Origin of the sequence: Streptomyces sp. NPDC102259, assembly GCF_044766465.1 — a bacterium.
Taxonomy (GTDB): Bacteria; Actinomycetota; Actinomycetes; order Streptomycetales; family Streptomycetaceae; genus Streptomyces.
In genome coordinates this window covers 72,896-130,566 of the sequence record NZ_JBIWMA010000004.1, presented here as the reverse complement: position 1 = coordinate 130,566, position 57,671 = coordinate 72,896, and the positions used below count along the sequence as shown (strand labels likewise).

40 protein-coding genes, 1 tRNA gene and 2 pseudogenes (1 of these 43 cut by a window edge) are annotated in these 57,671 nt (G+C 70.5%); 25 read left to right on the top strand and 18 right to left on the bottom strand.

The window, feature by feature from the left end; translation table 11 throughout:
• The 7 genes from ACIRPU_RS12340 to ACIRPU_RS12310 form a co-directional block, all read left to right on the top strand.
• Positions 1-290, top strand: the end of a protein-coding gene (locus ACIRPU_RS12340) for a methyltransferase (RefSeq protein ID WP_403865343.1). The gene continues 1,252 nt to the left of window position 1, outside the view; only the last 290 of its 1,542 coding nucleotides appear in the window; its start codon lies beyond the left edge, outside the window; the stop codon is at positions 288-290.
• Positions 291-958: 668 nt separating this feature from the next.
• A complete protein-coding gene (locus ACIRPU_RS12335) occupies positions 959-1,156 on the top strand; it encodes a hypothetical protein (protein WP_403865340.1) in 198 nt (65 codons plus the stop codon).
• 338 nt (positions 1,157-1,494) lie between these two features.
• Entirely contained in the window at positions 1,495-4,347 is a 2,853-nt protein-coding gene (gene topA / locus ACIRPU_RS12330; protein ID WP_403865337.1) for a type I DNA topoisomerase, read from the top strand.
• Positions 4,348-4,483: 136 nt separating this feature from the next.
• Positions 4,484-7,789 carry a dTMP kinase gene (gene tmk, locus ACIRPU_RS12325; RefSeq protein WP_403865334.1) on the top strand — a complete coding sequence of 1,102 codons (3,306 nt, stop codon included), beginning with the start codon at positions 4,484-4,486 and terminating at the stop codon, positions 7,787-7,789.
• A gap of 131 nt (positions 7,790-7,920) precedes the next feature.
• Positions 7,921-9,126, top strand: coding sequence for a DNA polymerase III subunit delta' (locus ACIRPU_RS12320; protein WP_403865331.1), 1,206 nt, complete (start codon positions 7,921-7,923; stop codon positions 9,124-9,126).
• Positions 9,127-9,269: 143 nt separating this feature from the next.
• A complete protein-coding gene (locus ACIRPU_RS12315; RefSeq protein WP_403865328.1) occupies positions 9,270-10,847 on the top strand; it encodes an alpha/beta hydrolase in 1,578 nt (525 codons plus the stop codon).
• A 107-nt stretch (positions 10,848-10,954) separates the two neighbouring features.
• A tRNA-Thr gene (locus ACIRPU_RS12310) sits at positions 10,955-11,028 on the top strand.
• A 267-nt stretch (positions 11,029-11,295) separates the two neighbouring features.
• Here the strand turns inward: ACIRPU_RS12310 and ACIRPU_RS12305 are convergent.
• The 4 genes and pseudogenes from ACIRPU_RS12305 to ACIRPU_RS12290 all read right to left on the bottom strand — a co-directional run.
• A pseudogene (locus ACIRPU_RS12305) lies at positions 11,296-11,405 on the bottom strand (LysR family transcriptional regulator); the annotation flags it as partial.
• Positions 11,406-11,503: 98 nt separating this feature from the next.
• Positions 11,504-12,085, bottom strand: a complete 582-nt coding sequence (locus ACIRPU_RS12300) for a PASTA domain-containing protein (protein ID WP_403865325.1) — start codon at positions 12,083-12,085, stop codon at positions 11,504-11,506.
• Positions 12,086-12,325: 240 nt separating this feature from the next.
• Positions 12,326-12,598: a DUF4242 domain-containing protein gene (locus tag ACIRPU_RS12295; protein ID WP_403865322.1), complete on the bottom strand. Its 273-nt coding sequence runs from the start codon at positions 12,596-12,598 to the stop codon at positions 12,326-12,328.
• Positions 12,599-12,665: 67 nt separating this feature from the next.
• Positions 12,666-15,161: an ATP-binding protein gene (locus ACIRPU_RS12290; protein WP_403865319.1), complete on the bottom strand. Its 2,496-nt coding sequence runs from the start codon at positions 15,159-15,161 to the stop codon at positions 12,666-12,668.
• Positions 15,162-15,643: 482 nt separating this feature from the next.
• On the opposite strand from ACIRPU_RS12290, the gene ACIRPU_RS12285 reads away from it, so the two are divergent.
• Positions 15,644-16,126: a hypothetical protein gene (locus ACIRPU_RS12285; protein ID WP_403865316.1), complete on the top strand. Its 483-nt coding sequence runs from the start codon at positions 15,644-15,646 to the stop codon at positions 16,124-16,126.
• Positions 16,127-16,261: 135 nt separating this feature from the next.
• On the opposite strand, the gene ACIRPU_RS12280 is transcribed toward ACIRPU_RS12285, so the two are convergent.
• Positions 16,262-19,732, bottom strand: a complete 3,471-nt coding sequence (locus tag ACIRPU_RS12280) for a DNRLRE domain-containing protein (RefSeq protein ID WP_403865313.1) — start codon at positions 19,730-19,732, stop codon at positions 16,262-16,264.
• A 387-nt stretch (positions 19,733-20,119) separates the two neighbouring features.
• On the opposite strand from ACIRPU_RS12280, the gene ACIRPU_RS12275 reads away from it, so the two are divergent.
• Complete coding sequence (locus ACIRPU_RS12275; protein WP_403866236.1) at positions 20,120-28,375, top strand: ricin-type beta-trefoil lectin domain protein; 8,256 nt, start codon at positions 20,120-20,122, stop codon at positions 28,373-28,375.
• 93 nt (positions 28,376-28,468) lie between these two features.
• Here ACIRPU_RS12275 and ACIRPU_RS12270 read toward each other — a convergent pair whose 3' ends face one another.
• On the bottom strand, positions 28,469-28,921 hold the full coding sequence (locus ACIRPU_RS12270) for a DUF5959 family protein (protein WP_403865310.1): 453 nt from the start codon (positions 28,919-28,921) through the stop codon (positions 28,469-28,471).
• Between the two features lie 223 nt (positions 28,922-29,144).
• Between ACIRPU_RS12270 and ACIRPU_RS12265 the strand changes: the two genes are divergently transcribed.
• The 4 genes from ACIRPU_RS12265 to ACIRPU_RS12250 all read left to right on the top strand — a co-directional run bounded on the left by ACIRPU_RS12265 (position 29,145) and on the right by ACIRPU_RS12250 (position 33,104).
• Positions 29,145-29,414 (top strand): hypothetical protein, encoded by a 270-nt coding sequence (locus ACIRPU_RS12265; protein WP_403865307.1) that lies wholly within the window; start codon positions 29,145-29,147, stop codon positions 29,412-29,414.
• A gap of 88 nt (positions 29,415-29,502) precedes the next feature.
• A complete protein-coding gene (locus ACIRPU_RS12260; RefSeq protein WP_403865304.1) occupies positions 29,503-30,051 on the top strand; it encodes a hypothetical protein in 549 nt (182 codons plus the stop codon).
• A gap of 426 nt (positions 30,052-30,477) precedes the next feature.
• The gene (locus ACIRPU_RS12255; RefSeq protein WP_403865301.1) at positions 30,478-31,707 is read left to right on the top strand and encodes an FG-GAP-like repeat-containing protein; all 1,230 of its coding nucleotides are present in this window, start codon (positions 30,478-30,480) and stop codon (positions 31,705-31,707) included.
• 116 nt (positions 31,708-31,823) lie between these two features.
• A complete protein-coding gene (locus tag ACIRPU_RS12250) occupies positions 31,824-33,104 on the top strand; it encodes an FG-GAP-like repeat-containing protein (RefSeq protein ID WP_403865298.1) in 1,281 nt (426 codons plus the stop codon).
• 33 nt (positions 33,105-33,137) lie between these two features.
• Here ACIRPU_RS12250 and ACIRPU_RS12245 read toward each other — a convergent pair.
• Together ACIRPU_RS12245 and ACIRPU_RS12240 are read right to left on the bottom strand one after the other, a co-directional pair.
• A pseudogene (locus ACIRPU_RS12245) lies at positions 33,138-33,299 on the bottom strand (DUF397 domain-containing protein); the annotation flags it as partial.
• 8 nt (positions 33,300-33,307) lie between these two features.
• Positions 33,308-34,159, bottom strand: a complete 852-nt coding sequence (locus tag ACIRPU_RS12240; RefSeq protein ID WP_403865295.1) for a helix-turn-helix domain-containing protein — start codon at positions 34,157-34,159, stop codon at positions 33,308-33,310.
• Positions 34,160-34,359: 200 nt separating this feature from the next.
• Between ACIRPU_RS12240 and ACIRPU_RS12235 the strand changes: the two genes are divergently transcribed.
• Entirely contained in the window at positions 34,360-34,767 is a 408-nt protein-coding gene (locus tag ACIRPU_RS12235) for an ATP-binding protein (protein WP_403865292.1), read from the top strand.
• Positions 34,768-34,792: 25 nt separating this feature from the next.
• Here ACIRPU_RS12235 and ACIRPU_RS12230 read toward each other — a convergent pair whose 3' ends face one another.
• On the bottom strand, positions 34,793-35,758 hold the full coding sequence (locus tag ACIRPU_RS12230) for a D-2-hydroxyacid dehydrogenase family protein (protein WP_403865289.1): 966 nt from the start codon (positions 35,756-35,758) through the stop codon (positions 34,793-34,795).
• 64 nt (positions 35,759-35,822) lie between these two features.
• Between ACIRPU_RS12230 and ACIRPU_RS12225 the strand changes: the two genes are divergently transcribed.
• A complete protein-coding gene (locus ACIRPU_RS12225) occupies positions 35,823-36,245 on the top strand; it encodes a DUF3052 domain-containing protein (protein ID WP_403865286.1) in 423 nt (140 codons plus the stop codon).
• A 324-nt stretch (positions 36,246-36,569) separates the two neighbouring features.
• Positions 36,570-37,463 (top strand): glycosyltransferase family 2 protein, encoded by an 894-nt coding sequence (locus ACIRPU_RS12220; protein WP_403866233.1) that lies wholly within the window; start codon positions 36,570-36,572, stop codon positions 37,461-37,463.
• Positions 37,464-37,682: 219 nt separating this feature from the next.
• On the opposite strand, the gene ACIRPU_RS12215 is transcribed toward ACIRPU_RS12220, so the two are convergent.
• Entirely contained in the window at positions 37,683-39,440 is a 1,758-nt protein-coding gene (locus tag ACIRPU_RS12215; protein ID WP_403865283.1) for a bifunctional 3'-5' exonuclease/DNA polymerase, read from the bottom strand.
• 40 nt (positions 39,441-39,480) lie between these two features.
• Entirely contained in the window at positions 39,481-40,215 is a 735-nt protein-coding gene (locus ACIRPU_RS12210; protein WP_403865280.1) for a Clp protease N-terminal domain-containing protein, read from the bottom strand.
• A 91-nt stretch (positions 40,216-40,306) separates the two neighbouring features.
• Here ACIRPU_RS12210 and ACIRPU_RS12205 point away from each other — a divergent pair, with 91 nt between their 5' ends.
• Positions 40,307-41,560, top strand: coding sequence for a DUF2786 domain-containing protein (locus ACIRPU_RS12205; protein ID WP_403865277.1), 1,254 nt, complete (start codon positions 40,307-40,309; stop codon positions 41,558-41,560).
• An 81-nt stretch (positions 41,561-41,641) separates the two neighbouring features.
• Here the strand turns inward: ACIRPU_RS12205 and ACIRPU_RS12200 are convergent, their stop codons facing one another.
• Positions 41,642-42,187, bottom strand: a complete 546-nt coding sequence (locus ACIRPU_RS12200) for a DUF4232 domain-containing protein (RefSeq protein ID WP_403865274.1) — start codon at positions 42,185-42,187, stop codon at positions 41,642-41,644.
• A 217-nt stretch (positions 42,188-42,404) separates the two neighbouring features.
• Complete coding sequence (locus tag ACIRPU_RS12195; protein WP_403865271.1) at positions 42,405-42,932, bottom strand: hypothetical protein; 528 nt, start codon at positions 42,930-42,932, stop codon at positions 42,405-42,407.
• Between the two features lie 1,474 nt (positions 42,933-44,406).
• Between ACIRPU_RS12195 and ACIRPU_RS12190 the strand changes: the two genes are divergently transcribed.
• Positions 44,407-44,625, top strand: coding sequence for a DUF397 domain-containing protein (locus ACIRPU_RS12190; RefSeq protein ID WP_052183895.1), 219 nt, complete (start codon positions 44,407-44,409; stop codon positions 44,623-44,625).
• Positions 44,626-44,769: 144 nt separating this feature from the next.
• Here ACIRPU_RS12190 and ACIRPU_RS12185 read toward each other — a convergent pair whose 3' ends face one another.
• Positions 44,770-45,255, bottom strand: a complete 486-nt coding sequence (locus ACIRPU_RS12185; protein WP_355702715.1) for an ATP-binding protein — start codon at positions 45,253-45,255, stop codon at positions 44,770-44,772.
• A 374-nt stretch (positions 45,256-45,629) separates the two neighbouring features.
• Between ACIRPU_RS12185 and ACIRPU_RS12180 the strand changes: the two genes are divergently transcribed.
• The 5 genes from ACIRPU_RS12180 to ACIRPU_RS12160 all read left to right on the top strand — a co-directional run bounded on the left by ACIRPU_RS12180 (position 45,630) and on the right by ACIRPU_RS12160 (position 50,628).
• Positions 45,630-46,457, top strand: a complete 828-nt coding sequence (locus ACIRPU_RS12180) for a helix-turn-helix transcriptional regulator (protein WP_351764882.1) — start codon at positions 45,630-45,632, stop codon at positions 46,455-46,457.
• A gap of 160 nt (positions 46,458-46,617) precedes the next feature.
• Entirely contained in the window at positions 46,618-48,078 is a 1,461-nt protein-coding gene (locus tag ACIRPU_RS12175) for an aldehyde dehydrogenase family protein (RefSeq protein WP_403865268.1), read from the top strand.
• A 98-nt stretch (positions 48,079-48,176) separates the two neighbouring features.
• Complete coding sequence (locus ACIRPU_RS12170; RefSeq protein WP_403865265.1) at positions 48,177-48,818, top strand: PadR family transcriptional regulator; 642 nt, start codon at positions 48,177-48,179, stop codon at positions 48,816-48,818.
• Positions 48,819-48,898: 80 nt separating this feature from the next.
• A complete protein-coding gene (locus ACIRPU_RS12165; protein ID WP_403865262.1) occupies positions 48,899-49,885 on the top strand; it encodes an ATP-binding cassette domain-containing protein in 987 nt (328 codons plus the stop codon).
• On the top strand, positions 49,867-50,628 hold the full coding sequence (locus ACIRPU_RS12160) for an ABC transporter permease (protein ID WP_403865259.1): 762 nt from the start codon (positions 49,867-49,869) through the stop codon (positions 50,626-50,628). Before ACIRPU_RS12165 ends, ACIRPU_RS12160 begins: the two co-directional genes overlap by 19 nt.
• Positions 50,629-50,652: 24 nt before the next feature.
• On the opposite strand, the gene ACIRPU_RS12155 is transcribed toward ACIRPU_RS12160, so the two are convergent.
• Both ACIRPU_RS12155 and ACIRPU_RS12150 read right to left on the bottom strand, forming a co-directional pair.
• Positions 50,653-52,059, bottom strand: a complete 1,407-nt coding sequence (locus tag ACIRPU_RS12155; RefSeq protein ID WP_403865255.1) for a glutamate decarboxylase — start codon at positions 52,057-52,059, stop codon at positions 50,653-50,655.
• A gap of 29 nt (positions 52,060-52,088) precedes the next feature.
• Positions 52,089-53,372: an ion channel protein gene (locus ACIRPU_RS12150; RefSeq protein WP_403865252.1), complete on the bottom strand. Its 1,284-nt coding sequence runs from the start codon at positions 53,370-53,372 to the stop codon at positions 52,089-52,091.
• 126 nt (positions 53,373-53,498) lie between these two features.
• Here ACIRPU_RS12150 and ACIRPU_RS12145 point away from each other — a divergent pair, with 126 nt between their 5' ends.
• Positions 53,499-54,260 (top strand): MerR family transcriptional regulator, encoded by a 762-nt coding sequence (locus ACIRPU_RS12145; protein WP_384124933.1) that lies wholly within the window; start codon positions 53,499-53,501, stop codon positions 54,258-54,260.
• 77 nt (positions 54,261-54,337) lie between these two features.
• On the opposite strand, the gene ACIRPU_RS12140 is transcribed toward ACIRPU_RS12145, so the two are convergent.
• On the bottom strand, positions 54,338-54,703 hold the full coding sequence (locus ACIRPU_RS12140; protein WP_403865249.1) for a YbjQ family protein: 366 nt from the start codon (positions 54,701-54,703) through the stop codon (positions 54,338-54,340).
• A gap of 141 nt (positions 54,704-54,844) precedes the next feature.
• On the opposite strand from ACIRPU_RS12140, the gene ACIRPU_RS12135 reads away from it, so the two are divergent.
• Complete coding sequence (locus ACIRPU_RS12135; RefSeq protein ID WP_403865246.1) at positions 54,845-55,855, top strand: DedA family protein; 1,011 nt, start codon at positions 54,845-54,847, stop codon at positions 55,853-55,855.
• Positions 55,856-55,859: 4 nt separating this feature from the next.
• Here the strand turns inward: ACIRPU_RS12135 and ACIRPU_RS12130 are convergent, their stop codons facing one another.
• Positions 55,860-57,521, bottom strand: a complete 1,662-nt coding sequence (locus ACIRPU_RS12130; protein ID WP_384124927.1) for a threonine/serine exporter ThrE family protein — start codon at positions 57,519-57,521, stop codon at positions 55,860-55,862.
• Between the last annotated feature and the right edge of the window lie 150 nt (positions 57,522-57,671).

Here is a 57,671-nt window from a genome sequence, read left to right as displayed (position 1 = left end):
CCGGGCGCTTCCGGCTGGTCACGGAGGTCGTCCAGGAGCAGGTCGGGCTGCCCGGCGCCGAGGATCCGGAGCACGTCGTGCTGCGCCAGCACCGCGGCATGCGCCGGGCCACCAAGGTGGACACGGTCGGCGCGGGCTTCGCGGGCGTGTGCGACGGCTCGCTGAGCGCCGGCCGCATTCTCGACGCCATCGCCCAACTGGTCGGCGAAGATCCGGTGTTGCTGCGGGACCGCACTCCGGCCCAGATCCGCCTTCTGGTGGAGCAGGGTTTCCTCGAACCGGCGGAGTGACCCGGCCGGGTCCGGAGGGACCCGGATCGTCGGAGCGGCGGCTACCGGACACCCTCCGAAAGATCGCCCGGGGGACATCCTCAGGGACATCCTCCGGGAGCTCACCCAGGACGGCACCGGGACATCGCCGGGGCGGCATCCGGGACACGGTCAGGGCGGCATCCGGGACACGGTCGGGGCGGCTTCCTGGACATCGCCCGGGCCGGCATCCGGAAGATCACCCGGGAGATCTGCCGGAACACCATCCGGGACGTCACCGGGAAGTCGTCCGGAACGTCTTTCGGAGGGCGGCCCGCTCCCGCCCCTCCCGCCCCGCTCCGGTCCGTTCTCCCCGCTCTCCGTCTTTTCTTCGCTCTCGGTGCCGATTCGCCAAGATCGTATGCAGTGTGAGCCGATCGACAACGCAGGCGTCGGCGAAGTCGGCCGGAAAGGCCCGCGTCCGGTTCGGTGTGCTCCACCGCACTCCGGGTGGCCCGGGGGCCGGGCCCCGGTGGTCCGCGGGCCGCGGGTCGCGGACGCCGACAGCACCCCGGCCGACGGCTCGCCGAGCCCTCCGCCCCCACCCGTAGCACCGGCGTTCACCTGGGGTTCGCCGGGGCGCCGCCCGGGCGTGACAGCCTCCCGTGGCCGGGGCAGACGCGAGCCGAGCGCAAGGGGCGGGGACGATCATGGAGAGCGGGCCGACGATCTTCACGGGAACGGTGTTCGCCCTGTTCGGGGGCGCCCTGCTGATGTGGACCGCGGTGCGGGTGCGGCACCGTGAACCCGTGGCCCAAGGTGTGAGCCCCGTCGCATCGGCGACCCTGGCGACCCTGGCCTCCGTCGCCGCGCTGGCCGTCGGGGTGTGGTGCTTCACCCGGCTCTGAAGCCGTCTCCGGGACCACCTGGGGGACCCCCTACGAGGCCGACGTCGAGGCCGCCTTCGCGGATCTCGCCGGACCCCCGTTCGAACCGCGTGAACATGGTCGCGCCGTGGTCGCGCCGGTAAAGGGGATGACGCGTTCCGGTCGTAGGGAAAAGGGCCGGTCGGCACTCCGGGCGGCAGGAATGGCGGTAGTCGGGTTACCGTTCGAGTGGCCGTTGCGGGCTTTTCCCGTTTGACACGGGGGCGGGATGTACCGTCACACTCCGCAGCGTCACCATGACCCGACCCCGGGAGCAAGGCCTGGGGAGGCCCCAGCGTCGACCGGAGAGAAGAGCGAAGTTGTCCCCGACCAGCGAGACCGCAAAGGGCGGCCGCCGACTCGTGATCGTCGAGTCGCCCGCCAAGGCGAAGACGATCAAGGGGTACCTCGGCCCCGGCTACATCGTCGAGGCCAGCGTCGGGCACATCCGTGACCTTCCCAACGGCGCCGCGGAGGTGCCGGACCAGTACACGGGCGAGGTTCGCCGCCTCGGTGTGGACGTCGAACACGACTTCCAGCCGATCTATGTGGTCAACGCCGACAAGCGGGCGCAGGTCAAGAAGCTCAAGGAACTCCTCAAGGAATCCGACGAGCTCTTCCTCGCCACCGATGAGGACCGGGAGGGCGAGGCGATCGCCTGGCACCTCCAGGAGGTCCTCAAGCCGAAGATCCCGGTCAAGCGGATGGTCTTCCACGAGATCACCAAGGACGCGATCCGGGCCGCCGTCGCCAACCCGCGTCAGCTCAACCAGAAGCTCGTCGACGCCCAGGAGACCCGCCGCATCCTCGACCGCCTCTACGGCTACGAGGTCTCGCCGGTCCTGTGGAAGAAGGTCATGCCGCGCCTGTCGGCCGGCCGTGTCCAGTCCGTCGCCACCCGTCTCGTCGTGGAGCGGGAACGCGAGCGCATCGCGTTTCGTTCCGCCGAGTACTGGGACCTGACGGGCACCTTCTCGACCGGCCGCGCCGGAGACGTCTCGGACCCGTCGTCGCTGGTCGCCCGCCTCCAGACCGTCGACGGCAGGCGGGTCGCCCAGGGCCGCGACTTCGACTCCGTGGGACAGCTCAAGAGCGCGAACATCCTCCACCTCGACGAGGTGAACGCCCGCGCCCTGGCCGTCGCCCTGGAGAACACGCGGTTCGCCGTCCGGTCCGTCGAGTCGAAGCCCTACCGCCGCTCGCCGTACGCCCCGTTCCGTACGACGACGCTTCAGCAGGAGGCCAGCCGCAAGCTCGGTTTCGGCGCGAAGGCCACCATGCAGGTCGCGCAGAAGCTGTACGAGAACGGCTTCATCACGTACATGCGTACGGACTCCACGACGCTGAGCGAGACGGCGATCTCCGCCGCCCGCGCCCAGGTCACGCAGCTGTACGGCGCCGACTACCTGCCGCCCCAGCCGCGCACGTACGCCGGCAAGGTCAAGAACGCGCAGGAGGCGCACGAGGCGATTCGTCCCTCGGGTGATCGTTTCCGCACGCCTGCCGAGACGGGTCTGACCGGCGACCAGTTCAAGCTCTACGAGCTGATCTGGAAGCGGACGGTCGCCTCCCAGATGAAGGACGCGGTCGGCAACAGCGTCACGGTGAAGATCGGTGGCACGGCGGCCGACGGCCGGGACGTCGAGTTCAGCGCCTCCGGCAAGACGATCACCTTCCACGGCTTCCTGAAGGCGTACGTCGAAGGCGCCGACGACCCGAACGCCGAGCTGGACGACCGCGAGCGCCGACTGCCCCAGGTCGGCGAGGGCGACGCGCTCTCCGCCGAGGAGATCACGGTCGACGGGCACGCCACCAAGCCCCCGGCCCGCTACACCGAGGCCAGCCTGGTCAAGGAGCTCGAAGAGCGCGAGATCGGCCGCCCGTCGACCTACGCGTCGATCATCGGCACGATCCTCGACCGCGGCTACGTCTTCAAGAAGGGCACGGCACTCGTGCCGTCCTTCCTCTCCTTCGCCGTGGTCAACCTCCTGGAGAAGCACTTCGGCCGACTGGTCGACTACGACTTCACCGCCAGGATGGAGGACGACCTCGACCGCATCGCCCGCGGTGAGGCGCAGGCCGTGCCGTGGCTGAAGCGCTTCTACTTCGGCGAAGGCGCGGGTCACGGCGGTGCGGCCGAAGCCGGCAACGGCGACGGTGACCACCTCGGCGGCCTCAAGGAGCTGGTGACGGACCTGGGCGCGATCGACGCGCGCGAGGTGTCGTCGTTCCCGGTGGGCAACGACATCGTGCTGCGGGTCGGGCGCTACGGCCCCTACATCGAGCGCGGCGAGAAGGACTCCGAGGGCCACCAGCGGGCGGACGTGCCCGAGGACCTGGCCCCGGACGAGCTGTCCGTCGAACTCTCGGAGGAACTGCTCGCCAAGCCGAGCGGCGACTTCGAGCTCGGGGCCGACCCGGAGAGTGGCCACCAGATCATCGCCCGGGACGGCCGCTACGGCCCGTACGTCACGGAGGTGCTCCCCGAGGGCACCCCGAAGACCGGCAAGAACGCCGTGAAGCCGCGCACGGCCTCGCTGTTCAAGTCGATGTCGCTGGACACGGTGACGCTGGCGGACGCCCTCAAGCTGATGTCGTTGCCGCGGGTGGTCGGCGCCGACGCGGAGGGCGTGGAGATCACCGCGCAGAACGGCCGCTACGGCCCGTACCTGAAGAAGGGCACGGACTCGCGGTCGCTCCAGACGGAGGACCAGCTCTTCACGATCACCCTCCAAGAGGCGCTGGAGATCTACTCCCAGCCCAAGCAGCGTGGCCGGGCCGCCGCCAAGCCGCCGCTGAAGGAGCTGGGCGCGGACCCGGTCAGCGGACAGCCGGTCGTCGTCAAGGACGGTCGCTTCGGGCCGTACGTCACCGACGGGGAGACCAACGCGACCCTGCGCTCCGATGACAGCGTCGAGGGGATCACCCCGGAACGCGGCTTCGAACTGCTCGCCGAGAAGCGCGCCAAGGCGCCGGCCAAGAAGACGGCCAAGAAGGCGCCCGCGAAGAAGGCGACGGCGAAGAAGACGGCCCCGGCGAAGAAGACGGCTGCCAAGAAGACCGCCGCGAAGACGACGGCCAAGACGACGGCGGCCAAGACGACGGCCAAGACGACGGCGAGGAAGACGGTCGCGAAGAAGGCGACGGCTACCCCGGCCTCGTCCGAGGACTGATCCGCGACCGATCCCGCCCACCGTTCCTTCACGGCGGGTTCGCGAAACCAACGCCCCGGCATCACTTTGGTGTCGGGGCGGTCGCACGCGTGGACGGGGGCGACAGCGTGTCAGTCGCGGCCGATAGGCTGAAAGCATGACGCGAGCCGAGCAGCCAACGGCCCACCACCCGGCACCGGACGACGCCTTGGTGGCGGACTCCCGCGAGCGCGCTGTGCGCGCCCTGTTGCGCGAGCCGCAGCTCAAGCGGCTCTGGAGCGCACAGCTGGTGAGCGGGGTGGGTGACGCCCTCGCACTCCTGGTGTTCGTCCTCCTCGTCCTCCAGGCGGCCATCGTGGAGGGCTCCTTCGGGGGCGGCTACCGCGGCGTGGCCTTCGCGGTGGCGACCGTCTTCGCGGTGCGCATTCTGGCCACCCTCCTCTTCGGCGCCGTTCTCCTGGGCCCGCTGACCTCACTGACCTCGCCGGACGGCCCGCTCGACCGCCGCTGGACGATGGTCGGCGCGGACGGCGTGCGCGCCGCACTGCTGATCGTCGCGCCCCTGTGGATCGACTGGACGCCGGACGACGCGCCCGCTCTGCTGCTCGTCACGGTGTTCGTGACGGGGGTCGCCGAGCGGTTCTGGACCGTCGCCCGCGAGAGCGCGTCGCCGGCCCTGCTGCCCGCCCCGCCGCTGGAGGGCGCGACCGTACGGCCGCTGCCGGACCACATGGACGCCCTGCGCCGCCTGTCGCTGCGGACGAGCTTCGTGACGATCCCGCTGGGCGCGGCCACGCTGGTCGCCGCGGCATTGTTCAACAATCTCCTGGGCGCCGGGATCGCCTGGTTCGGACAGCACCAGGCGGCCCTCGCCTCGTACGTCGCCGGGGGGCTCTTCGCCGGGTCCCTGTCCATCGTGACCTTCCTGGAGCTGCCCGGAGTGCGCACCCCGCGCGCGCGGTCGCCGCTCGAGGGGCTGCGTCGGCCCAGGACCGCCACCGGCGTCGACGCGGGCCGCACCGGCGCGATCCCGCTGCTGATCCTCGCCTGCGGTGCCGTCGCCGGGGCGGTCTCCGCCGCGGTCGCCGTGGCCGTGCTGCACGCCAAGGACCTGGGCGGCGGTCCGGTCATGTACGGGCTGTTCGTGCTCGCGCTGACCGGCGGGGTCGTCGTCGGCATCCGTACGGCGCCGAAGGTGCTGGCGTCGCTGTCGCGGCGTCGGCTGCTCGCGCTGGCCATCGCCTTCACCGGCGTGGCGCTGCTGGCCGCCGGGCTGGTCCCGGACGTCACCAGCGTGCTGCTGATCCTGGCCCTGGCCGGCGTCGGCGCGGGCGTCGCCGCCAACACCGGGCACGCCCTGCTCGACCAGGAGACCGAGGAACACCGCCGGGCGCGGACGACGGAGCACCTGCACGCCGTCGTACGGGTCGTGGTGGCGCTGGGCGTGGTGATCGCCCCGCTGGTGGCGGCGCTCATCGGACCGCACCGGCTGGAGAACGGCAAGTTCGTGTTCGCGCACGGCGGCGCGGCGTTCACGCTGATGCTGGTCGGCGCGCTGCTGCTGCCGGTGGCCGCACTGGTGCTGGCCAAGATCGACGACCGTGCCGGCGTACCCCTGCGGCAGGACCTGCGGGACGCGCTGCTCGGCGGCGACGACCCGGTGCAGACATCGGTCGGGACGGGCTTCTTCATCGCCCTGGAGGGCGGCGACGGCGCCGGCAAGTCCACGCAGGCCGAGGCGCTCGCCGAGTGGATCAGGGCCAAGGGCCACGAGGTCGTCCTGACCCGTGAGCCGGGGGCCACGCCCGTGGGCAAGCGGCTGCGTTCGATCCTGCTGGACGTCTCCAGCGCCGGGCTCTCCCACCGCGCGGAGGCCCTGCTGTACGCGGCGGACCGCGCGGAGCACGTCGACACCGTCGTCCGGCCCGCCCTGGAGCGCGGCGCGGTGGTCATCACCGACCGGTACATCGACTCGTCCGTGGCCTACCAGGGCGCGGGCCGCGACCTGTCGCCGACCGAGGTCGCGCGGATCTCGCGCTGGGCGACGAACGGCCTGGTCCCGCATCTGACGGTCCTGCTGGACGTGTCGCCGGAGGCCGCCCGCGAGCGCTTCACGGAGGCACCGGACCGGCTCGAGTCGGAGCCGGCCGAGTTCCACACGCGGGTGCGCTCCGGCTTCCTCACGCTGGCCGCCGCCGACCCGGGCCGTTACCTGGTGGTCGACGCGGCCCAGGAGCCCGAGGCCGTCACGACCGCCGTCCGGCACCGGCTCGACCAGCTGCTGCCCCTGTCCGAGGCCGAGATCAAGGCCCAGGAGGAGGCGCGCAGGAAGGCCGAGGAGGAGGCCCGCCGCAAGGCCGAGGAAGAGGCCGCGCGCAAGGCCGAGGAGGAGCGCCTGGAGCGCGAGCGTCAGGAGCAGCTCGCCAAGCTGCGCGCCGAGGAGGAGGAGCGCAAGCGGCGCGAGCTGGAGGAGGCGCAGCGGCGCGAGGCCGAACGGCAGGCCGAGGAGGCGCGGCTGCGCGCCGAGGAAGCGCGCAGGCGTGCCGAGGAGGAGCGGGTCCGGCTTCTCGCCGAGGAGAAGGCCCGCGCCGAGGAGGAGGCCCGCCGCAAGGCGGAGGAGGAGCGGCGCCGCCGGCAGGCCGAGGAGGAGGCGCGGCTGCGCGCCGAGGCCGAGACCCGGCGCCTGGAGAAGCAGCGGAAGGCCGAGGAGGCGCTGCTGCGCGCCGAGCAGGCCCGGCGCGCGGCGGAGCAGGCCGCAGCCGCGGCACAGGTCGGACCGAAGCCGGTGCGTCCCACGCCGACCGCGGCTTCGGCGGCCCCGGCGGCCCCGGCGGTCCCGCCGGAGGCCGTGACCGTGCCGACGCCGGTGGTGACTCCGACGAACGCGTCGGGCGGGCCGGTGGACGAGACGGCGGTGCTGCCGCCGATCCGGATGGACAAGGAGCCCGCGCAGCCCTCCCGGCCGACCGGGAACGCGTCCCGATCCGGGAAGCCTTCGGGCTCCGCGGGCGTGGGTGACGCCGAGGTGACGGCCGAGCTGCCGCAGCCCTCGATTCCGCCGGGGGCCGCGGACGAGACGGCCGTACTGCCGCCGGTGCGCCGCGAGAGCTCCGAGGACGAGACGGCCGTACTGCCTCCGGTACGCGAGGGGAACCCCGCCGACGAGACGGCCGTGCTGCCGCCCGTGCGGGACCGGAGCCCCTCGGACCGGGTGCCGCCGGGCTACTTCCGCGACGAGCGGGGCGAGCGGGACGGGGCGCGGCCGGACGGAGCCGACGACCGTACGCGTGAGCTGCCGCAGGTCGACGAGGAGGGCGCGCCCCGGCAGCGACCACGGTCGGACTGGGCCGAGGAGACCCCGCTGGACGATCTGCCGACGCTGGCGGACGAACTGCTGGGCCCGCGCCGGGACGAGGACGGCAACGACGACGGCGAGGGCCGCGGGCGGGGTCGGCGCCGCTGAGCGTTCGGCGCCGCCGGGCGTCCCGCCGCCGGTCGTGGGCGGGACGTCGGCCTCGCCCGGGGCTCGATTGTCAGTGGCTCCCCGCACAATGGAAGCCGCAACGCGAAACGTGACGAAAGGGCGGCGTGCGTATGACCGTGTGGGACGACCTCGTCGGGCAGGACAAGGTGAGCGAGCAGCTCGTCGCCGCCGCTCGGGACGCCGACGCGCTCGTCACCGCGGCCGGCTCAGCCGCCCCGCCGCCCGAGACGTCGAAGATGACGCACGCCTGGCTGATCACCGGCCCGCCCGGCGCCGGTCGCGGCCAGGTGGCGCGGGCCTTCGCCGCCGCTCTCCAGTGCGTGAGCCCGGACCGGGCGCTCGGCGGCGTTCCGGGCTGCGGGTTCTGCGACGGCTGTCATACGGCGCTCATCGGCACCCACGCCGACGTCAACACCGTCGCCGCCGTCGGTGCGCAGATCCTCGCCGAGGACATGCGCGACACGGTCCGTAAGTCGTACACCTCGCCCGCCACGGGCCGCTGGCAGATCATCCTCGTCGAGGACGCCGAGCGGCTGAACGAGAAGTCGGCCAACGCCGTTCTGAAGGCCGTCGAGGAGCCCGCCCCACGAACGGTCTGGCTGCTCTGCGCGCCCTCCCTGGAGGATGTGCTGCCCACCATCCGCTCCCGCTGTCGGCACCTGAACCTTGGCACCCCTTCCGTCGACGCCGTCGCCGACATGCTCGTCCGGCGCGAGGGCATCGACCCGGCTCTCGCCGCGGCCGCCGCCCGGGCCACGCAGGGGCACGTCGACCGGGCCCGCCGACTGGCCACCGACCCCGCCGCCCGCGAGCGCCGCGCGTCCGTGCTGAAGCTGCCCCTGCGGGTCGACGACGTCGGCGGCTGCCTCAGGGCCGCCCAGGAGCTGGTCGACGCGGCGACCGAGGACGCCAAGCAGCTCGCGGAGGAGATGGACGGCAAGGAGACCGAGGAGCTGAAGGCGGCGCTGGGCGCGGTCCAGGGCGGCCGGATGCCGCGCGGTACGGCGGGCGTGATGAAGGACCTGGAGGACAAGCAGAAGCGCCGCAGGACGCGTACGCAGCGCGACAGCCTCGACGTCGCGCTCACCGACCTGACCGCCTTCTATCGCGATGTCCTCGCCCTCCAGCTCGGCTCCCGCGTCGCGATCGCCAACGTGGACGCCGAGGACGCCCTGGAGCGGCTCGCCCGCGGCAGCAGCCCGGAGTCGACCCTCCGCCGGATCGAGGCCATCGCCGGGTGCAGACAGGCCCTCGACCGCAATGTGGCTCCGCTGCTGGCGGTGGAGGCGATGACGATGGCGCTGAGAGCGGGCTGAACCGGCCGTTCGGGCCCGGCGTCGGCGAGCGGGGCGGCCCGACATCGGCGCCCGACGTCGATCTTGGGTTGACGGCGTCACTCGTCCGTGTCCGTTCGCGTACGTACGGCGTTCGTGTCATTGCACAGAGTTACGCTCGCTGGATGCACATCAGGCGCTCTCTCCGCAGGTCCCGAACCGGCGTCACCCTCCTCTCGCTCGCTGCGCTGCTCGTCTCCGGCTGTTCCGCCGCGGGGACGACGAGCTCCGCGGGGTCCACGGCGGTGGCGGCGCTCGTCGCCCTGCCGCGGGCCACGCCGTCGGCGCTCGCGCCGTACTACGGGCAGAAGCTGAGCTGGCGCGGCTGCGGTGTGCCCGGCTTCGAGTGCGCCACCCTGAAGGCGCCGCTCGACTACGCCGATCCGGGCGCGGGCGACGTCCGGCTCGCGGTCACCCGGAAGAAGGCGACGGGCCCGGGCAAGCGGATCGGCTCGCTGCTGGTGAACCCGGGCGGACCGGGCGGCTCGGCGGTCGGCTACCTCCAGCAGTACGCCGGCATCGGCTATCCCGCCGGGGTCCGCGCCCGGTACGACATGGTCGCCGTCGACCCTCGGGGCGTGGCCCGCAGTGAGCCCGTGGAGTGCCTCGACGGGCGCGCGATGGACACGTACACGCAGACGGACACCACCCCCGACGACCAGCGGGAGGCCGGCGAACTCGTCGACGCGTACAAGGAGTTCGCGGAGGGCTGCGGCGCGCACTCGGCGCGGCTGCTGCGGCACGTCTCCACCGTGGAGACGGCCCGTGACATGGACATCCTGCGCGCGGTCCTGGGCGACGGGAAGCTCCACTACGTGGGGGCGTCGTACGGGACGTTCCTCGGCGCGACGTACGCGGGGCTCTTCCCGAACCGGGTGGGCCGGCTCGTCCTCGACGGGGCGATGGACCCGGCGCTGCCCGCCGGCCGACTGAACCTGGACCAGACGGCGGGCTTCGAGACGGCGTTCCAGTCGTTCGCCAAGGACTGCGTCACGCGGTCCGACTGCCCGCTCGGCGGCAAGGGCACGGCTCCTGCCAAGGTCGGCGAGAACCTCAAGGCCTTCTTCCGCAAGCTCGACGCGCACCCCATCCCCACCGGCGACCCGGACGGCCGCAAGCTCGGCGAGGCCCTCGCCACCACCGGGGTGATCGCGGCGATGTACGACGAGAGCACCTGGGAGCAGCTGCGCGAGGCGCTGAACTCGGCGATCAAGGACAAGGACGGCGCGGGCCTGCTCGCCCTCTCCGACAGCTACTACGAGCGGGACGGCGACGGCCGCTACGCCAACCTGATGGCCGCCAACGCGGCGGTGAACTGCCTCGACCTCCCTGCGGCCTTCTCCACCCCCGACCAGGTCGAGAAGGCGCTGCCGTCCTTCGAGAAGGCGTCCCCGGTCTTCGGCGAGGGCCTCGCCTGGGCCTCCTTGAACTGCGCGTACTGGCCGGTGAGGCCCACGGGCGAACCGCACCGCATCGAGGCGAAGGGCGCCGCCCCGATCGTCGTCGTCGGCACCACCCGTGACCCGGCGACCCCGTACCGCTGGGCCCGGTCCCTGGCCCACCAGCTCACCTCGGCCCGCCTCCTCACCTACGAGGGCGACGGCCACACCGCCTACGGCCGCGGCAGCTCCTGCATCGACTCCGCGATCGACACCTACCTGCTCCACGGAACCCCTCCGGCGGACGGCAAGCGCTGCAAGTAGCGACCCGCACGGCCCCGGGAGGACCGCTCCCGGGGCCCGTTCGGAGCACCCCTGGAAACTGTGTAGACTTACCGACGTTGCTGATCGCACCATGGTGTGGACAGCGCGCCGCCTTAGCTCAGATGGCCAGAGCAACGCACTCGTAATGCGTAGGTCTCGGGTTCGAATCCCGAAGGCGGCTCTGCCGAAGCCTCAGGACTCACTCGCCGTGACCTGGGGCTTTTGCTTTTGGCGGGTGCGGGTGCGGGTGCGGGTGCGGGTGCGGGTGCGGGTGCGGCGTTGGGCGCGGGCCGCGCGGCTGTCGAGGGTCTCAGTTCTGGTCTTGGTAGGGCCCCGGATCGGGCGCCGGGGGAGCAGGCACGGAGAACTCGCCCATGCGCCGCTTCGCGTCCTTGGTCATCCGGGGAACGCGGCTTGAGCTTCGGGCAACCGTGGCGTACCGGCAGTCGCGGGTGGGCAGGAGCAGGGCGGCGCCGACCGGGTGTGGGCGACCGAGCGGCGGTCCCGGTCGAACAGCCGGACGCGCAGGTCCCGTTCGAGCGCCTTGATCTGCTCGCTGCCTTTGGACGCGGAGGCCGTGTGCGCGGTGGTCGGGCGTACGCGCACCGGGACCGGGGCAGCCCGGTCCCGGTGCGCGTGCCGGCACGCACAGTGCCTTACTGGCAGAGGCGAGGTCGCGCCGGTTTGATGCCGATGGTGAGCGCGACCGAGGATCCGGGCACGAGCGGCGTGCCCGCACTCGGACTCTGGCGGCTCACCCGGTTGACGTTGTCGCAGTCGACCACGGTGCCTACCTCGCCGACCACGTACCCGGCAGCCGAGAGCGCCCGCGCGGCCTGGTCCTGCGAGTCACCCAGCACGTTCGGTACCACGCTGACGCCGGTGACCGGAACCGCCACGGAGGCCAGGACCCTGCTGTAGCCGGTGTCCGACGACAGATCGATCACCGTCAGGTTCCACGTGACCGTGCCGGTCGACGTGATGAACACCGGATGAGAGCTGCCGCCGACCGGGAAGATCTCGGTCGCCGGGTCGAAGCCGGGGCCGGTGATCTGCAGCGCGTCGTCCGCGCCGCAGTCCACGCCGTCGGCGCCCCAGAGCACCTGGGCGTTCTGGCCGAAGACCACCGGTGACGGCGAGACCGAGAGGGAACCGGTCGCGGAGACCGCGCAGTTCAGTCCCGGATCGTCCGCGTAGGCGGGTGTCACGGCGAAGGCGGTCGCCAGCAGCGCGACCATCACCAGCATCATCGCCCTGGGTGATCGCGTCGACCGTCCCGCCCGCTTCCGCGGCCCGGACGCGAAGCCGGGTCTGCCGGGAGTGCGGCCGATTCGATTCGGTGATGCCCTCAATGTTCCTCCTTGTTCGCTGGTGCCGGGAGTCGGGTCGCCCTCCCGTGTCGCCGCCCGCCCGTAGCCGGGAGGCGCCGCGGGCGGGCCACCGGTGTCGTCGACTCCGCGAGGGTGAGTGGTGGAAGTTCAGTGGTAGAAGTACGGATCCAGGACGCTGACCTCGGTGATCCGGTCGACGGGCAGGCCTGTGCTCTGCGCGGCCTGGCGTACGGCTTCCGGAGACGGCCCGTCGTACACGCAGTAGGTCACGCTCTTGTCCCGGCTCACGTACGAGTGAACCCAGGTGACCGCCGATGCGGCGTTGCCCTCGATGACGCTCCGACAGGTCTTGGCGCCCTCGTCGTCCGTCGGGATGTGCAGACCCTCGGTGAAGGTCCGTTGCACGAGATATCGCGGCATGTTGCACGCTCCTTTCCGACCGCCACTGTCGGTCTGGGAGCGGCATGGGGGCATCGGGAGCGATTACCTATGTCCGCTCCGACAACTCCCCATGTCTGGCGGCCTCCCGGCGGGTACGCACGCCGAGCTTGGCCAGGATGGAGGAGACGTGATGCCCGGCCGTCTTCTCCGTGATGTGGAGCCGGTCGGCGATCTCGGAGTTCCGCAGCCCGTCCTTGAGCAGGCCGAGGACGTCGGCTTCGCGTGCGGTGAGCCCGTCGGGATGGGCCAGAGTGGAACGCCGTGGTGTCCGGATTCCCAGGTCGCGCATCCGCCGGGCCACTTGGTCCGCGGCAGGCCGCGCCTCGAGGCCCTCGAACCGGCGCAAGGCCTCACGCAGGTGGTCCGGGCTCTGAGCGAGCGCCATGGCCGACTCGTACGGGCAACCGAGCTCGTCCCAGGTCCGGGCGGCCTCGACGGGGTTCATCCGGTAAGGCGGGGCGGCGGCCCGGTGGGCTTCTCCCGGCTCCGGTTCCAGCCACTGCCCGAGTTCACCGATGGCCCAGCCGATGCCGAGCCGTACCGCCAGTTCGTAGGTCTCGGACAGGCTGCTGTCGGCCTGCTGTCCGCTCAGACGCGCGAGTTCGGCGCGTCCCGCGGCGACCGGCCACAGGCGTTGCAGGTCTCCGGTCTGTTCAGCCAGTGACCACGCCTCGTCGAGGATGTCCGCCGCACCCGGCTCTCCCCGCCGGGTCCACAGCCGCCCCAGCACGGTGAGCGCGACGATCCGGCTCGGGGTGCACTCGGTCGCTCCCACCTGCTCCACCATCGCTTCTGCCGCCGGCCACTGCCCGCGCTCCCACAGGCATCGGGCCAGCCATGCCGTGGCGTAACTCCGTACGTCGTCCAGGTCGCGGTCGGAGCACCACTTCATGGCCTCGCGCAGCCAGTGTTCCGCGAGGTCGTAGCGGCGGACCTCGCCTGCCGCGGATCCGAGGTTGACCATCGCGCTTCCGACGGCGCCGTCGTCGCCTGCCGCGTGGGCCGCCCGAAGACTTCGGAGCATGGTCTGCACGGCCAGGTCGGGCTCGGTGGACCACTGTGCGGAGCCGACCGCGTTGAGCGCCCGGGCCAGCAGGGTCTGTTCACCGAACCGCTCGGCGAGCACGGCTGCGCGGCTGCCGGTCCGCACCGCCCCGGGGACGTCCCTGGCAAGCATCAGAAGGTATGCCGACCAGGTGTACGCGGCGACCAGCCCGGGGCCCTCCGGCAGCCGCTCGGCAAGGGCGAGTGCCTGCCGCACCATGGCATGCGCCTCAGCGTTGCGGCCCTGGTTCCACAAGTAGTAGGAGCAGCACGCCATCAGAGCGGCCTCGCGCTCCTGGTCGCCTTCCTCCCGCCAGTACTCGATCGCCCGAACGGAGGAGAGGACGGCCGCGGCACTCCGTCCGGCGTGCGCACACGCCTCGCCATGGCGTTCAAGGAGTTCCGCATGTCGGCGCGGGCTGATTCCGTCGGTGAACCGCAAGGCCTGGGCGTAGTGATCGGCCGCCTGCCGGTGAGCCCCGACGGCGGCTGCCCGCCTCGCCGCCGCACCGGCGTGCACGAGTACGGCCGTCGCGTCGCCCGCCTCCTCCGCGTGATAGGCGAGCCGGGCCGGATCGCTGCCCCACCGCGTCAGATCCGCCAGCGCACGCTCATGCAGCTCGGTCTTGCGCGCCGACGCGATTCCCTCCTCGATGGCCAGTCTGGCCAGCTCGTGGCGGAACAGGATCCGGGTGCCGTCGCGGACCAGCATTCCCGCATCCACGCAGCCGTCGACGGCCTTCCCCGGAGCCTGGACCAATGGTGCGGGGGCGTAACCGGGGAAGACGGCCACCGAGTTCAGCGCGTCGCGTTCCGCGGGGCCGAGACCGGCCGCCCGTGCCAGCACCGCGTCGCGCACGGTCTCGGGAACCCGGCGGTCGGGATCGGCCAGGACCTCGGTCACGAAGAACGGGTTGCCGCCGGCCCGAGCGTGCAGTTCCGCGGCATCCGGACCGTCCGGCCCGACCAGCGTCGCGACGGCCGCGGCCGAGAGCGGTGCCAGTCGGATGCGCAGCGCGTTCTTGTCGGTGGAGAGCGCTCCCAGTAGGGCACGCAACGGGTGGTCCGGTCCGACCTCGTCATGACGATAGGTGATGACGAGCAGGCCACGCGTGGACGAGATCCGGCGGGCGGCGAACATGAGCAGGTCGAGTGTCGCTTCGTCGGCCCAGTGCGCGTCCTCCACCACGGCGACGGCTTCCCGCGCCGTCAACTGGTCCAGGAACGCGTGGAACATCGCCTGACGCGAGCTCTCCGCGGCCATCGCGGCGGCCAGTTCACCTGTCGCCTGCCGTGCGATGTCGTGGAGCGGGCCGAGTGGCTGCGGCGTCCGCAGCGCGTCGCACGAACCCCACAGGACCGGCCGGGTCAGGCCGTCGCAGAACGCCCTGACCAGGGAGGTCTTGCCGATACCCGCCTCACCGGACACCAGGGCCACCCGCCCCGCTGGGCATTGTCGCAGCGCATCAAGCCAGAGCCCCCGCTCAAGTAACGCCATGTCGTGGATGGTAGTCGCAGGTCCTCACCGCGCCGCCATGGAGAACCGGACGCCTTCGTGGCCGGCGGATCCCCGGACGCGGGACGTCTCGTTCGGCGCCGTAGCGGTGGTCGGCGGCGCGCACACGATGGAGTGCGGTCAGGTCGGGCCCGTACGCACCGATGTCGCTGTGTCCGCCGTGCGGCGTACGGGATTTGTGGTGAAGAGCGGCGATGTATCGATTCGGCGAACGAGTGCCTGCAATGTGTGGGAAGTGTGTGCAGCATGTGCTTGAATCATGCACAACTCGGCCAGGTGGCTTGATCTGTTCGCCCGGTTCCCCTCCGCCCTGTTTCCCTCAGCAGGGCCGCCGTGCATCCCGGATCTCGTCGCCCGGCCGAGCCGGCCAACCCGTGCGGCGGGGACGGGAATTACCGCCGGAGTTCTTCTGTGGCCCGGCGGGTTCGTGCTCCGCATCGCCGTGGCCGTATCGCCGTGTCCGCATGGCCGTGTCCGCATCACCGGGTCTGTCCGCACACCGTGTTCGCGGTGTCGTCCGCTCTGCCGAGACGCATGTGGACCTGCTGCTGGGCACGCTTCCCCTGTGCGCGGACGGTGAGCCGGGCGCGCGGATCTGGCCCGCGCCACGCCGTGTCGCCCTGATCGGCTGCGAGAGCGGCGGCGATCCGCGGTTCGCCGAGTCGTTCGGCCTGGCGACGGCGGTGATCCACAACGGTCCGGAACTGGTCACCGCCACTCGTTGGGTGCTGCCGACGAACCTCGCGTTCCACCGGCTGGCCGGTCTGTCCGCGTCCGTACGTCCGCTGTCGGAGGCGATCGTCGCCGTCGACGGCGTCCACGAGCACCGCGACCCCGTGCACGCGCTCGGCCGCCGGCAGCGCGAGCAGCTCGACCACTGGCGGGCCGGCGGCCGGATCGAGCACTCGCCCCTGCTGTGGGCCGCCATGACCTGCATCGTCGTTTGAACGGCGGACAGATACGTACGTACGCAGGCGGGCAGGCAGGTAGATCGGCCCGCGGGGTCGAGGCGCGCATGCCGGCGCCCCCTGCCCGGGTAGGCGGGGGCGCCGGTCGTTCAGGGCGCTGATGGCCGGGATCGGTCAGCCCAGTTGCTTCACCGAGCTGGTGGCGTACCCGCTCGAACGCAGCGTCGTCACGGTGCCGATGGCGGTGGCTCCGCCCTTGTAGAGCAACAGCGCTCCGGCGGTGTTGGTCGTCCAGATGTCGGGGATGCCGTCCCCGGTGGTGTCGGGCGTGCCGTAGATCAGGGGGAAGGCGGCGCGGGTGAAGGTGGTGGCGGCGTAGGTGTCGTCGCCGTCCAGGCTCCAGCCGGACTGGCCCAGGCTCTTGAGGACGGTGCCGGAACCGTCGGCGTCGAGGATGCCCTTGCGCAGGATGATGTTGCCCGCCGCGGTGCGGTAGGTCATGTCGGCCGCGCCGTCGCCGTTGTAGTCGGCGATCGCCACGAAGTCCCGGTCGGCCTCCGCCCAGGAGGTCGTGGTCATCTGGGTGGCCTCGCTGAACGCCCCGCCGGTGTAGCCGCTCAGGATCCAGAACTCGGCGCCGTTGACGCCGCCGGCGACGAACAGTTCGGGCTGGCCGTCACCGGTGATGTCACCGGCCGACTTGATCTCCGAGAAGGTGGAGGGGGCGGGGGCGTTGGCTGGGAGGCGTACCTCGATGCGCTTGCTGACGTCGATCGCGCCGTAGCCGTCGCCCGGGTAGACGAAGAGCCGTCCGTCGGGGGTGCGGACCACCCAGTCGGAGATGCCGTCGGCGGGGGCGAAGTCACCGTTGTGGGTGACGAGGGCGTAGGTGACGGTGCCGTCGTCCTTGGTCTGCCAGATGTGCGGGGCGGTGGCGCCGTCCTTGATCAGGGCGCCCTTGTCGTGGGTGCCGAAGGAGCTGGAGAGCCAGGCGCCGTTCTCGGAGACCGTGTCGATCCAGAGGTTGCCGGCGGCGGTGACATGGGCGAGGTCGGCGCTGCCGTCACCGTTGAGGTCGCCGGGGCCGTCCGGAATCGAGCGTGGCGTGACGTAGAAGAAGTACTTGCGGGCGTTGGGGGACGGATTGCCGGCCGCGTCGAACGACTTGACGTACAGGGTGTTGGGACCGGCGGCCGGTGGCTTGACGCCGGTGACCGTGGCCGACTTGACGGGCGTGGTGCAGGAGGCCGTGAGACCGCCGCTGGTGCCCTGCTTGCCGTTCGCGCAGACGTAGCCGGCGTAGCTGGTGGAGTTGATGGAGTAGACGAACTTCACGATGTCGGTCTCGGCGGTGTCGCCGACCGCGAAGGTGAAGGCGCCGCCGGCGCCGAAGGGTTGGACGGACCAGGCTTCGGGGTTGCCGTCCTCGTCCTCGTCACCGGGGAAGTCCGTCGAGACGACGGGCGCGGGGGAGTCGGGCAGGGCGGCGTCGTAGACGAAGCGGCAGTAGAGGGTGCCGCTGGTCGGCGCCCAGGCGCTGCTGGCGTCGGGGTCCCAGGCGCGTACCCGCCACTGGTAGGTGACGCCGTTGACGAGCCCGGTGAGGGGGGCCGAGATGGCCGAACCGCTGGTCGTCGGCCGGTGGAAGAGGGTCTTGGCGCCGGTGTCGGTCCGCGTGAGTTCGAACTCCAGCTCCTTGAGCACGCCGTCCGGGTCGGTGGCCTTGGCGCCGATGGAGATGTTCGCCGACTTGCCGATCTTGATGTACGGGGAGGCGCTGGTGTCACAGGAGCCGGGGCTCATGGTGAGGGTCGTCGGGGTGTTCGGCTTGCGGTTGTAGGTGATGGCCGCCGTGGGCGAACCGCCGCCCTCCGCCTGGAACTTCTTCCACGAGTACGTGTCCGTCTCGAGGCTGCTGGAGGATCCCGTCGGGGCGGAGGACGAGGTGGAGGCGACCAGGCCCACGTTGAAGTCGGTCCAGCCGTTGTTCGCGACCTCCTGGGCCAGCGAGGTGATGGTGAAGTTGACGTTGGCGTTGGGGCAGGCGCTGTTGGACTTCCAGCCGTAGGCGAAGGACTTGGAGGTGATCTTCCGCTTCCAGGCGGGCTGGTTGTTCCAGGTGGTCTTGGTGCCGAACGGGTCGGTCCGCCACAGCTGAACGGTGCGCTTGCTGCACGACCAGGAGTGGGTTTCGAGGACCTTCAGGGTGGCGCTGGAGACCGTCGCGCCCTTGATGGAGCTCTTGATCTTCATCTTGAAGAAGGACCGGGCGGTGCCCCAGGTCTGCTTCTCGAAGCCGACCCGGGCTTCCTTGGTGTCCTCGTTGTAGTTGGCGCCGTCGTAGAAGCTGGAGCCGGGGTACCGCTTGTAGACCGTGGTCCAGTTGGCGCGGACGCCGGTCGTGGAGGGGTCGACGAAGAGCGGGTAGGTCAGGTCCTCGGTGGTGGTGAGGTAGCTCTTCGGCGGGGTGACGGTCAGGACGCCGCTGCCGTTGTCGAAGTCGGCGGCGGCGGTGGCGGCGTGGGCGCCCTCGCCGGGGCCGTTCAGGGCGGGCAGGGCGAGGGTGTCGTCCGCGGCGGAGGTTCGCGCGTAGGCGGCGGGATCGGCCGCGCCCGCGCCTTCCACGGTCTTCTCCACGATCTCGGGGTCCTCGTTGGTGCCGGTCGCGGACTCCGGGTCGGCGGTCTCGGGGTCCGACTCGTGGGTGCCCGCGGAGTCCCACAGGAACGGGGTGGGGGAGACGGCGATCTCGTTGCCGCCGCCGTCCTTGGCCATGAGCACGTCGGTGGACGGGTCGAGGGCGAAGGTGAGGTCGGTCGAGGTCACGCGGTAGCGCGGCGGGGCGGCGGCCAGCCGCGCGGCGGCCTCGGGGGTGTGCACCACGAGGACGTGGGTGAAGCCGGTGTCGCGCGCGGACAGCATCAGGTCCACGCCGGGCAGGACGCCCTCGTACAGTGCGCGGTTGTCCTCGACGACCGGCTCGGGCAGCGTGCCGGGCCAGTCGAGGTCGATCGCGTGGCCTTCGGCGGTCATCGTCAGCAGCCGGGTCCACGAGGTGTCGGCCGCGTCGTCGATCCGCTCGGCGGTGCCGGTGCCGGTGCCGGCTCCCGCGCCGGTGCGGAAGACGGCCGTCCGGACGGTGGAGCCGGAGGTGCGTGCCGTCGCCTTGCGGGCGGGGGCGCGGTCCGGGTCGCCGGCGGCGAAGGTCACGGGGTAGGGGCTGTTGACGGTGCGCCAGCCCTTGTCTTCGCCATCGCCATCGCCATCGCCGCCGCCGTCCCGCTTCAGCGTGGTGTCGACGGGCGCCCACGCGCCTTCGGCGTTCTTGGCCCGTACGGGCGCGACCGACACCTCGTAGGTGAACGACCCGTCGGCGTTGGCCGTCGTGGTGGAGAACTCGTCGGTCAGCGCGGCGACTTCGACCTGCTTGCCGGTCTTGCGGGCCCGGCGCTGGGCCTCGTCCTCGTCGATCGGCTGCGCGGCGCGCCCGGTCTTGGCGTCGGAGGAGTCGGCGGAGTCGTCCCGCAGGGTCAGCACGGCGGCGCCGCCGGCCAGCACGGCCAGCGCGACGGCGGCGGCGACGGCGCGTCGAACGCGCGCTCTGCCGGGCGGACTTGGTTCCGTGGCGGTGTCGAGGTCGCTCAAGGGCCCTTCTCCAACAGGCTGGGCCGCGAGGTGACGTACCGCCGCGGCATGGCTCTTCCAGGGGTGCCCTCGGGCCTGGTGACAAGCCGTGACGAGCGCGCGACGCGTCGGATTGGGCGGTTGGAGTATGAACAGCTACTCCGGGCGAGATCAACACCCCTGAGAAGGCGGTGGGTTGGCAATGTCGGCGTAAAGAGCCCTGGGGAGTTTCTTTGCTGATCTTTGTCTTGTTTTGATCAGTGACATAGCTAACACACATTCAGCACACCTTGACGAGGATCTTCACAGCTCCTTTATGTTCGTGCTCGGTTTGTAATTCGCTGATCACCATGTGCCATCGGTCCGCATGTTTCTGATGGTTTATGACTCGGAAAGGGTCAATTGACCGTGCGTGCGGTGCTGTCGTGGTGCGGGAGGGGTTCGCTGGCGAGATCGCCGCGTGAACGCCTGGCCCGTCGTAGAGCCCGGCTCGGCGTCATAGCCGGGCTGGTCCTTGCCCTCAATGTGGCCCTCCTGCCCGGTGCCGAGGCCTTCGGCCCCGACGACACCCGTACGCCGGTCGACCTCGCCGAGCTCCAGGAGACGGACCCGGTGCCGGTCGACGAGGAGCTGACCGGGGCCCTCGAGGACCTGTCCGGCCAGGTCTCGACGGAGCCGGAGAGCCCGTACGAACCGGCGGCCGTCGCCGAGGTCCCGGAGGCGTCCGGCAGCAAGGCCGTCGACACCATGGCCGCCGGCACCACGACCGAGGTCGCCAAGTCGGCCGACGGCGTCATGACCATCGGTGTCGGCGCGCCCAAGGGCGCCTCCGCCGCCCAGGTCGACGCCCTCGAAGGCCAGTGGAGCGTCGCCGCCGCGTCCGAGGACACGGCCGTGGCCAACGGCGCGCAGGGCTTCATGCTCGCCGTCGACGCGCCCGACACCGCCACCGGCGACGCGGTCGTCTCCATCGACGCCACCAAGCTCGCCGAGACCTACAGCGCCCAGTGGCTCGACCGGCTCTCCTTCACCCTGATGCCGTCCTGCTACGCCGAGACGCCCGATGTCGAGGAGTGCTCCACCGGCGTCCCGGTGACCACCGACGTCGAGCGCACCGGCCGGACCGTCAGCGTGGCGGTGGACGCCGGTGACTCCTCGGGCTCCGAGGAGGACTCCGGCGAGGACGGCGCGGCCGACGAGGTCGTCGGCTCCACCGACGACCACAAGCCGGTGCCGGAGACCTTCGTCAACGTCACCCTGGACACGGACGCGCTGCGGACCGTCTCGGGCGCCACGTCCACGACGACCGCCGGCACCGCCGTCGACCAGGGCAACGGCTCCACGGTGAACTCCGCGGTCTGGCACGCCGGCCGCCCCGCCGACGCCGTACGGCAGATCGCCGACTCCTCCGGCGGCGGCCTCCTCGTGGGCAGCTCCTACGGCGCGGGCTCCGGCGGTGACTTCTCCGCCAGCCCGATCGTGTCCGCGGGCTCCTGGACGGCCGGCGGCTCCTCCGGCGCGTTCAGCTACGCGTACACGATGGCCGCCCCGCAGGTCCCGGCCGGCCCTTCGCCCAACGTCACCCTCAGCTACAACTCGCAGACCTCGGACGGACGTACGTCCTCCACCAACAACCAGGTCTCCTGGGTCGGCGAGGGCTGGGACTACAACCCCGGGTCCATCACCCGCACCTTCGTGGGCTGCGCCGCCGACACCGCGAACGCCAACAACAAGGACCACTTCACCGGCGACCAGTGCTGGGGCTCGTACAACGCCGTGCTGTCCCTGAACGGGACCACTACCGAGCTGGTACGCGACGACACCACCAAGCAGTGGAAGAGCGCCCGCGGCGACAACATGCGCATCGAGCTGCTCGACGCCGCCGACTACAAGCGGATCACCGGCATCGACGGCTCGAACAACGGTGACGACAACGGCGAGTTCTGGCGCGTCACCACCGACGACAACACCCAGTACTACTTCGGCCTCAACCGTCTGCCGGGCTGGACCTCAGGCAAGCCGGAGACCAAGTCGGTGCTGTCGGTGCCCGTCGCCGGCAACCACGACACCGACCCCTGCTACAAGCCCGCGTTCAAGGACTCCTTCTGCGACCAGGGCTGGCGCTTCCAGCTCGACTACGTCGTGGACACCACCGGCAGCGCGATGACGCTGTGGTGGGAGCAGGAGAAGAACTCCTACGCGCAGAACATGAAGGAGAAGCCTCCGGTCGTGTACGACCGGGGCGGCTACCTGACCCACATCGACTACGGACAGCGCGCCGGAGCCCTGTTCAGCGAGGAGCCGCTCGGCCGGATGCGCTTCCACGCCGCCGAGCGCTGCTTCGACGACAACGCCTTCAAGGTGGCCTGCTCGGGGGCCAACTTCGACTCCAAGCAGTCCGACCGGACCCGGCCCTGGTTCGACACCCCGGCCGACCTCTCCTGCGAGTCCGGCAAGAAGTGCCAGACGTACGCCCCGACCTTCTGGTCGCGCAAGCGCCTGGTCTCGGTCGACTCCTGCGCCCAGCGTGAGCAGGGCGTCCGGCTCACGGAGTACACCTCCGACGCCGACGGCAACGAGAGCGGTCAGCGCAACGCCTGCGGTCTGGCGGGCGACTCGGCCACCACGACCCTGCTGTCGAAGGTCGACTCCTGGGGCCTGAAGCAGTCGTTCCCGTGGAACCTGACGGGCGAGTACACCGCCCTGTGGCTGGAGTCCATCGGCCGGGTCGGGTACGCGGTCGACGGTTCCTCCGCCGCCCTCAAGCCGGTCTCCTTCGGTCACAACGAGAGCGCGCTGCCCAACCGCGTGAGGACCAGCGCGTCCGACCCGGACGAGGTGTTCGCCCGGCTGCGCATCCAGGAGGTCGTCTCCGAGTACGGCGGCCGCACCCACATCGACTACAAGGCCCCCGACGACAAGTGCCTCACCGGCGCCACCCGGGCGGCCGTCGACAAGAACGACCAGCTCTGCTACCCGGCCTACTGGCACGCGGACGGTGAGCTGGAGGACAAACGCATCTCCTGGTTCCACAAGTACGTCGTCGACAAGATCACCGAGTTTCCGCGTCTGTCGGACTCCAAGGAGATCGTGACGAAGTACTCGTACGAGACCTTCGGCGACGCCGTGGACGGCGCGCTGTGGGCCAAGAACCAGTCGGAGTTCTCCCGCCCCAAGAAGCGCACCTGGGACGACTGGCGCGGCTATCCGACCGTCATCACGACCACCGGCGTGACGGACGCGGGTGAGGGCACCGCCGCCTCCAAGTCGGTCACCCGCTACTTCCGGGGTATGAGCGACGACGTCCTCGCCGACAGCACCCCGGATAAGGCGTCCGACGACGTCAAGCGCTCCTCCGACATGACGGACATCAACGGCGCGGTGCTCAAGGAGGACCGCAAGGCGTACGCCGGCATGGTCGCCGAGTCGCTGACCTACCCCGACACGAGCGCGGACACGAAGACCGGCTGGACCGCCCGAACCGTCAACATCCCCGACACCCCGGTCCGGCTGGCCACCCGCAAGCGCACCGACGGCCCGGACGTCGTGTCCGAGCGCGTCACCCTCGGCGAGACCAGGACCGTCAGCAAGGCCTCGGTCAAGGGCCCGGACGGCTCCTACCTGCGCACGCTGACCACCCAGACGGACTACGACGCCACCTACGGACTGCCCACCAAGGTCCGCGAGTTCGGCGACACGGCCGTCACCGGCGACGAGACCTGCACCGCGACCTCGTACACGCACAACACCGACGGCGACACCTACCTCGTCGGCCTGGTCGCCCAGACCGTCACCACCACCGGCACGACCACCTGCTCCGCCGACCTCTCCAGCGCCACCGCCTCGACCCTGGTCAGCGCCTCGCGCATGTACTACGACGGCGCCACCTCGCACACCGCAGCACCCACCAAGGGCCTGGTGACCCGGACGGTCGCGCCGACCGGCACCGGCACGGGCTGGGAGACGGCCAACCCCGAGTCGCGGATGGAGTACGACCCGCTCGGCCGCGTCGTCAAGGCCACCGACCCGACCGGCGTCGTCGACACGACCAAGTACACGCCGGACAGCGGCCAGGTCTACCGGATCGACACGGTCACCGGCAGCAAGGTCGTCGACGGGGTGGAGACCGGCTTCACCGACATCGCCACCCTCGAGCCCGGCCGCGGTGTCACCATCAGGTCGACCGACGCCAACAACCGCGTCGAGTCGTACGAGTACGACCCGCTCGGCCGCGCCGTCGCCGCCTGGGACGCCACCCAGGCCGCGACGGACGACCCGACGGTCAGATACACCTACAACATCGACTCGGACAAGCCGGTGTCCGTGGTCACCGAGTCCCTCTCGGGCAACCCGAGCACCGACGCCGGCGACGGCACGTACCAGTCGTCGACCACGATCTACGACGGCCTGGGCCGCGAACGCCAGACCCAGACCCCCGCGGTGGACGGCGGCCGACTGGTCACCGACACCCTGCACAACAGCTCCGGCCAGGTGCGCTACACCCGCAACGCGTACTACATGGAGGGCGACCCGGACACCAAGCTGGTCGCCCCCGACTCCGAGGCGCTGGTCCCCAACGCCACCTCGTACACGTACGACGGCCTGGGCCGCGTCCTGACGGTCACCCCGGTGCACAGCTCCTACCCGCAGACGGGCGAGAAGTTCACCAACGCCGGCAAGGACGTGCAGACCACGGACCGCCGCACCCGCTACGAGTACGGCCTCGACTACACGGTCGTCCGCCAGCCGCAGGGCACGCCCGCCTCCCGGGTGTGGACGGACGCGCTGGGCCGCACCACCCGCCAGGACACCTTCGGCGACACCGCGCTGACCGAGGCCGGCGCGATCACCACGACCTACGAGTACGACGTCCGCGGCGACATGGTGACCAGCACCGACGACGTCGGCAACACCCGCACCTGGAAGTACGACGCGCTGGGCCGGGTCACCGACACCACCGACCCGGACGCGGGCGCCGCCCACACCGACTACGACGCGTTCGGCCGCGTGGACAAGGCGACCGACGCCCGCGGCCAGACCGTCTCGTACACCTACGAGCGCCTGAACCGCGTCGAGCAGGTCAAGGTCACGCCGAAGGGCTCCACCACCGCGACCGTCGCGCAGACCTACGCCTACGACGCCGCACCCGGCGGCAAGGGCCAGCTGTCCTCGGCCACCCGCCTCAACGACGGCAAGGCGTACACCACCAGCGTCGGCGGCTACACGGCCGACTACCAGCCGACGGCGATGACCACGGCGCTGCCGCCCGGCTCGACCGCGGGCCTGACCGCCGAAGGCTTCGCCACCCAGTACACGTACTCCTACGCCTACAACGCCGACGGCCAGCTGGAGAAGTACACCGCCCCGGCGGCCGGCGGCCTCGACGCCGAAGCCGTGATCACCCGCTACAACGAGGCCGGCCTGCCGACCACGGTCTCCGGCAAGGACTGGTACGCCTCCGAGACGTCCTACTCGCCGTACGGGCAGGTGCTGCGCGCGACGGTGGGCGAGGTGGGTCGCCGCCTGTGGCAGGAGAACACCCTCGACGAGTCCACCGGCGAGCTGCGGACCAGCAGGCTGATCCGGGAGACCTCGACCCCCGACACGACCCTCGTCCCCGGCAGCGAGGTGAGCAAGCGCTCCTACTCCTACGACGCCTCGGGCAACGTCCTGTCCGTCGCCGACCGCATGGGCACGACGACCGACCAGCAGTGCTTCAAGTACGACGCGCTCGGTCAGCTGAAGGAGGCGTGGACGACGCCGGGCGGCGCCTGCGTCGCCACCGGCAAGACCACCGCCGAGCCGGTCTATCCCGACGGCAAGGTCAACGTCTCCGCCAACAACTCCGGCTACTGGCAGTCGTACGAATACGACGTCCTGGGCAACCGCACCAAGAAGACGGCGTACCAGGCCACCCCGACCATCACGGCCGGGGTGCGTGACAGCAAGGGCGACGTCGTCACCGACTACGCCTACGGCACCAGCGACACCGCGAAGAACGACCAGCCGCACACCCTCACCTCGTACACCACGACGTCGACGACAGCGGCCGGGGCGGCGGTCAAGACCCGCTCGGACCAGACGTACGACAGCGCCGGCGAACTGGAGAAGCGCAGCACGGGCGGCGACACCGCCCAGGCCCTGACCTGGACCTGGGACGGCAAGGTCGAGTCCGTGACGGGCTTCGGCGCGGACGGCTCGGGCGCCTGGGTGGGCACCGGCGACATGTGCCTGGACCTGTCCAACGGCAGCAACGCCGCGGGCACCGCCGTCCAGATCTACGTCTGCAACGGCAGCAAGGCACAGAACTTCCGCCTCAAGGCCACCGACGCCGACAACAACGGCACGGTCGAGAACACGGCGATCGGCCAGCTCGTCGCCGGTGGGGTCTGCGCCCAGCCGACCGGCACCGCGGCGGGCTCGGCGGTCCTCATGCAGGTCTGCGACACCACGGTGGCGGCCACCGCCACGGCGCAGCGCTGGGAGACCCTGAGCACGGGACAGATCAAGCACTCGTCGGGCCTGTGTCTGTCCGCCCCCGCGTCGACGGCCGGCACCGACCTCACCCTGGCGGCCTGCAACTCGACCGTCGCCACCCAGCTGTGGAAGCCCGCCTCCAAGACGACCTACGTCTACGACGCGATGGGCAACCGCCTGCTGGAGCGCACCACCGCCGGCGCGGTGCTGAACCTGCCCGACACCAAGGTCTCGCTGACCACCGCAGGCAAGACCCGCTACACCGAGCGCACCTACGCGGGCATCGGCGGCCCTGCGGTGACCCGTTACCGCGAGGGCAGCAACACCGCGGCCGGTGTCGCCGAGTACCTGTTCGCCCAGGCGACCGACCTCAACGGCACCCCGGTGGCGGAGGTCCGCTTCGACGCCGGCATGACCGTGCGCACCACGAAGCGGGACCCGTGGGGCGAGGACCGCGCCGCGAACCTCGGACCGCGCACGCACACCGGGTTCCACACGGGCGACGAGGACAACGAGACCGGCCTGACGCACATGGGCGCCCGGGAGTACGACCCCGGGACGGGCCGCTTCATCTCGGCCGACCCGGTCCTGGACGACAGCGATCCGCTCCAGGCCAACGGCTACTCGTACGCCAACAACAGCCCGGTGACCCACGCCGACCCGTCCGGTCTGACCTCCTCGGCATCCAGCTTCGACGCCTCGATCGCGGCGCTGGACGCGAAGATGGCCGAGTACCAGAAGACACTGAACCGCTCGATCGGCGATGTGATCCTGGCGACCGGCTGGGCCGTGTTCAAGGAGTTCATCGGCTGGAACGACGTGGTCGGCTGCTTCACCCAGGGCGACCTGTGGGCCTGCGGCAGCCTCCTGATGGACGCCATCCCGTGGACCAGCGTCTTCTCCAAGGGCAAGAAGATGTGGCGTGCCTTCAAGGGCACGATGAGCGCGGTCAAGGCCTTCCGGGCGGCGAAGCGCGCCGCCGAGATCGGCATGAAGGCGGCCAAGGCCGCCAAGGTCGCGCTGCTGAAGGCGAAGAAGGCCGCGGAGGCGGCCGCGGCCGAGGCCAAACGCAAGGCGAGAGAGGCAGCCAAGCGAGCCGCCGCGGCGGTCAAGAAAAAGGCCCACACAGGCTCGAAGGGAGCCAGAGGCAACCCGGTCCAGGTCAAGGCCCGCACGCAGGCCCAGCACAAGGGCTCCTCGGGCGGCGGCAAGGCCGAGAACAAGTCGGGCGGGTCGCGGAGCGGGTCGGGCAAGGAGGACTCGGGCGGCGGGGGCTCGGGTGGTGAGGGCGGCACCTGCAACAGCTTCACGCCGGACACCAAGGTCCTGATGGCCGACGGCTCGACCAAGGCGATCAAGGACGTCAAGGTCGGCGACAAGGTCCTGGCGACCGACCCGGAGACGGGCGAGACCCGGGTGGAGACGGTCACCGCCGAGATCAAGGGCCAGGGCGTGAAGCATCTGGTCAGGGTCACCATCGACGTGGACGGCACGAAGGGTTCCAGGACCGCCGAGGTCACCGCGACCGAAGGGCACCCCTTCTGGGTCCCTGAACTCGGTGAATGGATAGACGCGACGGATCTTCGCACCGGCGAGTGGTTGCAGACGGGCGCGGGCACGCGCGTCCAGATCACGGACCTCGAGCGCTGGACGGCATCCGACGCCACCGTCCACAACCTGACGGTCAGTGTCCTGCACACGTACTACGTGGTGTCGGGTGCCACGTCCGTACTGGTTCACAACACCAGCGCCTGTCCGACCGGCCAGGGCGGCGGCGAGATCGACTACGGAAGCATCGACGCGGATGGGCGCAGGTCCGGAGTCGTCGCGATCGTCACTCCCTCGATGCTGGGCACCGGGTCCAAGGCGACCCAGAGGATGGGGAAGGATCTGCCGGGCTTTGTGAGCGGAGCCAACGGAGACGCTCGCGGCCATCTTCTGCCAAGGGCCCTGGGGGGATCAGGGACGACAAGGGAGAATATCGTCAGGACGACCGAGGCCATTGACAACGGCGTCATGAATGAGTTCGAGAAGGAGATCGCCGCGTATGTCGGATCGGGCAGCGGGAATACCATCATGTATTCGGCGACGCCACACTATCGCTCAGGCAGCAATATCGCCTTCGCGGTGACAATCGAGGCATTTGACGACACCGGTTGGTCTATGGGTCGGACATTCATGCAATGACGATGAGTCGATGAATTTCGTGGGGGCAGGGCCGGCGTGCTGGCCCTGCCCCCACAATTCGTTGATCACATGGAATTCGATTCCAGTAAATGCTCAGCTCTTCCACTGGTAGGACCCAGGTGATGTCTCCGTTACTTCCATGGGCCAAGCCTTCAGTGTTTGGTCGAGGTGCTCGCGCTGTGCCCGGGCCCAGCCGGTATCCAGGGCCATTGGAATGATGACTGTCATGCCTGAGCCGGAGGTGTCCTCGATGGTCACTGTCGAGTCGTCATCGTCGCTTCTCGCGCTTTCGATCCTGAGCGTGGACCCGTTCCCCATGTCCAGCCATTCGGCGTTCTGGCCATTTTCCAGAGACTCCAGGGCCAAGGACCATGACGTCAGATCCGAGAGGAAGAAGTGGACAGGAAATCGACCGCTGAGGAAATCGCTGTCCACGATTATTTCCGCATCCATCAAGTCATGCTCCGGGAGGATTCCGGGCTTGTGGCGGCCCAGAAGATGCAGCCGGAAACTGTTGCTGCCGTCAGACAGGTTGATCAGGTCCATGTCGTCCGTCCTGTATGTCAGGGAGGCACTGCTGGCCGCGCTGGAGTCTGTTTCGTCCGCGCCCCGGCCCGGTCACGGCCAGGTGTGGAGTACATGAAAGCATCTTTCGTACTGCGCGACGGGTGCTGCCCCTGTACTCGCTCGCGACTATCTTGGCGAGGGGCTGAGACAGGGGCACGAGGATCTCCGCTCGGGCCGGGAGAAGAGCACGCTCCCGGAGGAAGTGCTCGATCAGTACGAGGAACTCGACGAAATCGCGGAGGAATACGGCGCATCGCAGATGCTTTCGGCGCTTCTCGCATGCAGCGATACACCCGAAGGGCTGAGTGGAGAAGTCCTGTACGGCGTTCTGGGCTTCTGCTACGAGGCAGTGCTCGACCGTGAGGATGTTCCGGTCTGCAGCCTTGAGGCGGAGTTGGAGAACGCCCGGTGCCGTGAGGTCATCGCGTTCCAGAAGCAGGCTGTCTCTGAACCCTTCGGAAACTCCGGTTGATGGCTCGTTCCCGCTACCGGGCTTGATCACATTGGGTCGTGACGACCTCGGCCCGTATGCCAACTGATCCCGAACTTCTAGGACGGTCATGAGCGCACTGGACGCACTCGTCAACCTGTGTCCACCTCCACCCGTCAAACACGTCCGCCCCGGCTACGCCGCCGGGGCGGAACCGGACGGTGGAACCATGGTGCTGCCCTCCAGCCACGCTGAACTGCTGGAGGTCTACGGACCGGGTTGTTTCAACGACTTCTTCTGGATCTACGACGACGGTTGTCCCAACACCTGGCTGGATATCCGGGCACGCAGCCAAAAGGCCACTCAAATACTTTCGGGGAAACGCATCCCCGAAATCCGGGCAGTGTTGGATGAATTCGAACTCGATCCGTCCAGCATGATCCAGTGGGGAGTCACGGATAATGCAGACTACGTCTTCTATATTCCTTCGGGTGTGCCCGATGAATGGCCCACGCTCATCGTCGAAGCGGGACAGCTGAGCTTTCAGTTGCTTCAACAATCGGCCCCAGAGATCCTTCTGGGTCTTCTCGACCGGACATTGACCTGCCCGTTCTTCTCTGTGGAATTCTTCGAAACGGTGCCTACCTTTCAGAGATGGCAGGAGGAAGCGGAGGAGTAACTCGTCGTGCCTTCTGGTCGAGTGTCGACGGGCGGGGAAGTGCTTGGCCAACAACCACGTCCCCCTGGTCGAGCCGGAAATGCCCGGCATCGAGCCGGAGCGACACAGGTTCATTCGCTCGGGTTCTCCTCTGAGAGGGGAGGGAGTCGGGTCGGCCGGATGGAGCCCTCCTGGTGACGAAGTGCAGTACTTCGACCAGAGGGGAGCGGCCGGGCAGGGGGAAGCCGCCACGGGTGTGATGGTTTGTCACATATGAAACTTCTTGGCGCCCTGGCTCGGTCTGGAGAAGCCCATGGGGACCCCGAGGCCCGGTGAGATTTGTGTGTGTTCGAGGGTCGCGGTGTGTCTATCATGCACACAACATTCACGTGTTCGAGGCATGCGCGCACGCGCGCCCCGGACATAGCGCACCCCGGGGGAAACTGAGTGCGTCCGACTTCTTCGCGTGCCCTTCGTGGCGCCCTGACGGCCGGTGTCGCAGCCGGAATCATCGCGACCGGCGTCACCGTGCCCGCCCAGGCCGCGAGCGGGTACGACCGCTGCTCATGGGGCAGCCTCTGTGTCTTCAGCGATCCGCTGGGCAAGGGGCAGATGCTGGTCGTCAAAGGCAGCGCGCTGAACCTCGGCGCGTGGGACAACCGCATCAGTTCCTACGCGAACTACACGGATTGGCCGGTGTGCTTCACCCTCGCCGCGGGGCTCGATCCGCGGGACGGCGCCTCCCATTACTACCCGGGGCAGGGCTCTTTCGACGAGAGCGCGACGCCCGAGCTCGACAACACGGTCAGCTCGCTCGACCTGGGGCCCGAAGCGGACCAGTTCTGCGCGGGTGAGAGCCGGTACGCGACCTTCCAGTGGGACAACGAACCGAAGCCCAGGCCCGCCGTACTTCCCGCGCACGGGGCCTTCGGCGATGTGAACGGCGACGGGTACGCCGACGTCTTTTCCCGTAACAAGTTCGGGCAGCTGTGGACATCCCACGCGTACGGCAGCGGGAGCGGTGCCCGGCTCGTCGGGAGCGGCTGGAACGCCATGACGCAACTGGTCCGGCACGGTGACTACAACGGGGACGCCAAGGAGGACCTGTACGCCCGGGACAGGACCGGGGTGCTGTGGTTCTACCCGGGCCGGGGCGACGGGACCTTCGGCACGAGGGTGCGGGTCGGCGGCGGCTGGAACACCATGCGCGACCTCGCGGCCGCAGGTGATCTGACGGGCGACGGCAGGGCCGATCTGCTCGCCGCCGACCGTACGGGCACCCTGTGGGCGTATCCAGGCGCCGGCAAGGGTTCCTTCGGGACGCGGAAGAAGGTCGGCGGCGGCTGGAAGGTCATGAACGAGCTTGTCGGCGCGGGCGACATGAACAGCGACAAGCGAGCCGACCTCGTGGCCCGGGACACCGCCGGGAAGCTGTGGTTCTACCCCGGCAACGGCAAGGGCGGCTTCGGCACCCGCAAACTCATCGGAGCCGGCTGGAACGGGTTCACCGAGCTCGTCGGCCTGGGCGACATGACCGGTGACGGCCGGCCGGACCTGATCGCACACGCCCCGCGCGAGGCCTCGCTGCGCGTCTACCCGGGGACCGGCGCGGCGGACGGCGGCGTCAAGGCCGCGAAGCTCTTCGGCAGCCTCCAGTCGAGCGTCCTGGTCTTCTGACCGGCACGCGGGACCGCTGCCGCCCGAGGTCGCATCGCACCTCACCGACTGATCCCGACTGCTTCCGGGCCGGTACTGCCGGGCCCGATCCTGCCGGACCGAACGGAGACCGATTCATGCTTCGCATTTCCCTGGGCCGACGTACCCCGTGCGCGCTCCCGTCGCTCGGACCTACCGCCACCCGGCGAACCCTCGGTGCCGCGGTGGCCCTCGCCGCGTCCATGGCCACGCTGGCCGGCACCGCCCCGCAGGCGGCGGCCGCGGACAACTCGGCCCGCTGCCCCTCGGGGAAGCTGTGCCTCTTCCAGTACGGCCAGTACAAGGGCGAGATGAAGATCGTCCCGTCGAGTCAGGCCGCCCTGGGCGGTTTCGACAACAAAACCTCGTCGTTGGTCAACAACAGCGGGAAGTGGGCGGTCGCGTACACCGGCGCCAAGTACACCGGCGGTGACACGCTGTTCATCAGCCCGCACAACGGGGCCATCGAGCTCACCGGCGGTGCGTTCGGCGGTGCGTTCGACAACAAGATCAGCTCGATCCGGGTCGCCACCACCGAGTACGAGGCCGTCCAGGGCGTCCCCTGGATGGACTGGTACCGCCAACCGGAGGAGAAGCGGCCGGAGGGACTGCCCGACGTGGCCCGCTTCGGGGACCTGAACAACGACGGACGTCCCGATCTCCTGGAGCGCGCGGCGGACGGCCGGCTGTGGTTCCTCTCGGGCATCGGCAATGCCGACGGGAGCACCAAGGGGAAGCTCGTCGGGAGCGGCTGGAACGCCATGACGCAACTGGTCCGGCACGGTGACTACAACGGGGACGCCAAGGAGGACCTTTTCGCCCGGGACAGGACCGGGGTGCTGTGGTTCTACCCGGGACGGGGCGATGGCACTTTCGGGAGGCGGAAGAAGGTCGGCGGCGGCTGGAACACCATGCGCGAGATCAGCGCGGCCGGAGACCTGACCGGCGACGGCCGCAGGGATCTGCTGGCCCGCGACACTGCCGGAAAGCTGTGGCTGTACCCGGGCACGGGCAACGGCGTCTTCGGCGCCCGCAAGATCGCCGGCAGTGGCTGGAACGCCTTGAACCGGATGGTCTCACCGGGCGACATGACCGGCGACGGCAAGAGCGACCTGGTGGCCCGCGACGGATCACGTGCGCTGTGGCTGTACGCGGGCAACGGCAAGGGCGGCTTCGTGCCGCGCAAGAAGCTGCCCTACGCCTGGCCCAGCGACGAGCCGGTGATCGCGACGGGCGATGTGAACGGCGACGGACTCTCCGACCTCCTGCGGCCCATCGACTATCAGGTGTTCGTCTACTACGGGAACGGCAGGGGTTCTGTCGGCGGCCCGAACGCCGACATGCTCTGGGACAACGCCACCAGCGTCCGCGTGTTCTGACGTGATGGGGGTACCGAGCCGGCGTATGCCGGCCAGGAACTGGGCGAGGGCGGCCGGGGTCGTGGTCAGGATCGTGGTGGGCCTGTCGCTCTCGCGGAGGTGGAGGGCGGCGGGGGTGGCGGTGAGTTCGAGGCAGTTGTTGCCGTCGGAGCCTCCGGAGAAGGACGACTTCTGCCAGTTGCCGGGAGTGGTCACAGTGCGCCTCACAGTTCCTTCGCCAGCCTGCTCATGAAGTCGCGCGAGGCTCCGGGCTCCAGCGATTCCGCCTTCAGCTTACGGAAGAGCGTTCGAAGGGCGCCGAGCTGAGCTTCGGAATCGACGAGGGCCGTACCTTCCGGCCCGTCACGCTGCGCCGAGTCCAGCTTGGGCACCGCTCCGCCTGTCAGCGTCATGGTGTTCCAAGCTCCTGCGAAGCCGTCGCGGTCGAAGGGGATCACCCGCACAGTGACGTGGTCCACCTCGGACAGGTCCAGGATGTGGGTGAGTTGGGCACGGGCGGCGGCGCGGTCGCCGACCCGGATGCGTAGTGCCGCTTCGTGGATCACCGCCTCGTACGGGACGGGATCCGCCCGCTCGATGATCGCCTTGCGTTGCATGCGGTGTGCCACCCGCAAGGCCAGGTCGTCGGCGGGTAGTTCAGGCACCCGATACGCGAACACCGCGCGGGCGTACTCCTCCGTTTGCAGAAGGCCGGGTACGTGCAGGCATTCCACGTCGGCCCGATACGTGGCGTGATGCTCCAACTCGGCCAGGTCCAGGAATGCCGAAGGCAGTCGGCCCCGGTACTCCTCCCACCAGCCTCGCGTTCGATCGGTCGCCATCGCCACCAGGGCGTCGATGAACGCCTCGTCCATGCACGCGTAATGCGCGGCCAGGCTCCGCAACCGCTTTTCACTCACGCCTGATTGGCCGTACTCGATCTGGTTGATCTGGGTGGAGCTCACCCCGAGCAGGGCCGCCGCCTCCCGGGCCTTGAGGCCGGCCGCTTCACGGAGCCTGCGCAGCTCCACCGCCAAGCGCACCTGACGTGCCGTCGGTTCGCGCCTCAGGCCCATGGGTCACTCCTCCCAACGCGCCCGTGAGCGCGACTCGTTCGGGGTCAGATTACGGGACCGGCTTGCTGAACCTGGAAATCCAGGTCTACCGTCGGTGACGCAACGCACACGCTGCGGAAGCGCACCGCTCCGTCCTGCCGGGACGGCTGAGGCAATGCCACCGCGCGCACATTCCACCCCCCCACCTGTGGAGCTGACCCATGCCTGAGGCCGACTCCTGGGAGTACTCCCTCTACATCCCCAGTGACCCCCGTGCCGTCACCGTCTGCCGCCGCACCCTGCGTCTGATCCTGACCCTGTACGGCCTGATCCACCTGGTCGACACAGCGGAGCTGCTCGCCTCGGAGCTGGTCTCGAACGCCGTACTGCACACCAAGGGCCCCGCCTGCCTGCGCCTTCGCTTCCGGGACGGCGTTCTTCAGATCGGCGCCTGGGACGCGGACCCCGAGCCGCCCGAGCCACCGCGCCGGCTGGAGGACCTGACCGAAGCGGAGAACGGCCGGGGTATGGCCCTGGTGCGGGCCTGCTCCGACCTCTGGCACTGGCAGCCGCTGTCCCGCATGGGCCACCGGGGCAAACTCGTGTGGTGCGAACTGAACGCGGCGTAGCTCGTTGATCACACGCCCGGCCGACTTACCCCAGTACCCGCACCGGCGCCCCCGCAAGATACCCCCGTATCCCTTCCACCGCCTGTCCGTAGTACCGCTCGTAGTTCGCCCGGGAGACGTACCCGAGGTGGGGAGTGGCCAGGAGGCGGGGAGTCGTTCGCATCGGGTGGTCGGCGGGGAGGGGTTCCACGTCGAAGACGTCGACCCCCGCGCCCGCGATACGGCCCTCACGCAGCGCCGCCAGTAGCGCGTCCTGGTCGACGATCGCCGCCCGCGAGGTGTTCACCAGGTACGCCGTCGGCTTGAGCAGAGCCAGTTCGGCGGGGCCGAGCAGTCCCCTGGTGCGGTCGCTCAGGGGGAAGTGGATCGACACGAAGTCGCTCTCGGCGAGCAGCTCCTCCTTCGAGGCGGCCAACCGTACGCCCACCTCCGCCGCCCGACCCGCCGTCAGGTTCTGGCTCCAGGCGCTCACCTCCATGCCGAAGGCGAGGCCCACCCGGGCGACCGCACTCCCGATCTTCCCCAGGCCCAGCAGTCCGAGCCGCCGCCCGTGCAGGTCCGCGCCGACGGTCGACTGCCACGGCCCGCCCTCCCGCAGAGCGGTGCTCTCCTGCACCAGCCCGCGCGCGAGGCCCAGCAGCAACGCCCACGTCAGCTCGACCGGCGGAGTCGAGGAGCTCTCCGTACCGCACACCGTCACGCCGTTCGCCTTCGCCGCCGCGTAGTCGATCACCGAATTACGCATGCCGGAGGCGATCAGCAGGCGCAGCCGGGGGAGACGGTCCAGCAGCGACGCCGGGAAGGGGACGCGCTCCCGCAAGGTGACCACACAGTCGAAGTCGGCGAGTGCCACGGCGAGCGCGTCCTCGTCGCCGAAGTGCTCGGTGAAGGAGACGACCTCCACCTCCTCGCCCGAGGCCGGCACCGACCAGTCGGCGAGGGTCGTCGCGACGTTCTGGAAGTCGTCGAGTACGGCACAGCGGAAGGGCACGGCTTTCCTCCAGGTGAGGTGATTCCGACCGGGGGCGGGTCCGGTCCGAGGTTACGGTGAGCCCGTGCGCGACTCGGCCGCGACCGGCGGTTACTCCGGCACCCCCCTCGCCAGGAAACTCGGCGTCAAGCCCGGCCACCGGGTGCGGTTGCGCCACGCACCGGCCGGGTGGGAGGTTCCCGGGCTCCCCGACGGCGTCCACCTCGCCCCGGGCGGCCCCCGTGACGCCGACCTCACCGTGGCCTTCTACCGCGCCCATGCCGACCTCGCCGCCGAGGCCCCGGCCCTCGTCCGCGACCTCGCCGACGACGCCATGCTCTGGATCGCCTGGCCCCGCAAGGCGGCCGGACATGTCAGCGACATCACCGAGAACGCCCTCCGCGACCTCTTCCTCCCCCTCGGCGTCGTGGATGTGAAGGTCGCCGCGCTGGGGGAGGACTGGTCGGGGGTCAAGTTCGTCCGACGCAGGGAAAACCGACGCGGCTGAACCGACGTGCCCGGAGCCGACGTATTCAGAGCCGACGCATTTGGAGCCGACGCATTTGGAGCTGACGCATCCGGAGCCGACGCGTCCGGAGCCGACGTATACCGAACCGGCGCGGCCGGGGCCGGATCGGCGGAGCGGGCTTAGGCAGAACCGGCATAAAAGGGAAGCAAAATGAGGCGGCGTCGGAGCAACGCCCGCACCTGAGGCAACATCTAGGTGAACGACGGCCCGCGCGTGGACGGGACGCGGTCGCGTCGAGGGCAGGACGGAGTGAGGGACGTGGTGGACGTGACGGACATCGGGGACGTGGCGGACATCGGGGATGTGGCGGGACCGAGGATCGCCGTGGCCGTGGTGACCATGGGCAACCGGCCCGCCGAGGTCGACGCGCTGCTGGAGTCGGTGGCCAAGCAGGACCTGGCGCCCGCCCGCATCGTGATCGTCGGCAACGGCTGCGAACTCCCCGACTTCGCCCAGCGCCTCTTCCTGCCCGGCGAGGTCACCACGATCGACGTCGACGAGAACCTCGGCTGCCCCGGCGGCCGCAACGTCGCCCTCGCCCGCCTGCGGGAGTACGGCGACGTGGACGTCGTGGTCGAACTGGACGACGACGGGCTGCTCGTCGACGCCGGCGTGCTGAGCCGCGTACGCGACCTGTACACCGCCGATCCGCGCCTCGGCATCGTCGGCTTCCGTATCGCCGACGAGCACGGCGAGACCCAGCGTCGGCATGTACCGCGCGTCGGCGCCTCGGACCCGATGCAGGGCGGGTACGTCACCGGCTTCCTCGGCGGCGGCCACGCCCTGAGCATGGCCATGCTCGCGGAGACCGGCGACTGGCCCGCCGAGTTCTTCTTCGCGCACGAGGAGACCGACCTGGCCTGGCGGGCCACCGACGCCGGCTGGAAGATCCTCTACGCGCCCGAGCTGCTGCTCCAGCACCCGAAGACCTCGCCCGCCCGGCACGCGATATACCACCGCGTCACGGCCCGAAACCGGGTCTGGCTGGTCCGGCGCAACCTTCCGCTGCTTCTCATCCCCGTCCACCTGGGCGTCTGGATCGTCGTCACCCTTCTGCGCACCCGCTCGCTCGGCGGTCTCAAGGCCTGGTTCGGCGGGTTCGCCGAGGGCGTGCGCAAGCCGGCCGGACTTCGGCGGCCCATGAAGTGGGCGACGGTGTGGCGGCTGACCCGGCTGGGCAGGCCGCCGATCATCTGAGGGGCCGTCGGGCCGTCGGGCTGTCGGACCAGTACGGGGCCGGCGCGGAACGGGGAGCAGGGCCGGGTCCGGACCCGGTCCATACCCTCGTCGACCTCACCGGCACGCAGACAGCCACTACGGTCACTGCACCCCGCACGACCTGGTACGGGACTTCGCCCCTGAACTCGCGAATCGTGAACTCGCGAACTCGTGAAACGCCGAGTGGGCCGGAGCTGATCACTTCGCGTCGGCATAGCACTCCACCACCGCCGTGGTGAACGGAAACCGCACCGGCGTCTCCCCGAACGTCAGCCGCCCGGCCAGGCCGGACGCCTCCTGGATCGCGGCGACGACCGCCTCGGCCTCCTCCTGCGGACAGTGCACGATCACCTCGTCGTGCTGGAAGAAGACCAGCTCGGCCGCCATCCCCGCGCAGGTGCGCCGTAGCGCGGCGAGAAGCAGCAGCGCCCAGTCGGCGGCGCTGCCCTGGACGACGAAGTTGCGGGCGAACCGGCCCCGCGCGCGTGCGTTGGTCGAGGCGTACCCCGGCACCCACTGCCGGTCGGCTGAGGTCTCGTCCTCCCCGCCGGGACCGCCGGGACCACCGGGACCGCCCGGGCCGCCGGAATCGCCGAGGCCGCCGGAGTCGACGGGGATGCCGGCCTCCTCCGTGCCCTCGTCCCCCGACCCGGTCGCCGGTGGGCAGGTCCGGCCGAGCCAGGTCCGCACGAGCCGCCCCTCCTCGCCGGCCCGGGCCGCGTCGTCGACGTACGCCACCGCGCGCGGGAAGCGACGGCGCAGTGCCGCGAGGTTCTTCAGGCCGTCCCCGGAGGTCTGGCCGTAGACCGCGCCGAGGACGGCGAGCTTCGCCTGGGCGCGGTCGCCGGAGAAGGCGCGGTCGGAGACGGACTGGTAGAGGTCGCTCTCCCGCCCGGCGACCTCCATCAGCCCGGGATCGCGGGAGATCGCCGCCAGCACGCGCGGCTCCATCTGGTCGGCGTCGGCGACGACGAGCCGCCAGCCCGGGTCGGCGACCACGGCCCGCCGGATGACCTTGGGGATCTGGAGCGCGCCCCCGCCGTTGGTCACCCAGCGCCCGGTGACCGTGCCGTGCGCGAGGAACTCCGGCCGGAACCGCCCGTCCCTTACCCAGTCCTGGAGCCAGGACCACCCGTGAGCCACCCAGATCCGGTACAGCTTCTTGTACTCGATCAGCGGCTTCACGGCAGGGTGGTCCAGGGTCTCGATCTCCCAGCGCCGGGTCGACTTGATCCGGATGCCGGCCTGCGCGAAGGCCTTGACCACGTCGGCGGGCAGGTCGGGGCGGACCCGGCGCCCGAAGGCGGCCGACACCTCGTCGGCCAGCTCGGCCAGCCGCCGCGGCTCGCCTCCGCCCGCGTACCGCTCGCCGAGCAGGTCGTGCAGGACCGCGCGGTGCACCTCCGCGCTCCACGGCAGCCCGGACCGGTTCATCTCGGCGGCCACCAGCATCCCCGCCGACTCGGCCGCCGTCAGCAGCCGCATCCGCGCCGGATGCTCGGCCCGCTCGTGCCGCCGCTGCTGCTCGGCGTAGACGGCGAGGAGGTCTTCGAGCGGCAGCCGGACGGCGGTGTCCTGCGCCTCGAACAGCGAGGACTGCGCGCCGGGCGCGGCCGAGCGCTGCGGCGGGTCGGCCGGTACGGGGCCGCCGCGCAGCCGGGCCAGCGCGGCGGCCGCCGAGCGGGGCTCGCCGGAGCGCCCCTCGTGACCCAGGAGGAGGGTCTCGGCGTCCTCGACGTCGTAGCACCGCTCCACTCGCACCCCCGTGGCGAGCAGACGCGGATACACCTCGGCCGTGGAACGCCAGACCCAGCGGGTGACGTCGGGCCGCTCGCGCACGGCCCGCGCCAGGTCCGCCTCCCGCAGCACCGGACCGGTGGGCAGCCCGTCGGGACCGAGGGGGGCGAGTTCCACGCCACCGTCCTCGGCCGGAGCGAGTGCCCACCGGTCGGCCATGCTGCGAGTGTGGCAGGGGGGTCTGACAACGGCCCGCCGGCTACTCCTGGTCCGGCTGCACCGAGATCGTGGCCAGGACCTTCGCGACATATCGTTCGGTGCCGGTCTTGTCGATGCCGAGCCCGCTGAGGACGCCCTCGCCGTTCTCGAACTCCAGCAGCGCCAGCAGGATGTGCTCGGTGCCGATGTAGTTGTGGCCGAGGCGGAGCGCCTCGCGGAAGGTGAGTTCCAGGACCTTCTTGGCTTCCGGACCGTAGGGGACCAGCTCGGGCACCTCCTCCGCGGCCGGCGGGAGCGCGGAGGTCGCGGCCTCACGGACCGCGTCGAGAGAGACGCCCTGGTCGGCGATGGCCTTCGCCGCGAGGCCCTCCGGCTCGGCGAGCAGACCGAGGACGAGGTGCGCGGGCAGCCCCTCGGCGTTGCCGGCGGTCTTGGACGCGTTGTGCGCGGCCATCACCGTGTTCCGCGCGCGGGGGGTGTAGCGGGTGAAGCCCTGGCTCGCGTCGAGGTCGGCCGACTCCTTCGGCACGAACCGCTTCTGGGCGGCCTGCCGGGTGACGCCCATGCTCCGGCCGATGTCGGTCCAGGACGCGCCCGAGCGGCGGGCCTGGTCGACGAAGTGGCCGATGAGGTGGTCGGCCACGTCGCCCAGGTGGTCGGCGGCCATGACGGCGTCCTGGAGCTGGTCGAGCGGCTCGTTGTGGACCTTCTTGATGGCGTCGATGAGGTCGTCGAGACGGACGGACGAGGTGGTGCCGGGTCGTGGAGTCGTCATGTGTCAACCGTAGGTTGACAGTGGAGGAGTGTCAACCCGAGGTTGTCACTCCGGTGGGCTCCGGCTCCGCGCTCCGTGACACGATCGACCGGTGAGCAGCACCCACCACGACAACCCGAGCGGGAACCGGCCCGGCAACGCGTCCGGCGGTCCGTCCGGCAACGCGTCCACCGGCCCGTCCGGCAATGCGTCCGGCAATACGTCCAGCGACTCGGCCGACGGCCCGGCCGGCACCGTCGAACGCGCTTTCCGGGCCGCGCTCTACGACACCGCCGACGCCACCCTCGACACGGGCGCCTCGCTCCTCGCCGCCGACCGCGCGGCGGACGCCGAACTGGTCCGGCGCGGCACGGAGTTCGTGGCCGGGACCTGGCGGCGCGGCTGGCAGCCCGCCGACCTCGTACGCCTCGTACGGCGCGAGCTGGACGACGTCCACGTGGGCCTGGTGACGGAGCTGATCCGCGCGCAGGCGCACGACGACCGCGCGCGCGGACGGCGCTGGGCGGCCCAGCTGGCGGAGCTGTCCGCCGACGCTCCGCCCGTGCCCGCCACCGACCGTTTCTCGCACGCCACCACGGTCCTGGAGCTCTACCGCCTGCTGCTGCGCCTGCCCGCCCTCGAACCCCTCCAGGAGCCCGCACCGCACCGGCAGTCCCGGCCGGGCTCCCACTCCCGCATGCTCACCCGCATCCGTGCGCTGCTCGCCAAGGCCGAGGCGACCGGTTTTCCGCAGGAGGCGGAGGCGCTCACGGCGAAGGCGCAGGAGCTGATGGCCCGGCACAGCGTCGACGAGGCGCTGCTCGACGCCCAGGCGCCGGCCCCGGACGCGCCGGGCGCCTGCCGGATCGGGGTCGAGCCGCCGTACGAACAGGCGAAGGCGGTGCTGCTGGACGCGGTCGCCGACGCGAACCACTGCCGGGCGGTGTGGAACGAACCCTTCGCCTTCTCCACGGTCGTCGGCTTCGAGGCCGATCTGGAGGCGGTGGAGCTGCTCTACACCTCGCTGCTGGTACAGGCGCAGTCCGCGATGGCGAAGGCGGAGGCGGCCCAGCGGTCCGGCGGCCGCAGACGGACCAAGACCTTCCGGCAGTCCTTCCTCGCCGCCTACGCCCACCGCATCGGCGCCCGTCTGGGCGAGGTCACCGCCGCCGCCGAGACCCAGGTGACCGACGAGCTGCTGCCGGTCCTCGCCTCCCGCCAGGTCGCGGTCACCGCCGCGACGGACCGGATGTTCCCGGAGACGGTCTCCACCCGCCTGCGCGGAGTCACCGACGAGGCGGGCTGGACCGAGGGCGCCGAAGCGGCGGACCGGGCCCGAATGCGATCCCGGCCCCGGCTGCCCTGACATCCCCGGCTCCGGCTGCCGTGACCGTGACATCCCGACTGTGGCTGCCGCGTCTCCCGGCGGGGGCCGGTGCCCGGTGGATCAGTCGCCCGCCTGCTGGAAGGCGCTCACCGTCGCGTCCGACACCTTCTCGCTCTTGAGGGCGACATCGCCGTACGACCAGGGGAAGCTCAGATCGGCCGAGCCGCCCGGGAGGCCGTACTTCACGGTCTTGACGGCGAGGCTCTTGTCGCCGCCGTCCTCGCCGCGCACGTAGGTGATCGTGAAGGTGGCGGTGCCCTGCGCCGGGACGGTCAGCGCCTGCGCCTCGGCGGCCTCGTCCTTCGCCACCGTCACGGAGTCGCCGTCGGCCGCGAGTTCGACGGCGGGGAAGCCGTTCAGGGTGCACTCCGCGCCCTTGTTGGTGAGCGTGACGGTGACGTTGCCGCTGTCACCGGCGGCGGGAGCTGCGTTGACGGGGCCGACCTCCTGGCCGAGGTCGTCGGCGGCGCAGGTGGTGCCGCCGGCGCCGGTCGATCCGGAAGCCTTGCTCTCGTCGGTGTCGGAGCCGCTGTCGTCCCCGCCGCCGCAGGCGGTGAGGAGCAGGGCCGCCGCGAGAGCGGTGATGGTGAGGGGAACGGCGCGCATGAGTGATCCCTAGGGTTTCGTGACGGTGCTCGAAGGATCATCACGCACGCGTGCGTGCACGTGTCGCGCGCCCCCCGCTCTCGTGACCGCTTCGCTATCCGGTTCGTCCGAGCCGTTCCAGCCCTCCCGAAGGCCTCCCGAAGGCCTCCCGAAGGCATCACGAAGGCCTCGCGAACCGGCCGGGAGAACTTGCGAACTCCCCGACAGGGCTCCCGAACTACCCGAGGCCGGCCGTCGGCAGTCCCGACGGCCACTGGCCGCCCTCCGCCTTGGCGAACGTCTCCTTGCCGACCGCACCCGACCAGGTGACCTTCAGGGACCTCGCGTCGGCGGAGTCGACCATGCCGGTCGTCCGGTCGCCCTTCCCGCTGGTGCACTTGAGGTGGATCATCTGCATGCCCGCCTCCTCGCCGGCGGTCCCGCTGCACACGCTCCCGCCGGTCACGAAGAGGGCGGCCTGCTTCCCGGTGATGATCAGGGCGACGGCCTTGCCGTCCGTCGTGGCGAGCCAACTGCCCTCCAGCTCACCGGCGGCGGAGACGGAGGCCGAGGCGGACGCGGAGTCCGTCGCACCGCCCGTGCCCCCGGTCGCCGTCGTGGGCGTCGCCGAGGAGCCGTCGTCGGACCCTCCGTCGTCACTGCACCCCGTCAGCACGAGTACGCCCGCCAGCGTGGCGGCCACGGCAACGGCCGCGGCCCGCACCGGCCGACGGGACGCGCCTCGCGAGAAGATCGCCGAAGTCACTGCAAGCTCCCAAGCTGTAGCCGGCCGGCTGGATCGGCCGGGTCGACCGCACGGACCGTGAGGCCGTACGGACCGGTAGGGGACCGCAGCAAGCTACCAGCAAGCCCCGGCAGAACACTGGGCGTGTCCTGTGACCCACCAGGACGACTTCCGGACCCCGGGCAGATGTCCCGCGTGGACCTGCTCCCGCGGACTCACCCGACGCCCACCCGGTCGTCGACGTCGAGATATCCCACGTCAGCCACCCCCCTTCTCCCCGCACCGGCACCGCCCGCGCCCCGGACACGGCCGGCCGGGTCGAGCGCTTCGAGCTCCGCTACGGGAAGCGGGGCCGGGCGCGAGTCCGTCCGCCGTGACCGTCGGCGGGCTGCACGCCGACGCCCCCCGGACGACGCCCGCCGGACGACGGTCGCCTCCCGGCTGACCCACCCGGCCCGGGGCTACCGTCACCTCCCGCTGACCCACCCCACCCCAGGGCCACCACCCCACCCCGCCCGATGACCCACCCCGCCCGATGACCCACCCCGTCCGGGGCCCGCCCCCGGGCATCATCGGCGACGGTCCGGTGCGGGCACTCCGCCGTCCGTGTCGGACCGCCGCCGCTCCCTCCCGCATCTGTCCTGTACGCGTCCTCCGCGTCCACTCGCGCCCCGTCCGGGAGCGGTCTTCTCCGTACTGCCGACCCCACTGTCTCCGTATGGCTCGGACGTCGCTTGTATGAGCAGATTCACGTATGCCGTCTACTCGCCCTGGCCGTCCGAAGGGCCCGTCGGCCCGACAGTCGGCCGAGTCGTCGCTACCGCGTCGGGCCGTCCCCGCCCCGTCCCCGCGACCGACTTCACCGACCTGCGCGGGGGTGGTGGCCTGTCGCCGTCGACCGTCGTGGCCCGGGGTGTCGCGGTTGCGGTCGGGGGCGACGGACCGGTCGCGTCGTCCTCGGACGGACAGGTGCCGGGGGGTGTCGGTGGCGGATGGGGTGCCGGAGATGCGCCCGGCCGCCTCGCCGCCCGCCACCCTGCGTCACGGGCGCGCACCGGGTGGAGCCGCGCCCGGAGGGACCTCCCGCCGTGCCGAGCGGATGACGGGCATCCGCCGGAACCGCTTCCTTCGGGACGTCCCCGCCGCCGAGCGCCGGCCCCCGGAAGCCGATCCGTTCCCGGGTCGAGGGAACAGGAAGGCCGTGGCAGGCGTCTGTTCCTCATGCATGAGTAGTTCGATCCGGACGACTTTCACGTGGACCTGGCGTCGACCGCTGACCCTGACGTGCGGGGCGGAACGTCGGGTAAAGCGGGCGTCAAAGCTGTAACCACGCAAGCACCCCGCGTGCACGTGCATCTGCTCATGCGGCTGCATGTGAACGGGGCTATGATCCGGGGCAGTTGACCACGGCACCAATGGCCACACGAGCCAGTGCACCACCAGGGAGCGACCTGTGGACCACCACGTTGACGGGGGGCACGACGTGTACAACGGCATGACGGCCACACAGCTGTACGGGGTTGCCTGGCAGAAGAGCCGGCACAGCAACTCGCAGGGTTCCTGCGTCGAGTTCGCACGGCTGCCGGGCGGTGACGTGGCCGTGCGCAACTCGCGCTTCCCCGACGGTCCCGCACTCGTCTACACCCGCGCGGAGATCGAGGCGATGCTGCTCGGCATCAAGGACGGCGAGTTCGACCACCTGATCGCGAGCTGACGTCCCTCGACGTCCTCGCCCTCTCCTCGGCCTTTCCTCGCCCTCTCCTCGCCTTTTCCTCCGCGCGCCCAGATTTCGGAATTGTCGCGTGAAAACGGTGGGCAACGCGCGTAGAACCGCGGCGTCAGAGCGCGCCGCGGTTCGTCATTCGGCAGGCGTGTGCAGCCGGAAGAGCGCCCAGACGACCTTGCCGCCCAGACTGCCGGAGAGCGGGTGCCAGCCCCAGCTGTCGGCGAAGGAGTCGACGAGGAACAGGCCGCGGCCCGACTCCGCCGAGAAGTCGTCGCTCTCGCGGGGCAGCGGACTCTCCCGGCTGGGATCGCGCACGGCGCACACGAGCCGCTCGGTCCACCGCATCAGGTGCAGTCGCACGGGTGGATGCTGACGGTCCTGCACATGCGGGACGTCGTCGGAGGACACCCCGTGTCTCAGTGCGTTGGTGACCAACTCCGAGACGACCAGACAGACATCGTCGAAACGGTCGCCGACGTCCCACTGGCCGAGGGTCCGCTTGGTGAACTGCCGGGCCTCGCGCACCGCTTCGAAGCGGGCGGGCAGCGCACACGAGGCGGCGTTGGACACGGCCGCGGGATCAAGCGGCGGAAGGCCCTGCCGTAACGGCTCGAGCATGGTCGATCCATTCGTCCCCATGCGAGGCACTCCCGGGATTCGCGGTCGTTGCGATGCAGCGGTGGCGCGAGACCATGGTTTCCGATGCGCACTGCGGATGCAAGGGCAGATGCACGTGCACGTGACCGAAATGGACCCGCCCGTACCGCTTCTTGGCCATTTTTTCCGCCAACTTCTCGCCCATCAGAGCCACTTCTCTTGCTTTCCCCTCACTGTTCCCTCACATCGCGCTGTACGTATCCTTTGTCTTCTTTCCATCTCTGTAATCGGACGAGTACTGCTCGAAGTGTTTTAGTGGCAGACTGCGGCCCCTAAGACGGTTGGGGAGGCTGGCGAACGTGAGCGCGGGAGAGCCCGGATCGGTGGTGCGGCGGATGCTGCTCGGCTCGCAACTACGGCGACTGCGTGAGGCACGCGGCATCACGCGCGAGGCGGCGGGATACTCGATCAGGGCCTCGGAGTCGAAGATCAGCCGGATGGAGCTGGGCCGGGTGAGCTTCAAGACCCGGGACGTGGAGGATCTGCTGACCCTGTACGGCATCACGGACGACACCGAGCGCCAGGCGCTCGTCGGACTCGCCCGTGAGGCCAACGTGGCGGGCTGGTGGCACAGTTACTCGGACGTCCTGCCCAACTGGTTCCCCACCTACGTCGGCCTGGAGGGCGCGGCCGCGCTGATCCGGGCGTACGAGGTCCAGTTCGTGCACGGGCTGCTCCAGACCGAGGCGTACGCCCACGCGGTCGTCAGCCGGGGCATGAAGGGTGCGAGCGCGGCCGACATCGACCGGCGGGTGGCGCTGCGTCTGGAACGGCAGAAGTACCTCGTCGCCGAGAGCGCCCCCGACTTCCACATCGTCCTCGACGAGGCGGCGCTGCGCCGGCCGTACGGCGACCGCGAGGTGATGCGCGGGCAGCTCCAGCATCTGATCGAGATCTCCGAGCGCCCCAACGTGCGGCTCCAGGTGATGCCGTTCAGTTTCGGCGGGCACTCCGGTGAGTCCGGCGCCTTCACGATCCTGAGCTTCCCGGAGTCCGACCTTCAGGACGTCGTCTACCTGGAGCAGCTCACCAGCGCCCTGTACCTCGACAAGCGTGAGGACGTCGCGCAGTACGAGCAGGCGCTGAAGGAGCTCCAGCAGGACAGCCCCGGACCGGACGAGAGCCGGGATCTCCTGCGCGGACTGATCCAGCTGTCCTGGTGAGCGGTTCTGGTGAGAATGTCCTGGTGAGCTCCCCCTAGGGATTCCCCTACGGCCATCCGGGAACTGCCCCAACTCCCTTGAAACACCCGTACGATGACGTGTGATCAGATCGTGATGCCGAGCGGTCGCAACCGATCGCAGCAGGGGATTGAGGGTTCACATGTCGTCCTACTTCACCGACCTGGCCCAGCAGTACATCGACGGTAAGTGGCGTCCGGGGACGGGGTCCTGGGACATCATCGACTTCAACCCCTACGACGGCGAGAAGCTGGCCTCGATCACCATAGCCACCGTCGAGGAAGTCGACGACGCCTACCGTGCCGCCGCCCGCGTCCAGAAGCAGTGGGCCGCGACCAACGCCTATGCCCGCCGCTCGGTCTTCGAGAAGGTGCTGCGGCTGGTCGAGGAGCGCGAGGCGGAGATCAGCGAGGTCCTCGTCGCCGAGGCCGGCGGCACCTTCGGCAAGGCCGCCTTCGAACTGCACCTCGCCAAGGAGTTCCTGCGCGAGTCGATCCACCTGGCGCTGCGTCCCGAGGGCCGCATCCTGCCCTCGCCGATCGACGGCAAGGAGAACCGCGTCTACCGGGAGCCGGTCGGCGTCGTCGGCGTGATCAGCCCGTTCAACGTGCCCTTCCTGCTGTCGCTGAAGTCGGTCGCCCCCGCGCTGGCCCTCGGCAACGGCGTGGTGCTCAAGCCGCACCAGAACACCCCGATCGCCGGCGGCACCGTGATCGCCAAGCTCTTCGAGGACGCGGGTCTGCCCCCGGGTCTGCTGAACGTCGTCGTGACCGACATCGCCGAGATCGGCGACGCCTTCCTGGAGCACCCGATCCCGCGGGTCATCTCCTTCACCGGCTCCGACAAGGTCGGCCGTCATGTCGCCACCGTCGCCGCCTCGCACTTCAAGCGGTCCATCATCGAACTCGGCGGCAACAGCGCCTTCGTCGTCCTCGACGACGCCGACGTCGACTACGCGGTCGACGCGGCCGTCTTCAGCCGCTTCGTCCACCAGGGCCAGGTCTGCATGGCCGCCAACCGCATCCTGGTCGACCGCTCGCTGGCGGACGAGTTCACCGAGAAGTTCGTCGCCAAGGTGCGGACCCTCAAGGCCGGCGACCCGCGCGACCCGCAGACCGCCATCGGCCCGGTGATCAACTCCCAGCAGGCGGAGGCCGTGACCGGCGCCGTCGAGCAGGCCATCGCCGAGGGCGCGACCGCCCTGCTGCACGGCACGACCACCGACAACCTCGTCGAGCCCTCCGTGCTGGCCGATCTGCCCGCCGACTCCGCCCTGCTCCAGCAGGAGGTCTTCGGCCCGGTCGTCTTCATCAACACCTTCGACGGCGAGGAGGAGGCGGTCCGCATCGCCAACGACACGCCGTACGGCCTCAGCGGCGCGGTCCACACCGCCGACATCGAGCGGGGCGTCGCCTTCGCCAAGCAGATCGTCACCGGCATGTTCCACGTCAACGACGCCACCGTCCACGACGAGCCGATCGTCCCCTTCGGCGGTGAGAAGAGCTCCGGTGTCGGCCGCCTCAACGGCGAGACGACCCTGGAGGCCTTCACCACCACGAAGTGGATCTCGGTCCAGCACGGCCGCAGCGGATTTCCGTTCTGAGCCGCCCGACGCCCTGAGGGGCGTCCCTTCGGCAGCATCGGCGGACCCGCGCCCGGGCACCTGACGGGCGCGGGTCCGCCACGCCATAACCTGGGCGCATGTCAGCGATCCGTCTTCTCGTGCTGGGCGCTGTGCGTCAGCACGGGCGGGCCCACGGCTACCAGGTGCGCGGCGACCTGGAGTACTGGGGCGCCCACGAGTGGTCCAACGCCAAGCCGGGCTCGATCTACCACGCCCTGAAGCAGATGGCGAAGCAGGGGCTGCTGCGCGAGCACGAGACGGCCCCGTCCACCGCGGGCGGTCCGCCGCGCACCGAGTACGAGATCACCGAGGCCGGCACCGAGGAGTACTTCAGGCTGCTGCGCGAGGCGCTGACCTCCTACGACCAGAAGACGGACGTGAAGTCGGCGGCCATCGGCTTCGTGGTCGACCTCCCGCGCGCGGAGGCCGTGTCGCTCCTGAAGGAGCGCATCCAGGGCATCGAGGAGTGGCGCTCCGCCGTCACCGGGCACTACATCCCCGAGGACGGGCCGGAGCAACTGGGCCACATCGGGGAGATCATGAACCTCTGGATCCACACGGCCGACGCAGAGGCCGCGTGGACGCGGGGCCTGATCGCGCGGATCGAGCGCGGCGCCTACACCTTCGCGGGGGAGGGCGAGCCGTTCGTCGGCGTCCTCGCGGAGGGCGAGGAGAACCCGTACGCCACGGATGAACGGCATCCGGGGGATGCTCGCTAATCAAGTTTGACGAGTCACGCCCGCAGGGTTACTTTGGGTCGGTAGTCAAGTTTGACTAGGTGAGGAGTTGGGGGACTTACATGGCCGACACGGCGATCACCGTCGAAGGCGTACGCAAGAGGTACGGCGACGCACACGCACTGGACGGGCTCGACCTCACGGTGGCCCCGGGCACCGTGCACGGCGTGCTCGGCCCGAACGGCGCGGGCAAGACGACCCTGGTCAGGATCCTGTCCACGCTGCTGCGACCGGACTCCGGACGAGTCGAGGTGGCCGGCCACGACGTCGTGCGCCGGGCCCGGGAGGTCCGCCCGCGCATCGGACTGCTCGGCCAGCACGCCGCCCTCGACGAGGAGCTGGGCGGCCGCCAGAACCTGGAGATGTTCGGCCGTCTCCACCACCTCGGCGCCCGCCACGCGCGCGTGCGCGCCGACGAACTCCTGGAGCGCTTCGACCTCACCGACACCGGCCGCAAGCCGGTCCGCGCCTACAGCGGAGGCATGCGCCGCCGCCTGGACCTCGCCGCCTCCCTCATCGGCAACCGGCACGGCGCAGACCCGGAGGTGCTCTTCCTGGACGAGCCGACCACCGGCCTCGACCCGCGCGGGCGCGCCGAGGTGTGGTCCGCGGTCCGCTCGCTGGTCGGCGGCGGCACGACGGTCGTGCTCACCACCCAGTACCTGGAGGAGGCCGACCAGCTCGCCGACCGGATCTCCGTCGTCGACCGGGGCCGCGTGATCGCCGACGGCACGCCGGACGAACTGAAGGCGCTGACGGGCGGCGACCGCATCGACGTCGTCCTGCGCGACGCGGGCCACCTGGGCGCGGCCCTCGCGCTGCTGCCCCTGCCCCGGCAGGACGTCACCGTCGACCCCGACCGCCGCTTGCTCAGCGCCCCGGTCACCGACCGCATGGCCGCCCTCTCCGCCGTCGTCCGCGCCCTGGAGGAGGCCGGCGTCGAGGCCGAGGACGTGGCGCTGCGCCGCCCCACGCTGGACGAGGTGTTCCTGCACCTGACCGGGCAGGACGACCGTACGAAGGAGACCGTGTGCGTACGTACGCGCTGATCGATTCCTGGACCATGACCCGGCGTGAACTCGCGCACTGGGCACGGCAGCCGGGCCGGCTGGTCGTCGGGCTGATCTTCCCCGTGATGCTGCTGCTGATGTTCGGCTACCTGGTCGGCGGCGGCCGCGGGGTGAGCGGCGACTACCTCGACTATCTGATGCCCGGCATGCTCGCGCTCACCATGGCCTTCGGCCTGGAGGGCACGATGCTCGCCGTCACCCAGGATCTCGACAAGGGGGTCATCGACCGGTTCCGCGCCATGCCGATGGCCGACGGCGCGGTCCTGGTGGGCCGTTCGACGGCCGACATGCTCCAGTCGGCCGTGGGCCTGGCCGTGCTGATCGTCGTCGGCCTCGCGCTCGGCTGGCGCCCCCAGGGCGGGCCGGGCGCCTTCCCGGCCGCCGTGGCTCTGCTCCTCCTCTTCCGTTTCGCGATGCTGTGGATCGGCATCCATCTGGCCCTGGTGGCCGGGAAACCGGAGATGGTGCAGGCCGTCCAGATCCTGGTCTGGCCGGTCGGCTTCCTCTCCAACGCCCTCGCCGCCCCCGCCTCCATGCCCGGCTGGCTGGGCACGGCCGTCGAGTGGAACCCGATGTCCCGGACGGCGACAGCGGTACGCGACCTGTTCGGCGGCCTGGACGCCGACCCGGCGCACCTCTGGGCGGCCACCGCCTGGCCGCTGGCCCTGCTGGCGATCTTCTTCCCCCTGGCAGTCCGGAAGTTCGCCCGCATGAGCCGCTGAGTCACTGAGCCGTTGAGCCGACGACTAGTGGTGGAAGCCGGTCGCCGCGCTCTTGTCCCGGGTCCGCGGACCCGACTGGCGGCGGAGTTCCGGCAGCAGCCGGGACAGGTCCTCCACGAACATGTCGGCGAGGTCCTCCGAGAAGCCGTTCCTGCACACGACCCGCAGGACGGACAGGTCCTCCCGGTTCGGCGGGAACGTGTACGCGGGCACCAGCCAGCCGCTCTCGCGCAGCCGCCGTGAGACGTCGAAGACGTCGTACGCGTCCACGCCCGGGGCCGTCGTGAAGGCGAACACCGGCAGCTCGTCGCCCCGGGTGAGGAGCCGGAAGTCGCCGAGCGCCTCCACCCGTTCGGCGATGCCCCGGGCCACGTCCCGCGTGGTCTGCTGCACCGCCCGGTAGCCGGCGCGGCCCAGCCGCAGCAGCGTGTAGTACTGCGCGACGACCTGAGCGCCCGGCCGGGAGAAGTTGAGGGCGAAGGTCGGCATGTCGCCGCCCAGGTAGTTCACCCGGAACACGAGCTCCTCCGGCAGGGCCTCCTTGTCACGCCACAGCGCCCAGCCCACGCCCGGGTACACCAGCCCGTACTTGTGCCCCGAGGTGTTGATGGACGCCACGCGCGCGAGGCGGAAGTCCCACACCAGGTCCTCGTCGAGGAAGGGGGCGATCATCGCGCCGGACGCGCCGTCGACGTGCACCGGGACGTCGAGGCCGGTCCGCTCCTGAAGGGCGTCCAGGGCCGCGCACAGCTCGGCGATCGGCTCGTAGGACCCGTCGAAGGTGGAACCGAGGATGCCGACGACCCCGATGGTGTTCTCGTCGCACAGCTCGGCCGCGGCCTGCGGATCGAGGTGGAAGCGGTCCCCCTCCATGGGGATCAGACGGGCCTCCACCTCCCAGAAGTTGCAGAACTTCTCCCAGCAGACCTGGACGTTGACGCCCATCACGAGGTTCGGCCGGGCGCCCGGGTAGCGGTCGCCGGCGCGCTGCGACCACCGCCGTTTCATCGCCATCCCGGCGAGCATGCACGCCTCGCTCGACCCGGTCGTCGAACAGCCCACGGCCGCCGACGGGTCGGGCGCGTTCCACAGGTCGGCGAGCATCGCCACGCAGCGCCGCTCCAGCTCGGCGGTGCGCGGGTACTCGTCCTTGTCGATCATGTTCTTGTCCCGGCACTCCGCCATCAGGACGCCGGCCTGCGGCTCCATCCAGGTGGTGACGAAGGTGGCCAGGTTGAGCCGTGAATTGCCGTCCAGCATCAGCTCGTCGTGCACCAGCTGGTACGCCGCCGACGGTGGCGTCGGGCCGTCCGGCAGCCGGTGCTTGGGCGGCGCCTCGATCATGCCGCCGACCGGATTCGCCTCGCCGTAGAAGGGGTTCACGGACAGGGGACGCTCGTCGGGCTTCGCGGGACCTTTGTGCAACGGCATGGAGTGCCTCCTGAAGGATCGAACGGGTGTCAGCGGACCGGAGTTCCGTCCGCGCGCAACTGCATCTGGGGCCGCCCCGTCACCAGCAGCCAGGCCGGCAGCGAGGCGACGCAGAGCAGGGCGATGATCGAGGCCGAGGCGACCAGCACGGCGGCGACGAAGAGACTCACCCAGCCCTGCCGGGTGATGGCCAGGAGCACGCCCAGCACGCCGGCCGCCACGCCCACCGACGGATGGACGTCCGACACGAGCGCGTGGGCGGTGAGCCCGAGCGCGGAACCCACGAACACGGCCGGGAAGATCCGCCCGCCCCGGAAACCGCAGGACGCGGCGACGAGCAGGGCGGCCAGCTTCACCACCGTCATCGTGGCGAACTGGCCGGCCGACCAGCCCTCCGGATCGGCCGCGAGCTCCCCGACCTCGTCCAGCCCCTTGAAGAGCGTCAGATGGCCGCCCAGGGCCCCCAGCAGGCCCAGGACGAGCCCGCCGACCGGCAGCGCCAGCATCGGGTGCCGCAGCAGCCCGAACGCGCCGTGGACGTACGGGAAGGCGTAGACGGCGCACATGGCGAGCAGCGCGCCCACCATGGCGATCACGACGGCCGCCAGCAGATCGCCCCACCCGGGCTCCCCGAGCACCGGCAGATCGAGGTCGAAGGTCGGATGGGCCACCAGAGTGGTCGTCATCGCGCCGGCCGAGGCGGCGACCAGCGGCGCGAAGACGTTGTCCCACAGCGGCCCCTCCGTGTGCCGCCCCGCCAGCGCCTCGGAGATCAGCAGCGCCGCGGCCACCGGCGTGCCGAACAGCGCGCCGATGGTCGCCGCCTCCGCGAGCATCACCCACAGCGCGCCCGGCGCCCGCGGCCGGGTCCGGCGGCCCAGCCAGACGGCGAGCCCCACGTTCACGGCGATGATCGGGTTCTCCGGGCCCAGGCTCGGCCCGCCGGCCAGCATCAGCCCGGTCGCCACCAGCACTCCTGGGAGGACCCCCGGCGGCAGCACGCGCGCGTCCAGCCCCATCGTGGCCGGATCGGGACCGGCGTGCCCCGGCACCTTCCACACCACCAGCCCCACCAGCACCCCGGTCGCGGTGAGCACGACGAGCATCCACAGCACCGAGTAGCGGCCGACGTCCAGTGCGTCCGGCAGGTTCTGCCACAGCACGTGCTCGAGCTGCTCGGCCAGCTCCTCCACCGCCAGGAGCAGCAGGCTCGCCAGCACGCCGACGGCGAGAGCGGGCAGGATCGGCGGCAACAGGGCGCGTGCCGGGGTCGCCGGAGGGAGGGGCGCCTGCTGCGCGGTGTCCTGGGCCACGCGCTCACGATAAGCGGGCGAAACGGACATGACATCCGGACGGGAACGGACACGGGGACTCGGCCTTGCACCTCACGTCGCGTGAGGACGCACCGTGGAGCGCGTACCGAGGAAGGAGCGGACCAAGTGAGCTACTCCGTAGGACAGGTCGCCGGATTCGCCGGTGTCACGGTGCGCACGCTGCACCACTACGACGACATCGGCCTGCTCGTCCCCGGCGGGCGCAGCCACGCGGGGCACCGGCGCTACGACGACGCCGACCTCGACCGGCTCCAGCGGATCCTGTTCTACCGAGAGCTCGGCTTCCCGCTCGAGGACGTCGCGGCCCTGCTCGACGATCCGGCGGCCGACCCGCGCGCGCACCTGCGCCGGCAGCACGAACTGCTGACCGCCCGGATCGAGCAGCTGCAGAAGATGGCCGCGGCCGTGGAACACGCGATGGAGGCACGCGAGATGGGCATCAACCTCACGCCCGAGGAGAGGTTCGAGGTCTTCGGCGACAAGGACCCGGAGCGGTACGCCGAGGAGGCGGAGCAGCGCTGGGGCGGCACCGAGGCCTACGCGGAGTCGCAGCGCCGCGCCGCCCGCTACACCAAGGACGACTGGAAGCGCATGCGGGACGAGGTCTCCGACTGGGGCGCGCGTTACGAGGAGCTCATGTCGGCCGGTGAGCCGCCGACCGGCGAGGCCGCGATGGGCATGGCCGAGGAACACCGACAGCACATCGGCAGGTGGTTCTACGACTGTCCGTACGAGACGCACCGCCGTCTGGGGGAGATGTACGTCTCCGACGAGCGCTTCAAGGCGTTCTACGACGCGATGCGCCCGGGCCTCGCCGAGCACCTCAAGGAGGCGATCACGGCGAACGCGGCCCGGCAGGCGGCATAGACGGCGTAGGGCGGGCGTGAGGCGGCGCAGGACGGGCGTGAGACAGGGCAGGGCGGGCGGGAGGCGGCGCGGGGCGGCTACTCCCGGACCAGGACCACCGCGGTTCCGTACGCGCACACCTCGGTGCCCACCTCCGCCGCCTCCGTCACGTCGAAGCGGAACATCAGCACGCCGTTGGCTCCACGCGCGCGTGCCTGCTCGACGAGGCGTTCCATGGCCTGGTTGCGGGTCTCGACGAGGGTCTTCGTCAAGCCCTTGAGCTCACCGCCGATCATCGACTTGAGGCCCGCGCCGATCTGGCTGCCCAGGTGCCGTGAGCGCACGGTCAGCCCGAAGACCTCGCCGATGACCTGCTCCACCCGGAACCCGGGTACGTCGTTCGTGGTGACGACCAGTACGTCCGGCTCGGGACCCTGCCCGCCGCCGTAGTCTTCGATGCCCATGGCTCACAGCTTCGTCCCAGCGGGCCCACAGTGCATCCCGGAGACATCCGTGGAACCTGGGGCGGACACATTGCGTTGATAGCTTTGTGCGGCCGCACCATGGACGCCGTACCTTCCCCCACCCACCAGGAGCCCGGAACCGTGACGACGATCGCCCTCGGACCGAGCTGGCTGGACCCCAATTACCTGCTGGACACGTACAGCATCTGGGGCCTGTTGCTCATCGTCTTCGCGGAGTCCGGCCTGCTGATCGGGTTCTTCCTGCCCGGTGACTCCCTGCTGTTCACCGCCGGCCTGTTGATCACGTCGAACCAGCTGGACTTCCCGCTGTGGGGCGCGGTCGCGCTGATCTGCGTCGCCGCGATCCTGGGCGACCAGGCGGGTTACATGTTCGGCAAGAAGGTCGGGCCGTCGCTCTTCAACCGACCGGACTCCAAGCTCTTCAAGCAGGAGAACGTCGTCAAGGCGCACGAGTTCTTCGAGAAGTACGGCCCGAAGTCCCTGATCCTGGCCCGCTTCGTGCCCATCGTGCGCACCTTCACGCCGATCGTCGCCGGTGTCAGCGGCATGCGGTACCGCTCCTTCCTGGTCTTCAACGTCATCGGCGGCGTCCTGTGGGGCGCGGGCGTCACCCTGCTGGGTTCCTGGCTGGGCAACATCGACTTCGTCCACAAGAACATCGAAGCGATCCTGATCCTGATCGTCCTCATCTCCGTGGTCCCGATCATCATCGAGTTCCTGCGGGCCCGCTCGAAGGCCAAGAAGAACCCGCAGCAGACCCCGCAGCAGACCCCCTCGCAGACGCCCGGGCAGCAGCACCAGCCCCACCACCAGCAGCAGCCCCCGGTCATGGACGACGCGACGACCCAGCTCCGCCGGATCGACCAGCACGAGCAGCAGTACCCGTACGGCGACCAGGGCCAGAACCAGGGGCAGAACCAGGGCCAGAACCAGGGTCAGGGCCGGCAGCCCGACTACTACGGTCAGCAGCAGTACCCCCAGCAGCAGCCGTACCCGCAACAGCAGCAGTACCCCCAGGACTGGCAGCAGCAGGCCCAGCCGCACCCCCAGCAGGCCCAGCCGCAGCCCCAGCAGCAGCCGTACGGCGCTCAGCAGAACAGCCAGTACCCCTACGACAACCAGGGCTACTAGAGGCTCAGAAGCCCCGGGTCCGCTTGGCGGCGCGCCGCTTCTCGGCGGAGCCGATCCGCAGGAACAGCCGCGAGATCTCGGACCCGAGGTTCACACCGATCGCGATGGCCATCGCCAGTGCCGCGGCCTTGGTGATCGACACCAGCCCCGCGTCCAGCTCGTTCTGCGCGATGGCCAGCAGCCCGAAGTAGGTCGCCGATCCCGGCAGCAGGGGCCCGATCGCGGCGGTCGTGTACGGCAGGGCGGAAGCGAACCGGTAGCGCGAGAGCAACTGTCCGAACAGCCCCACCACGCCCGCCGCGACGGCCGTGGAGGCGACCGGCGAGATCTCCCCGGCGTAGCGCATCGCGCCGTACACCGACCACGCCACACCGCCGTTCAAGGTGACGGCCAGCACGGTGGATCGTTCCTGCTGAAGCAGCACCGCGAAGGTCAACGACAGCAGCATCGACGCGCCGATCTGCCACAGCGGCCGCTCGGTGACGCCCAGGGCCGCGTCGGGATTGAGATGCGCGCCGAGCTGCACACCGACGTAGAGCATCACCAGCACGCCCGCCACGATGCCCACGAAGAAGTACATGACCTCCAGCAGCCGCGCGGCCGCCGTGATGTAGAAACCGGTCAGGCCGTCCTGGACACCCGCCACCAACGCCCGTCCGGGCAGCAGCGCGAACAGCCCACCGGTGATGACCGCGGACGCCTTCACATCGACGTCCGCCAGTGTCAGGGCGATGCCTATCGCGGCCGGCGGCATCGCCGCGACCAGGAACTGGTAGAACTCCGGCAGCCCGCGCCCCGCGCAGAGCCACGCCAGCCGGTCGCCGAGCATCGCGCCGAGCGCCGCCGCCACGAACACGACCAGGTCACCGCCGACCAGCACCGAGGCCGCGCCCGCGAGCAGTCCGCTCGCCGAGGTCAGCACCCAGCCCGGGTACGGATGCCGGTTGCGGCGCATCTCCGCGAGCCGCCGGTAGGCCTCCTCCAGGGAGAGATGGCTCTCCGGGTCGCTCAGGTCGTCCACGAGCCGGAAGACGGCCGCCAGGCGCGTGTAGTCGGTGCCCCGGCGGCGGACCGTCCGGGACGCCGTCACCGGATCCTCCACCAGGGACGGCTGGTACGAGATCGACAGCAGCGTGAAGGTGACGTTCGGTTCGCAGCGGTCGAGCCCGTAGGAGCGGCAGACCGCGAACATCGCGGCCTCCACGTCCTCGGCGCCCTCCCCGCCCGCGAGCAGCAGCTCGCCGATGCGCAACGTCAGGTCGAGCACGCGCGGGACGGCCGGACCGCCCTCCTCCGCCTTGGGCCCCGGCTCCGGCGCGGGCCGGTCGGACACCGGCATCCGCAGCATCGTGCGCATCCGGTCCTGCCAGGGCAGGTCCTTGATCAGACTCACCACCGGCACGCCGTCGGCCGGTGTGAAGGCGGCCGGGGCCTCCCGGGCGCTGTACGTGCTCGGCAGGCTGAACTGCGACCCCTCGCCCTCCCCGGCGGCGGGCGGGCCCACGTCCAGTCCGTTCGGTACGGCGAACTCGGACGTGGTCTCCGGCTCACCGCCGGTTCTGGGGACGGCCAGCCCCGCCGGGATCGCGAACTCGGACGTGATCTCGGGATCGAAGCCACTCCTCGCCTCGTCCGACTGCGGTTTGCGGTCCTCCGCCTCCGACACTCAGCAACGCTCCCTGAACGACACCTTCCGTACGCCTCAGTATGCGCACAGACACACGGAGGGGGGGGGCGCGGGCGCGGGGGGGGCCCCCCCCCCCCCCAAGGGGCAAAAAAACAAGGGCGCCCCCGGGGGGGTGAAACTAATTTTTGA

What these genes read in the sequence shown, in the direction of transcription:
- ACIRPU_RS12165 (WP_403865262.1), top strand. Translation starts at nt 48,899, where the DNA reads ATGGCCGACACGGCGATCACCGTCGAAGGCGTACGCAAGAGGTACGGC.
- ACIRPU_RS12175 (WP_403865268.1), top strand. Translation starts at nt 46,618, where the DNA reads ATGTCGTCCTACTTCACCGACCTGGCCCAGCAGTACATCGACGGTAAG.
- ACIRPU_RS12285 (WP_403865316.1), top strand. Translation starts at nt 15,644, where the DNA reads ATGGCCGTGTCCGCATCACCGGGTCTGTCCGCACACCGTGTTCGCGGT.
- ACIRPU_RS12210 (WP_403865280.1), bottom strand. Translation starts at nt 40,215, where the DNA reads ATGACGACTCCACGACCCGGCACCACCTCGTCCGTCCGTCTCGACGAC.
- tmk (WP_403865334.1), top strand. Translation starts at nt 4,484, where the DNA reads ATGACGCGAGCCGAGCAGCCAACGGCCCACCACCCGGCACCGGACGAC.
- ACIRPU_RS12155 (WP_403865255.1), bottom strand. Translation starts at nt 52,059, where the DNA reads ATGCCGTTGCACAAAGGTCCCGCGAAGCCCGACGAGCGTCCCCTGTCC.
- ACIRPU_RS12215 (WP_403865283.1), bottom strand. Translation starts at nt 39,440, where the DNA reads ATGGCCGACCGGTGGGCACTCGCTCCGGCCGAGGACGGTGGCGTGGAA.
- ACIRPU_RS12270 (WP_403865310.1), bottom strand. Translation starts at nt 28,921, where the DNA reads ATGGACCTGATCAACCTGTCTGACGGCAGCAACAGTTTCCGGCTGCAT.
- ACIRPU_RS12185 (WP_355702715.1), bottom strand. Translation starts at nt 45,255, where the DNA reads ATGCTCGAGCCGTTACGGCAGGGCCTTCCGCCGCTTGATCCCGCGGCC.
- ACIRPU_RS12290 (WP_403865319.1), bottom strand. Translation starts at nt 15,161, where the DNA reads ATGGCGTTACTTGAGCGGGGGCTCTGGCTTGATGCGCTGCGACAATGC.
- ACIRPU_RS12190 (WP_052183895.1), top strand. Translation starts at nt 44,407, where the DNA reads ATGACGGCCACACAGCTGTACGGGGTTGCCTGGCAGAAGAGCCGGCAC.
- ACIRPU_RS12295 (WP_403865322.1), bottom strand. Translation starts at nt 12,598, where the DNA reads ATGCCGCGATATCTCGTGCAACGGACCTTCACCGAGGGTCTGCACATC.
- ACIRPU_RS12140 (WP_403865249.1), bottom strand. Translation starts at nt 54,703, where the DNA reads ATGGGCATCGAAGACTACGGCGGCGGGCAGGGTCCCGAGCCGGACGTA.
- ACIRPU_RS12170 (WP_403865265.1), top strand. Translation starts at nt 48,177, where the DNA reads ATGTCAGCGATCCGTCTTCTCGTGCTGGGCGCTGTGCGTCAGCACGGG.
- ACIRPU_RS12240 (WP_403865295.1), bottom strand. Translation starts at nt 34,159, where the DNA reads ATGGGCCTGAGGCGCGAACCGACGGCACGTCAGGTGCGCTTGGCGGTG.
- ACIRPU_RS12320 (WP_403865331.1), top strand. Translation starts at nt 7,921, where the DNA reads ATGACCGTGTGGGACGACCTCGTCGGGCAGGACAAGGTGAGCGAGCAG.
- ACIRPU_RS12250 (WP_403865298.1), top strand. Translation starts at nt 31,824, where the DNA reads ATGCTTCGCATTTCCCTGGGCCGACGTACCCCGTGCGCGCTCCCGTCG.
- ACIRPU_RS12235 (WP_403865292.1), top strand. Translation starts at nt 34,360, where the DNA reads ATGCCTGAGGCCGACTCCTGGGAGTACTCCCTCTACATCCCCAGTGAC.
- ACIRPU_RS12200 (WP_403865274.1), bottom strand. Translation starts at nt 42,187, where the DNA reads ATGCGCGCCGTTCCCCTCACCATCACCGCTCTCGCGGCGGCCCTGCTC.
- ACIRPU_RS12335 (WP_403865340.1), top strand. Translation starts at nt 959, where the DNA reads ATGGAGAGCGGGCCGACGATCTTCACGGGAACGGTGTTCGCCCTGTTC.
- ACIRPU_RS12180 (WP_351764882.1), top strand. Translation starts at nt 45,630, where the DNA reads ATGCTGCTCGGCTCGCAACTACGGCGACTGCGTGAGGCACGCGGCATC.
- ACIRPU_RS12260 (WP_403865304.1), top strand. Translation starts at nt 29,503, where the DNA reads ATGAGCGCACTGGACGCACTCGTCAACCTGTGTCCACCTCCACCCGTC.
- ACIRPU_RS12300 (WP_403865325.1), bottom strand. Translation starts at nt 12,085, where the DNA reads ATGGTCGCGCTGCTGGCGACCGCCTTCGCCGTGACACCCGCCTACGCG.
- ACIRPU_RS12315 (WP_403865328.1), top strand. Translation starts at nt 9,270, where the DNA reads ATGCACATCAGGCGCTCTCTCCGCAGGTCCCGAACCGGCGTCACCCTC.